This is a genomic window from Ectopseudomonas composti (assembly GCF_900115475.1).
GTDB classification, from domain to species: domain Bacteria; phylum Pseudomonadota; class Gammaproteobacteria; order Pseudomonadales; family Pseudomonadaceae; genus Aquipseudomonas; species Aquipseudomonas composti.
In genome coordinates, this window is the sequence record NZ_FOWP01000001.1 from 572629 (window position 1) to 629532 (window position 56904).

General features: G+C 63.7%; 56 protein-coding genes (2 of these 56 cut by a window edge). 42 read left to right on the forward strand and 14 right to left on the reverse strand.

Annotated features, from left to right (window positions below):
* Positions 1-831: the 5' portion of a LysR substrate-binding domain-containing protein gene (locus BM059_RS02500; RefSeq protein ID WP_037003878.1), read on the reverse strand. Its footprint begins 57 nt before the window's first position; 831 of the gene's 888 nt are visible here — the first part of the coding sequence; it begins with the start codon at positions 829-831; its stop codon lies beyond the left edge, outside the window.
* A 94-nt stretch (positions 832-925) separates the two neighbouring features.
* Here BM059_RS02500 and BM059_RS02505 point away from each other — a divergent pair, with 94 nt between their 5' ends.
* The 11 genes from BM059_RS02505 (at position 926) to BM059_RS02555 (ending at position 17546) form a co-directional block, all read left to right on the forward strand.
* Positions 926-2092, forward strand: coding sequence for a YbfB/YjiJ family MFS transporter (locus tag BM059_RS02505; RefSeq protein WP_074936494.1), 1167 nt, complete (start codon positions 926-928; stop codon positions 2090-2092).
* Between the two features lie 14 nt (positions 2093-2106).
* Positions 2107-3147 carry an NAD(P)H-dependent flavin oxidoreductase gene (locus tag BM059_RS02510; protein ID WP_074936496.1) on the forward strand — a complete coding sequence of 347 codons (1041 nt, stop codon included), beginning with the start codon at positions 2107-2109 and terminating at the stop codon, positions 3145-3147.
* Positions 3148-3382: 235 nt separating this feature from the next.
* Complete coding sequence (locus BM059_RS02515) at positions 3383-5188, forward strand: acyl-CoA dehydrogenase (RefSeq protein WP_074936807.1); 1806 nt, start codon at positions 3383-3385, stop codon at positions 5186-5188.
* A 162-nt stretch (positions 5189-5350) separates the two neighbouring features.
* Complete coding sequence (locus BM059_RS02520; protein WP_074936498.1) at positions 5351-7096, forward strand: potassium/proton antiporter; 1746 nt, start codon at positions 5351-5353, stop codon at positions 7094-7096.
* A gap of 127 nt (positions 7097-7223) precedes the next feature.
* Positions 7224-10574: a mechanosensitive channel MscK gene (gene mscK, locus BM059_RS02525; protein WP_083413218.1), complete on the forward strand. Its 3351-nt coding sequence runs from the start codon at positions 7224-7226 to the stop codon at positions 10572-10574.
* Between the two features lie 17 nt (positions 10575-10591).
* Positions 10592-12055, forward strand: a complete 1464-nt coding sequence (selO, locus tag BM059_RS02530) for a protein adenylyltransferase SelO (RefSeq protein ID WP_074936500.1) — start codon at positions 10592-10594, stop codon at positions 12053-12055.
* Positions 12056-12326: 271 nt separating this feature from the next.
* Positions 12327-14117, forward strand: a complete 1791-nt coding sequence (locus BM059_RS02535; protein ID WP_037000507.1) for an SLC13 family permease — start codon at positions 12327-12329, stop codon at positions 14115-14117.
* 121 nt (positions 14118-14238) lie between these two features.
* Positions 14239-15516, forward strand: a complete 1278-nt coding sequence (locus BM059_RS02540; protein ID WP_037000498.1) for a bifunctional O-acetylhomoserine aminocarboxypropyltransferase/cysteine synthase — start codon at positions 14239-14241, stop codon at positions 15514-15516.
* Positions 15517-15575: 59 nt separating this feature from the next.
* Positions 15576-16010: a thioredoxin TrxC gene (gene trxC, locus BM059_RS02545; protein ID WP_037000494.1), complete on the forward strand. Its 435-nt coding sequence runs from the start codon at positions 15576-15578 to the stop codon at positions 16008-16010.
* A 172-nt stretch (positions 16011-16182) separates the two neighbouring features.
* A complete protein-coding gene (locus BM059_RS02550) occupies positions 16183-16626 on the forward strand; it encodes a PaaI family thioesterase (protein WP_037000493.1) in 444 nt (147 codons plus the stop codon).
* Positions 16627-16748: 122 nt separating this feature from the next.
* Positions 16749-17546, forward strand: coding sequence for a universal stress protein (locus BM059_RS02555; RefSeq protein ID WP_037000491.1), 798 nt, complete (start codon positions 16749-16751; stop codon positions 17544-17546).
* Positions 17547-17631: 85 nt separating this feature from the next.
* On the opposite strand, the gene BM059_RS02560 is transcribed toward BM059_RS02555, so the two are convergent.
* Positions 17632-18402 (reverse strand): ParA family protein, encoded by a 771-nt coding sequence (locus BM059_RS02560; RefSeq protein WP_074936502.1) that lies wholly within the window; start codon positions 18400-18402, stop codon positions 17632-17634.
* Between the two features lie 248 nt (positions 18403-18650).
* Here BM059_RS02560 and BM059_RS02565 point away from each other — a divergent pair, with 248 nt between their 5' ends.
* The 23 genes from BM059_RS02565 to BM059_RS02675 all read left to right on the forward strand — a co-directional run bounded on the left by BM059_RS02565 (position 18651) and on the right by BM059_RS02675 (position 38668).
* Complete coding sequence (locus BM059_RS02565) at positions 18651-19367, forward strand: beta-ketoacyl synthase chain length factor (protein ID WP_074936504.1); 717 nt, start codon at positions 18651-18653, stop codon at positions 19365-19367.
* Complete coding sequence (locus BM059_RS02570) at positions 19340-20149, forward strand: lysophospholipid acyltransferase family protein (protein WP_208606085.1); 810 nt, start codon at positions 19340-19342, stop codon at positions 20147-20149. The genes BM059_RS02565 and BM059_RS02570 overlap by 28 nt, the downstream gene beginning before the upstream one ends.
* A complete protein-coding gene (locus tag BM059_RS02575; protein WP_017678587.1) occupies positions 20130-20390 on the forward strand; it encodes a phosphopantetheine-binding protein in 261 nt (86 codons plus the stop codon). Before BM059_RS02570 ends, BM059_RS02575 begins: the two co-directional genes overlap by 20 nt.
* Positions 20391-20401: 11 nt before the next feature.
* On the forward strand, positions 20402-20668 hold the full coding sequence (locus BM059_RS02580; RefSeq protein WP_074936506.1) for an acyl carrier protein: 267 nt from the start codon (positions 20402-20404) through the stop codon (positions 20666-20668).
* 4 nt (positions 20669-20672) lie between these two features.
* A complete protein-coding gene (locus BM059_RS02585) occupies positions 20673-21218 on the forward strand; it encodes a COG4648 family protein (protein ID WP_074936508.1) in 546 nt (181 codons plus the stop codon).
* Positions 21215-23017, forward strand: coding sequence for an acyl-CoA synthetase family protein (locus BM059_RS02590; protein ID WP_074936510.1), 1803 nt, complete (start codon positions 21215-21217; stop codon positions 23015-23017). The genes BM059_RS02585 and BM059_RS02590 overlap by 4 nt, the downstream gene beginning before the upstream one ends.
* Positions 23010-23756: a glycosyltransferase family 2 protein gene (locus BM059_RS02595; RefSeq protein ID WP_037000482.1), complete on the forward strand. Its 747-nt coding sequence runs from the start codon at positions 23010-23012 to the stop codon at positions 23754-23756. Before BM059_RS02590 ends, BM059_RS02595 begins: the two co-directional genes overlap by 8 nt.
* Positions 23753-24700, forward strand: coding sequence for an LpxL/LpxP family acyltransferase (locus BM059_RS02600; protein WP_074936512.1), 948 nt, complete (start codon positions 23753-23755; stop codon positions 24698-24700). The genes BM059_RS02595 and BM059_RS02600 overlap by 4 nt, the downstream gene beginning before the upstream one ends.
* Positions 24681-26222, forward strand: a complete 1542-nt coding sequence (locus BM059_RS02605) for an HAL/PAL/TAL family ammonia-lyase (protein ID WP_074936514.1) — start codon at positions 24681-24683, stop codon at positions 26220-26222. Before BM059_RS02600 ends, BM059_RS02605 begins: the two co-directional genes overlap by 20 nt.
* 83 nt (positions 26223-26305) lie before the next feature.
* A complete protein-coding gene (locus BM059_RS02610; RefSeq protein WP_074936516.1) occupies positions 26306-26731 on the forward strand; it encodes an acyl-CoA thioesterase in 426 nt (141 codons plus the stop codon).
* A gap of 224 nt (positions 26732-26955) precedes the next feature.
* Entirely contained in the window at positions 26956-27498 is a 543-nt protein-coding gene (locus BM059_RS02615) for an outer membrane lipoprotein carrier protein LolA (RefSeq protein ID WP_122950726.1), read from the forward strand.
* A complete protein-coding gene (locus tag BM059_RS02620; RefSeq protein WP_074936518.1) occupies positions 27482-29809 on the forward strand; it encodes an MMPL family transporter in 2328 nt (775 codons plus the stop codon). The genes BM059_RS02615 and BM059_RS02620 overlap by 17 nt, the downstream gene beginning before the upstream one ends.
* Positions 29806-30954, forward strand: coding sequence for a cation:proton antiporter (locus BM059_RS02625; protein WP_074936520.1), 1149 nt, complete (start codon positions 29806-29808; stop codon positions 30952-30954). Before BM059_RS02620 ends, BM059_RS02625 begins: the two co-directional genes overlap by 4 nt.
* Complete coding sequence (locus BM059_RS02630; RefSeq protein WP_074936522.1) at positions 30941-32188, forward strand: NAD(P)/FAD-dependent oxidoreductase; 1248 nt, start codon at positions 30941-30943, stop codon at positions 32186-32188. The genes BM059_RS02625 and BM059_RS02630 overlap by 14 nt, the downstream gene beginning before the upstream one ends.
* A gap of 12 nt (positions 32189-32200) precedes the next feature.
* A complete protein-coding gene (locus BM059_RS02635; protein WP_074936524.1) occupies positions 32201-32920 on the forward strand; it encodes a class I SAM-dependent methyltransferase in 720 nt (239 codons plus the stop codon).
* Positions 32920-33414, forward strand: a complete 495-nt coding sequence (locus BM059_RS02640) for a hypothetical protein (RefSeq protein ID WP_074936526.1) — start codon at positions 32920-32922, stop codon at positions 33412-33414. The genes BM059_RS02635 and BM059_RS02640 overlap by 1 nt, the downstream gene beginning before the upstream one ends.
* A complete protein-coding gene (locus tag BM059_RS02645; RefSeq protein WP_074936528.1) occupies positions 33414-34616 on the forward strand; it encodes a beta-ketoacyl-[acyl-carrier-protein] synthase family protein in 1203 nt (400 codons plus the stop codon). The genes BM059_RS02640 and BM059_RS02645 overlap by 1 nt, the downstream gene beginning before the upstream one ends.
* Positions 34613-35086, forward strand: a complete 474-nt coding sequence (locus BM059_RS02650) for a hotdog family protein (RefSeq protein ID WP_037000467.1) — start codon at positions 34613-34615, stop codon at positions 35084-35086. Before BM059_RS02645 ends, BM059_RS02650 begins: the two co-directional genes overlap by 4 nt.
* The gene (fabG, locus tag BM059_RS02655; protein ID WP_037000465.1) at positions 35079-35822 is read left to right on the forward strand and encodes a 3-oxoacyl-ACP reductase FabG; all 744 of its coding nucleotides are present in this window, start codon (positions 35079-35081) and stop codon (positions 35820-35822) included. The genes BM059_RS02650 and fabG overlap by 8 nt, the downstream gene beginning before the upstream one ends.
* Entirely contained in the window at positions 35822-37048 is a 1227-nt protein-coding gene (locus BM059_RS02660; RefSeq protein ID WP_074936530.1) for a beta-ketoacyl-ACP synthase, read from the forward strand. Before fabG ends, BM059_RS02660 begins: the two co-directional genes overlap by 1 nt.
* Positions 37049-37074: 26 nt before the next feature.
* Entirely contained in the window at positions 37075-37464 is a 390-nt protein-coding gene (locus BM059_RS02665) for a hypothetical protein (RefSeq protein WP_208606086.1), read from the forward strand.
* A 102-nt stretch (positions 37465-37566) separates the two neighbouring features.
* Positions 37567-38007: an excinuclease gene (locus BM059_RS02670; RefSeq protein WP_074936534.1), complete on the forward strand. Its 441-nt coding sequence runs from the start codon at positions 37567-37569 to the stop codon at positions 38005-38007.
* A gap of 67 nt (positions 38008-38074) precedes the next feature.
* Positions 38075-38668, forward strand: coding sequence for an Sbal_3080 family lipoprotein (locus BM059_RS02675; RefSeq protein WP_074936536.1), 594 nt, complete (start codon positions 38075-38077; stop codon positions 38666-38668).
* Positions 38669-38686: 18 nt separating this feature from the next.
* Here BM059_RS02675 and BM059_RS02680 read toward each other — a convergent pair whose 3' ends face one another.
* Positions 38687-39241, reverse strand: coding sequence for a methyltransferase family protein (locus BM059_RS02680; RefSeq protein WP_074936538.1), 555 nt, complete (start codon positions 39239-39241; stop codon positions 38687-38689).
* A gap of 63 nt (positions 39242-39304) precedes the next feature.
* Here BM059_RS02680 and BM059_RS02685 point away from each other — a divergent pair, with 63 nt between their 5' ends.
* Genes BM059_RS02685 through BM059_RS02710 form a run of 6 tightly spaced genes read left to right on the forward strand, consistent with a single transcriptional unit; the run spans position 39305 to position 43678 of the window.
* Positions 39305-39709 carry a hotdog family protein gene (locus BM059_RS02685; protein ID WP_074936539.1) on the forward strand — a complete coding sequence of 135 codons (405 nt, stop codon included), beginning with the start codon at positions 39305-39307 and terminating at the stop codon, positions 39707-39709.
* Positions 39702-40586 (forward strand): ABC transporter ATP-binding protein, encoded by an 885-nt coding sequence (locus tag BM059_RS02690; RefSeq protein WP_074936541.1) that lies wholly within the window; start codon positions 39702-39704, stop codon positions 40584-40586. The genes BM059_RS02685 and BM059_RS02690 overlap by 8 nt, the downstream gene beginning before the upstream one ends.
* A complete protein-coding gene (locus BM059_RS02695; RefSeq protein ID WP_074936543.1) occupies positions 40583-41773 on the forward strand; it encodes an ABC transporter permease in 1191 nt (396 codons plus the stop codon). Before BM059_RS02690 ends, BM059_RS02695 begins: the two co-directional genes overlap by 4 nt.
* On the forward strand, positions 41755-42021 hold the full coding sequence (locus BM059_RS02700; protein WP_074676408.1) for an acyl carrier protein: 267 nt from the start codon (positions 41755-41757) through the stop codon (positions 42019-42021). Before BM059_RS02695 ends, BM059_RS02700 begins: the two co-directional genes overlap by 19 nt.
* Positions 42018-43127, forward strand: coding sequence for a beta-ketoacyl synthase N-terminal-like domain-containing protein (locus BM059_RS02705; RefSeq protein ID WP_074936545.1), 1110 nt, complete (start codon positions 42018-42020; stop codon positions 43125-43127). The genes BM059_RS02700 and BM059_RS02705 overlap by 4 nt, the downstream gene beginning before the upstream one ends.
* Positions 43124-43678 carry a hypothetical protein gene (locus BM059_RS02710; RefSeq protein WP_074936547.1) on the forward strand — a complete coding sequence of 185 codons (555 nt, stop codon included), beginning with the start codon at positions 43124-43126 and terminating at the stop codon, positions 43676-43678. Before BM059_RS02705 ends, BM059_RS02710 begins: the two co-directional genes overlap by 4 nt.
* A 103-nt stretch (positions 43679-43781) precedes the next feature.
* Here BM059_RS02710 and BM059_RS02715 read toward each other — a convergent pair whose 3' ends face one another.
* From BM059_RS02715 to BM059_RS02730, 4 genes are read right to left on the reverse strand one after another with little or no spacing between them, the layout of a single operon-like run.
* Entirely contained in the window at positions 43782-44783 is a 1002-nt protein-coding gene (locus tag BM059_RS02715; RefSeq protein WP_074936549.1) for a BtrH-related acyltransferase DarH, read from the reverse strand.
* A complete protein-coding gene (locus BM059_RS02720) occupies positions 44780-45187 on the reverse strand; it encodes a DarG family dialkylresorcinol biosynthesis protein (RefSeq protein ID WP_074936551.1) in 408 nt (135 codons plus the stop codon). The genes BM059_RS02715 and BM059_RS02720 overlap by 4 nt, the downstream gene beginning before the upstream one ends.
* Positions 45177-46334, reverse strand: a complete 1158-nt coding sequence (locus BM059_RS02725) for a beta-ketoacyl-ACP synthase III (RefSeq protein WP_074936553.1) — start codon at positions 46332-46334, stop codon at positions 45177-45179. The genes BM059_RS02720 and BM059_RS02725 overlap by 11 nt, the downstream gene beginning before the upstream one ends.
* Positions 46335-46353: 19 nt before the next feature.
* Entirely contained in the window at positions 46354-47271 is a 918-nt protein-coding gene (locus tag BM059_RS02730; protein WP_074936555.1) for a hypothetical protein, read from the reverse strand.
* A 32-nt stretch (positions 47272-47303) separates the two neighbouring features.
* On the opposite strand from BM059_RS02730, the gene BM059_RS02735 reads away from it, so the two are divergent.
* On the forward strand, positions 47304-47786 hold the full coding sequence (locus tag BM059_RS02735) for a DUF2141 domain-containing protein (protein ID WP_244154367.1): 483 nt from the start codon (positions 47304-47306) through the stop codon (positions 47784-47786).
* A 36-nt stretch (positions 47787-47822) separates the two neighbouring features.
* On the opposite strand, the gene hemE is transcribed toward BM059_RS02735, so the two are convergent.
* The 5 genes from hemE to BM059_RS02760 all read right to left on the reverse strand — a co-directional run bounded on the left by hemE (position 47823) and on the right by BM059_RS02760 (position 52543).
* Positions 47823-48890: a uroporphyrinogen decarboxylase gene (hemE, locus tag BM059_RS02740; RefSeq protein WP_074936559.1), complete on the reverse strand. Its 1068-nt coding sequence runs from the start codon at positions 48888-48890 to the stop codon at positions 47823-47825.
* A 103-nt stretch (positions 48891-48993) separates the two neighbouring features.
* Positions 48994-49434, reverse strand: coding sequence for a cyanase (gene cynS / locus BM059_RS02745; protein ID WP_074936561.1), 441 nt, complete (start codon positions 49432-49434; stop codon positions 48994-48996).
* Positions 49427-50335 (reverse strand): ABC transporter ATP-binding protein, encoded by a 909-nt coding sequence (locus tag BM059_RS02750; protein WP_074936563.1) that lies wholly within the window; start codon positions 50333-50335, stop codon positions 49427-49429. The genes cynS and BM059_RS02750 overlap by 8 nt, the downstream gene beginning before the upstream one ends.
* A gap of 4 nt (positions 50336-50339) precedes the next feature.
* Complete coding sequence (ntrB, locus tag BM059_RS02755) at positions 50340-51176, reverse strand: nitrate ABC transporter permease (protein ID WP_074936565.1); 837 nt, start codon at positions 51174-51176, stop codon at positions 50340-50342.
* Positions 51176-52543, reverse strand: coding sequence for a CmpA/NrtA family ABC transporter substrate-binding protein (locus BM059_RS02760; RefSeq protein WP_074936567.1), 1368 nt, complete (start codon positions 52541-52543; stop codon positions 51176-51178). Before BM059_RS02760 ends, ntrB begins: the two co-directional genes overlap by 1 nt.
* Before the next feature lie 268 nt (positions 52544-52811).
* Here BM059_RS02760 and BM059_RS02765 point away from each other — a divergent pair, with 268 nt between their 5' ends.
* The gene (locus tag BM059_RS02765) at positions 52812-54743 is read left to right on the forward strand and encodes a sigma 54-interacting transcriptional regulator (protein ID WP_074936569.1); all 1932 of its coding nucleotides are present in this window, start codon (positions 52812-52814) and stop codon (positions 54741-54743) included.
* On the opposite strand, the gene BM059_RS02770 is transcribed toward BM059_RS02765, so the two are convergent.
* Positions 54728-56146 (reverse strand): FAD-dependent oxidoreductase, encoded by a 1419-nt coding sequence (locus BM059_RS02770; protein ID WP_074936571.1) that lies wholly within the window; start codon positions 56144-56146, stop codon positions 54728-54730. The two genes, BM059_RS02765 and BM059_RS02770, sit on opposite strands and share 16 nt — an antisense overlap.
* A 118-nt stretch (positions 56147-56264) precedes the next feature.
* Positions 56265-56904 carry the 3' end of a glutamate synthase large subunit gene (gltB, locus tag BM059_RS02775; protein ID WP_037000433.1) on the reverse strand. It continues 3809 nt past the right edge of the window, so the window shows 640 of its 4449 coding nt (coding positions 3810-4449); its start codon lies off the right edge, out of view; the stop codon is at positions 56265-56267.

A 56904-nucleotide genomic window follows, 5' to 3' on the forward strand; every position in this document is an offset into this window, starting at 1 on the left:
GTGCTCAGCGGCGTCGTGACGACGCGCCAACAGCGTAGTCGTCGCGCCAAGCTCAGGAGCGATGGCCCGGTACTGCACAAGATGCAAGCGTGAGTGACTCTCGAGCAGGCTACGTGGCAACAGGCCGATGCCCATGCCGGCAGCGATGCCGGCAAAGATGGCGTCGATGGAGCCATAGCTCTGCCGCGCCGCCACTTGCAAACCACGGCTGACGACCCAGCGCTCGAGGCGCTCGCGGTAATGACAGCCCTCGGGAAAACCCAGCAGGGTCTGCGGCCTGACTTCCAGGCTGGCAACATCCTGCATCGGCGGCAGCACCAGCATCAGCTCCTCCTGCCAGATCGGCTGGCAGTCGAGCAGGGGATGCTCGAACGGCCCGCCGATCAAGCCGGCATCCAGCTCCCCAGCCAGCACGCCCTCGACCAGACGCCGGCTGGGCCCGGTGCTCAGTTGCAGGTTCACCCGCGGCGCCTGCTGGTGAAAGGCCGCGAGCAGTTCCGGCAGGCGCACCGCTGCCGTGGTCTCCATAGAGCCGAGGCGCAGATCACCGCTCCAGATGTCTTCCTGCACGCTGCGCCAGGCCACCTGGCAAAGCTGCTCCAGGTGCTCGGCATGCGGCAGCAGGCGTTCACCGGCCGGCGTCAGGCGCAAGCGCTGGCCCTGGCGCAGGAACAGCCGGGTATCGAGTTGCTGCTCCAGTTGTCGCAGGCGTGCCGAGACATTCGATGGCACGCAGTTCAGACGCTGCCCGGCGGCACTCAACGAGCCGTCACGGGCCACCGCGAGAAAATAGCGGAACAGCTGCGGGTTGAGTCGCTGCCAGGCGCCCATAAAACTCACCAAAAGTGAAAATTGACCACAGTATTTTTCACTAACGATCCGGCAGCGACAACGACTAAGGTGCGCAGCACGACCGGAGACCCTCATGCCAAGATTCGCCCCAACCCCGTTCACCGCCCTACTCACTGCCGCCCTGGCGCTGATGGTCGTGCATGCCTTGGGACGCTTCGCTTTTACTCCCTTGTTGCCGCTGTTGCTGGACGACGGCCTTTTCGATCTGGCTCAGGGCGCTCAACTGGCAACCTGGAACTACCTCGGCTACCTGCTTGGCGCCCTGCTGGCACTGCCCATGGCCAACCGGCGCGGCTTGCGCCAGGGTCTGCCGCTGGCACTGCTGGTCAATGCCGGTGTGACCCTGGCCCAGGTCTTCACCCAGGACGTCGAGCTGCTCGGCGCTCTGCGTCTGGCCAACGGCATCAGCAACGGCGTGGTATTCGTGCTCGCACCGGCTCTGGTGCTGGAATGGCTGGCCCTGCGTCAGGCCACGGCGCTGAGCGGCCTGGTCTATCTGGGCCTGGGCGCCGGCATGCTGCTGTGCGGCTTGCTGGTGACAATCACACCCTGGCAAGGGTCGCTACGCTGGCTGCCTATTGCCCTCTGTGCCTTGCCCCTCGCTCTGTTCTGCGCGCCAATGCTGCACCACCTGGCCTGCGATCTGCCGGAGCGAGCGGAAAACGCCTCCAGCGGCCCACTGCTCAGCCGCGCCAACCGGGCACTGTTGCTGGCGTATATCGGGGCCGGCCTGGGCTACATCCTGCCGCTGACGTTCCTGCCAGCCCTGGCACGCGAGCAACTCCCCGCTGGCCACCCGCTGCTGGTCGGTAGCTGGTGGTGGACCGCAATCGCCTGCCTGGTCTCAGCGAGCCTGTGGAACCACGTCGGAGTCTGGCTGGGTGACCGCCGCGCGCTGCTCATCAATTACCTGCTGCAACTGTTGGGAGTGCTGATGCCGATCCTGCTGCCCGGCACCATCGGCGTGATGGTCTGCGCCGTACTGGTCGGCGGCACCTTCCTCGGTACCGTGCTGCTGACCCAGCGCCTGGCTCGCGCCCTCAACCCCGGCCAGGGCTTGCGTCTGGCGGCGCTGCTGATCAGTCTCTATGGCGGTAGCCAGTTGCTCGGCCCCTGGCTGGTGGAGCATTGGACTGCCGCCGGGCATAGCCTCACAAGCAGTTTTTCCATGGGCGCGGCTGCATTGCTCTGGGCCCTGTTTTGGGCCTGGCGCGTGGCCGAACCGCAATCCGACCGCTGAAACGGAGCCATCCCATGCCTCTCACCGCCCTGCTCGGCAGCAAACTCCCCCTGATCCAGGCACCGATGGCCGGCTCGCAGGATCACCGCCTGGCGGCTGCCGTGAGCCAGGCCGGTGGCCTCGGCTCGATTCCCTGCGCCATGCTCACGCCCGCCACCTTGCGCCAGGAGCTGCAGGCGATACGCAGCCTGACCGAGGCTGCGTTCAACCTGAATTTCTTCAGCCATGTGCCGCCTGAACCAGATACCGCCCGTGAGACGATCTGGCACGAAGCGCTGGCGCCGTACTACGACGAGCTGGGCGTGGACCCAGCGAACATCGCCAGCGGGCCTGGGCGCCTGCCGTTCAACGACGAGGCTGCCGCACTGGTGGAGGAATTTCGCCCGGCCGTGGTCAGCTTCCATTTCGGTTTGCCGGAACAAACCCTGCTAGAGCGAGTGCGACGCAGCGGAGCGAAGATTCTCTCCAGTGCCACCACCCTGGACGAGGCACTGTGGCTGCAGGAGCGCGGCGTCGATGCGGTGATCGCTCAGGGCCTGGAGGCTGGCGGGCATCGCGGGCACTTCCTCGATCACGATCTGAGCCGCCAGCTTGGTACCTTTGCCCTGCTGCCGCAGTTGGTGGATGCGCTGTCGATACCCGTGATTGCCGCTGGCGGCATCAGCGATGCCCGTGGTGTGGACGCGGCCATGGCCCTCGGCGCGGCCGGCGTGCAGATTGGGAGCGCGTATTTGCTGTGCCCGGAAGCCACCACCAGCGCCCTGCACCGCGCTGCGTTGCAAAGCCCGGCGGCGCGCCATACGACGCTGACCAACCTGTTCAGCGGCCGCCCGGCGCGCGGCATCGTCAACCGCCTGATGCGCGAGCTGGGGCCGCTCAGCGAGCGAGCACCAGAATTTCCGCTGGCCACTGCGGCCATCGCACCCTTGCGCGCAGCGGCAGAGGCGCAAGGCCGCGGTGACTTTTCGCCGCTATGGGCCGGGCAGAACATCGCGAGTTGTCGGCCCATGCCCGCCGCCGAACTGACCCGTGAGCTGGCGCGTGGCTTCGCCTGACAGCCAGGTGTGCCCTGGTAGGGCGGGTGCAACCCGCCATTATCGGAGCGGCGGGTTACACCCGCCCTACTCATACCCGCCAACGAGCCATTCTCGAGACTGAATCGCGGCTGAAGCCGCTCCTACGGGACGGACACAGGCGAGACGATGTAGCGCTTTATCACCGCCACTGATGATGCTGGGCAGCTGGGCCAGCGACTGCCTAGACTCGGTCGATCATCTGGAGGCCCGTTCCATGTCCGAGACCCTGCTCAGCTCCCGCAACCTGGCGTTCGAACTCTATGAAGTGCTCGACGCCGAAGCCCTGACCCAGCGTCCGCGCTTCGCCGACCACAACCGCGAGACATTCGATGCGGCAATCAGCACCGCTCGCGGCATCGCCGAAGAACTGTTCGCCCCGCACAACCGTAAGAATGACGAACACGAGCCACAGTACGTGGATGGCGGCGCGGTGCTGATCCCGGAAGTCAAACCGGCGCTGCGCGCTTTCCACGAGGCCGGCTTCCTCAATGCCACCCGCGATTTCGAGCACGGCGGCATGCAACTGCCCAACCTGCTGTCGCAGGCCTGCTTCGCGCACTTCCAGTCGGCCAACATCGCCACCAGTTCCTACTCGATGCTGACCATGGGCGTGGCCAACCTGATCGAGGCCTTCGGCAGCCAGGAGCAGAAAGCCCGCTACCTGCAGCCGATCATCGACGGCCGCTTCTTCGGCACCATGGCGCTGACCGAACCGCATGCCGGCTCGTCGCTGTCGGACATCCGCACCAAGGCCGAACCGCACGCCGACGGCAGCTACCGGATCAAGGGCAACAAGATCTTCATTTCCGGCGGCGACCAGCCGATCTCCGAGAACATCGTGCACATGGTGCTGGCCAAGCTGCCGGACGCGCCGCCCGGGGTGAAGGGCATCAGCCTGTTCCTGGTGCCCAAGTTCCATGTCAATGACGATGGCAGCCTGGGCCCACGCAACGACGTGACCCTGGCCGGTCTGTTCCACAAGATGGGCTGGCGCGGCACCACCTCCACTGCGCTCAACTTCGGCGACAATGGTGAGTGCGTTGGCTACCTGGTGGGCAAGCCGCATGCGGGTCTGTCCTACATGTTCCAGATGATGAACGAGGCACGCATCGGCGTCGGCATGGGAGCGATCATGCTCGGCTACGCCGGCTACCTGTATTCGCTGGATTACGCGCGCAACCGCCCGCAGGGCCGCCAGCCCGATGGCAAGGACCCGACCAGCCCGCAGATTTCCATCGTCGAGCACGCCGATGTACGGCGCATGCTGCTGACGCAGAAGGCCTATGTCGAAGGCGCCTTCGATCTCGGTCTGTACGCCGCACGGCTGTTCGACGACACGCAGACACTGGAGACTGCAGAGGAGCGCACCCGTGCATTGGAGCTGCTCGATCTGCTCACGCCCATCGTCAAATCCTGGCCATCGGAGTTCTGCCTCAAGGCCAACGAGCTGGCCATCCAGATCCTCGGTGGCCACGGCTACACCCGCGAATATCCGGTGGAGCAGTACTACCGCGACAACCGTCTCAATCCGATCCACGAAGGCACCCACGGCATCCAGTCGCTCGACCTGCTCGGACGCAAGGTCTCGCAGAACGGTGGCGCCGCGCTCAAGCAGCTGCTCAAGCTGATCAACGATTGCTGCCTACGCGCCAGCGAGCACGAGTCGCTCACCACCCTGCGCCAGCCGCTTGAGCAACTGCTGGCCCGCCTGCAGGCGGTGACCCTGGCTCTGCTCGGCGATCTGATGAGTGGCAAGGTCAACCAGGGCCTGGCCAACTCGGCGCTGTACCTGAAAGTGTTCGGCCACACGGTGATCGGCTGGCGCTGGCTGGAACAGGCGATTCGCGCCGAGCAAGGCCTGACCCGCAGCAACAATGCCGAGGAACAGGATTTCTATCGCGGCAAGCTACAAGCCGCGCGCTACTTCCTGACCTGGGAAGTGCCCAGCTGCCACCACGACCTGACCATTCTCGAAGCACGCGACGACACCTGTTTGGGCATGCAGGACGGCTGGTTCTGAACCTAAGTCAAACGCAACGAGGCACTCCACAACGGGGCGCCTCGAAGCAACTTAGAAAAATGTAATAACCTTTTTGACAGCAGTACGAAGGCTACGGTTAGAATCCCTGGCACGCGCCATGCATAACGGCGCACCCGATGACCCAGCCAGGAGTACGCGCCGTTGGATGCCAGCGCCATCAATAATCTGTTCTTGATCGGTGCATTGCTGGTAGCGGCCAGTATCCTGGTCAGCGCGTTCGGTACACGTTTCGGCATCCCCATCCTGGTGATCTTCCTCGGCGTCGGCATGCTCGCCGGCACCGACGGCCCCGGCGGCATCATCTTCAATAACTACCCCCTGGCCTATCTGGTCGGCAACCTGGCGTTGGCGGTGATCCTGCTCGATGGCGGCATGCGTACGCGGGTTTCCAGTTTCCGTGTGGCCTTGTGGCCGTCGCTATCGCTTGCCACCGTGGGCGTGGTGATCACTGCCGGCTTGACCGGCCTGGCTGCCACCTGGTTGTTCAACCTGACCCTGCTGGAAGGCTTGCTGATCGGCGCCATCGTCGGCTCCACCGACGCGGCGGCGGTGTTCTCTCTGCTCGGCGGGCGCGGCCTCAACGAGCGGGTCAGCTCCACACTGGAAATCGAGTCTGGCAGTAACGACCCGATGGCCGTATTCCTCACTGTGACCCTGATTGCCATGCTCGCCAGCGGCCAGACCGGCTTCAGCTGGGACCTGCCGGTGCAACTGGTGCAGCAGTTCGGCCTGGGCGCGCTGCTGGGGCTCGGCGGCGGCTGGCTCCTGCTCAAGCTGGTCAACCGCATGGAACTGGCCGCCGGTCTCTATCCGCTGCTGGTGGTCAGTGGCGGCCTGATCATCTTCGCCATCACCACCGCGGTAGGTGGCAGCGGCATCCTGGCCATCTACCTGTGCGGTCTGTTGCTCGGTAACCGACCGATTCGCTCGCGTCACGGCATTCTGCATATGCTCGATGGCCTGACCTGGCTGGCGCAGATCGGCATGTTCCTGGTTCTCGGCCTGTTGATCACGCCGCATGAGCTGCTGCCCATCGCCCTGCCGGCGCTGGCTCTGGCGCTATGGATGATCCTCTTCGCGCGGCCGCTGTCGATCTTCCTCGGCCTGCTGCCGTTTCGTGCCTTCCACGACCGCGAGCGGATCTTCATCGCCTGGGTTGGCCTGCGCGGCGCCGTGCCCATCATTCTCGCGGTGTTCCCGCTGATGGCCGGACTGCCCAATGCGCAGCTGTTCTTCAACGTGGCGTTCTTCATCGTGATCATTTCCCTGCTGCTGCAGGGCACCAGCCTGCCGCTGGCCGCCAAGCTGATGCGGGTGACGGTACCGCCAGAGCCTGCGCCCGTGTCACGTGCAGGCCTGGAAGTGCATCCGACCAGCCAGTGGGAGTTGTTCGTCTACCGCCTGGGGGCGGAAAAATGGTGCATCGGCGCGGCCCTGCGTGAGCTGAACATGCCAGAAGGCACACGCATCGCAGCGTTGTTCCGTGGCCGTGAGCTACTCCACCCGTCAGGTAGTACGCGCCTGCAAGCGGGCGACCTGCTCTGCGTAATCGGTCACGAACACGACCTGCCGGCACTCGGCAAGCTGTTCAGCCAGGCGCCCAAGCGCGGTCAGGATCTGCGCTTCTTCGGCGATTTTGTGCTGGAAGGCGATGCCGAACTGAGCGCAGTTGCCGCACTCTACGGCCTCAAGCTGGAGGATGTTGAAGGCAATCAACCGCTGGGCCGCTTCATCGCCCATGAAATCGGCGGCGAACCGGTCGTCGGCGACCAGGTGGAATGGCAAGGCCTGACATGGACCGTGGCAGCCATGGAAGGGAACAAGGTACGCAAGGTTGGCGTCAGATTCCCCGAAGGGACACGCCCTGGGCCCGGACTGCACTTCTAGCGAGCGGGTGGAAACTCCCCGCCAGGACTCTGCTAGCATCAGCATCACGCGCGGGCCACAAGGCCCGCGTCTTCGTTGTGCCACGGATAACTCAATCGTCATCGCTCACTCAGTAGATCAATCGACCATGCCTCTGTCGCGCTTCTCTCTAGCTGCCATCCTGCTTGCCGTGTGTCTCGGCCTCCCGCAGGCATTCGCCGACGAACCCCCAAAGGCCGAGAGCGTGCAGCAGAGTCTGGACGGTCTGGCTGATCGCAAGCTGCCTGAAGCAGAGCAACTGGCTCTGAAACAGACCCTCGAGCAGACCCTACGCATGCTGCAGGACCGGCAGGCCGCCGATCAGCGCCTCAGTGATCTGCGCAAGCAACTGGACGAGGCTCCGCGCCTGATCAGCGAGGCCCAGCGCGAGCTGAGCCGGCTCAAGGCCAGCCCGGAAATACCGGTCGCCGAACGTCACGCACGCACCAGCCTGACTCAGTTGGAGCAGTTGCTTGCCGACCGTTCCAACCAACTCACTGAGTGGAACAAGGCGATCATCGAGGCCAACAGCCTGGTGATCACCGCACAGACCCGCCCCGAGCGCTCGCAAGCCGAGATCAGCCAGAATCAGGCACGCAGCCAAGTCATCAATGACGCGCTCAAGAGTGGTCGCTATGACGGTAAAACGCTGACCCCGGAGCGCCGCGACCAACTCAATGCGGAACTGGCGCTGCTCGCAGCGCAGACGCAGCTGCGCCGCCAGGAGCTGGCAGGTAACAGCCTGCTGCAAGATCTGGGTGGCGCCCAGCGCGCCCTGCTGGAGGAGCGCATCAACCGCGCCGAACAGGAGCGTCAGGCCCTGCAGAGCCTGATCAACGACCGCCGCCGCGCCGAATCGGAGCAGACCGTTGCCGAGCAGTCCCTGGAGGCTGAACGTGCCAGCTCAGACAAGCTGCTGGCCAAGGAGAGCACGCTCAACCTCAAGCTGTCCGACTACCTGCTGCGCGCGACCGATCGCCTGAACAGCCTGACCGAACAGAACCTGCAGACCCGCCAGCAACTGGACAACCTGGCACAAGCCGATCAGGCTCTGGACGAGCAGATTCGCGTGCTGCAGGGCAGCCTGCTGCTGTCGAAAATTCTATACCAGCAAAAGCAGGCGCTGCCAAAACTGAAGCTCGAAGACGGTTCGCTCGCCGACGAGATCGCCGATATTCGTCTCTACCAGTTCGAGCTGAACAAACAGCGCGACGAGATCAGCGATCCTGGTCGTTATGTGGACAACCTGCTGGCCAATCAGCCAGAGCAGCAACTCACCAAGGAACTGCGCACGGCACTTCTGGACCAACTCGATACCCGCCGCGAATTGCTCGATCGCCTGAATCGCTCCCTGAATGCGCTGCTCAACGAATCGATCACTCTGCAACTCAATCAGAAGGAGCTGCAAAGCACCGCCAGCAGTCTGCGCGCGACTATCGATGAGCAGATGTTCTGGATTCCCAGCAATAAACCGCTCGATCTCGAATGGCTGAAATCAGCGCCACGTCATCTCCAGCAGCAGTTGGCCGATATGCCCTGGGGCATGGCCATCAGCGAGCTGGGCGCCGGCCTGATCGAGCGTCCGCTGGTATTCCTGCCGCTGATCCTGCTTTGTGCCCTGATCCTCTGGCGGCGCCAGTATCTGTTCAGCAAGCTCAGCGCGCTGCATGGCGACATTGGCCATTACAAGCATGACAGCCAGCTGCATACCCCCATGGCGTTGGGGCTGAACCTGATTCTGGCATTGCCGGTCACGCTGTTTCTGGCTCTGTGTGGCTATGCCCTGCTGCATGACGCGCGCGGGCAGAACCTCTATCTGGGCGCCGCACTCTATGAAATGGCCGAAGCCTGGCTGGTGTTCTACACCCTGCATCGGATTCTTTCCCCGGACGGCGTAGCCATCCTGCACTTCCACTGGCCACCGGCCAACGTCGCCTTCTTCCGTCAGCATCTGCGCCGCCTGGGGCTGGTGGTGATGGCACTGGTCGCCGTGGTGAGCATTGCCGAGCACCAGCCGGCCAGCCTGGCCAACGATGTCATCGGCATCGTCGTGGTACTGAGTTGCTACGCCCTGATGGCCTGGATGCTGTTCCATCTGCTGTTCAGCGCTCCGCTGCGCGAGAACACCTCGGCTTTGCGCACCGGTGTCGGCGTGCTGTTCAACCTGCTGCCACTGGCGCTGATCGGGGCAGTCGCCTTCGGCTACTACTACACCGCGCTCAAGCTCTCCGACCGCCTGATCGACACCCTCTACCTGCTGATCATCCTGCTCATCGTCGAGGCTACGCTGGTGCGCGGCCTGAGCGTGGCAGCGCGGCGCCTGGCCTATCAGCGCGCCCTGGCCAAACGCCAGGCACAAAGCAAGGATGGTGCAGAGGGCGAAACAGTGATCGAGGAGCCCACGCTCGATATCGAACAGGTCAACCAACAATCCCTGCGCCTGATTCGCCTGGCCCTGCTCGGTGGCTTCCTGGTCTGTCTGTACTGGGTCTGGGCCGACCTGATCGGCGTCTTCACCTACCTCGACACGATCAATCTCTACGAGTACAGCAGCGGCACTGGAGATAACGCAACGCTGGTACCCATCAGCCTGATGGACGTGATCGGTGCGCTGATCATCGTCGCCATCACCGTGGCGCTGGCACGCAACCTACCTGGCCTGCTGGAGGTGCTGGTGCTGTCACGCATGCGCCTGGCGCAGGGCAGTGCTTATGCCACCACCACGCTACTGTCCTATGCGCTGGTGGCTATTGGTATCGTCACCACGCTGTCGACGCTGGGCGTCAGCTGGGACAAGTTGCAGTGGCTGGTGGCGGCGCTGTCGGTCGGGCTGGGTTTCGGCCTGCAGGAAATCTTCGCCAACTTCATTTCCGGCCTGATCATCCTGTTCGAGCGCCCGGTGCGCATCGGTGACGTGGTGACCATCGGCAACCTGTCCGGCACAGTGAGCAAGATCCGCATCCGCGCCACCACCATCACCGATTTCGATCACAAGGAAATCATCGTCCCGAACAAGACCTTCATCACCGGCCAACTGATCAACTGGTCGCTGAGCGACACGGTCACCCGCGTCACCCTCAAGGTCGGTGTCGGCTATGGTTCGGACCTCGATCTGGTACGCAAACTGTTGCTGCAAGCGGCGCAGGAAAACCATCGTGTGCTCAAGGAGCCGGCGCCACTGGTGTACTTCCTCAATTTTGGTGAAAGCACGCTCGATCACGAACTGCGCATCCACGTACGTGACCTCGGCGACCGCAACCCGGCCACCGACGAGATCAATCGTTTCATCGACCGCGAGTTCCCGAAAAACGGCATCAACATCGCCTTCCGTCAGGTCGAGGTCTACGTGAAGAACCTGGAGCATGGTGAGCAGAAGCTCGACCAGAAGGACCTGGCCAAAGCCGCCGCGGCCGGCGCCGCCAGCCTGCAGCAACCGCCCACACCGCCCGTAGCGCCCTAAGACCAATAGGAATCCCGGTGAAAAGTCTCGACACGCTGACCTTCGACAACCGCTTCGCTCGCCTCGGTGATGCGTTTTCCACCGAGGTGCTGCCCGAGCCGATCGAGCAGCCGCGGCTGGTGGTGGCGAGCGAGTCAGCCATGGCCTTACTTGATCTAGCCGCCAGCGAGGCGCAACGCACCGAGTTCGCCGAGCTGTTCGCCGGACACAAGCTGTGGGAAGCGGCCGAGCCGCGTGCCATGGTCTATTCCGGACACCAGTTCGGCGGCTACACGCCGCGCCTGGGCGACGGCCGCGGGCTGCTCTTGGGCGAGGTGGTCAACGCCGCCGGCGAGCATTGGGATCTGCACCTCAAGGGCGCCGGACTGACCCCCTACTCGCGCATGGGCGACGGCCGCGCCGTGCTGCGCTCGTCGATCCGCGAATTTCTCGCCAGCGAGCACCTGCACGCCCTCGGCATCCCCAGCTCGCGCGCGCTGTGCGTCACCGGCTCGGACACCCCGGTATGGCGTGAAAAACAGGAACGCGCGGCCATGGTGCTACGCCTGGCGCAGAGCCACGTGCGCTTCGGCCACTTCGAATACTTCTACTACACGCGCCAGCATGAGCAGCTGAAGATGCTGGGCGAGCACGTCATGGCCTGCCACTTCCCCGCCTGCCTGGAGCAGGACGAGCCTTGGCTGGCGCTGTTGCGCGAGGTGATCGAGCGCACTGCTGCGATGATCGCCCACTGGCAGGCCTATGGTTTCTGCCACGGGGTGATGAACACCGACAACATGTCGATCCTCGGCATCACCTTCGACTACGGACCTTATGCCTTCCTCGACGATTTCGACGCCAACCACATCTGCAACCACTCCGACGATACCGGCCGCTACAGCTTCAGCAACCAGGTGCCCATCGCCCATTGGAACCTGGCTGCGTTGGCCCAGGCGCTGACGCCTTTCGCCTCCGTCGAGCAACTGCGTGAAGCGCTGGAGCTGTTCCTGCCGTTGTACCAGGCGCACTACCTCGACCTGATGCGCAAACGGCTGGGTTTTACCACTGCGCAAGACGATGACGAGGCGCTGATCCAGCGCCTGCTGCAACTGATGCAGCAGGGCAAGGCCAGCGACTACACCCTGTTCTTCCGCCGCCTTGGCGAGCAGGCGCCCGCCGAGGCGCTGAAGATCGTCCGCGACGACTTCGTCGACCTGGCCGGTTTCGACGCCTGGGGCATCGACTACCTGGCGCGCTGCGCGCTGGAGGGCGGTGAGCAAAACGAACGCCAGGTGCGCATGCACGCGGTCAACCCCATGTACATCCTGCGTAACTACCTCGCTCAACAGGCCATCGAAGCCGCCGAGCAGGGTGACTATGGCCCGGTGCGCGAACTACACGCAGTGCTGTCACGACCGTTCGAAGAACAACCTGGCAGGGAGCGCTACGCCGAACGCCCACCAGAGTGGGGCAAGCACCTGGAAATCAGCTGTTCGTCCTGAACGAGCACGCCCTGAAACCCTCTGAGCGAAGGGTTTTGGCGGCTACCACCTGGGCAGTACGGTGCTTTTTCGTTAAATCGAAAAGGCATATCAATCTGCCCAAACATTCTTAGACTATCTATAAGAAGCCCTCTATCTTGGCGCCCAGCCAGGCCGCCCAGTGCGCGCCCGATACCTCACACGAGATTCGACGCAAAGATCCTGCCCCGATTTCGCCCGCCAGCGCCTCGCGCCAGCACAGCGAGTCATTTGCAGGATCTTAAGGATGTTCATGTTCTGGGATTCCCTGCCCCTGCTGTTCGTCGGTGCCCTGCTGATCTGGGTGCTCTATGCCTTCGTCCGCGAGAAGTGGAGCCCGGACATCGTCGCGGCCATCGCCGTGGCCGCCTTGCTGGTCAGCCAACTGCTTACCCCCGGCGAAGTGCTCAGCGTGCTGTCCAACTCCGCTCCCGTCACCATCGCCTGCATGTTCGTGCTCTCCGCCGCACTGGAGCGTACCGGCTGCATCGACGCCCTCGGTAACTGGCTGGGCAACCTGGTCGGTACCAGCCCGATTCGCGTGCTCACCGGCCTGACCGTCACCGCACTGGTGGTATCCGCCTGCCTGAACAACACGCCGGTAGTCGCCATTCTCACTCCCGTGGCGATCGCCCTGGCCCGTCGCGCCGGCACGCTGCCGTCCAAGCTGCTGATTCCGCTGTCCTACGCCACCATCCTCGGCGGCACCCTGACCATGATCGGTACCTCGACCAACATCCTGGTCGATGGTGTGGCGCGCAAGGCCGGCATGGCGCCGTTCGGCATCTTCGAGATCACCGGTGTCGGCTTGGTCATGGCCGCCTGTGGCATGTTCTACCTGCTGACCATCGGTCATCGCCTGCTGCCGGAACGCGAGACGCTGTCACGCCAGCTGCGCCCTGACCTGTCACGCACCTTCATGACCGAACTGCTGGTGCCGCATGACTCACCAATGATCGGCAAGACCCTGCACGAGGCCCACCTCAACGGCGGTAGCGGCCTGCAGGTGCTCAAGCTGTTTCGCGAAGAGCAGGAGCTGACCGAGCCAGGCGCCGACACCCTGCTGGCCAGCGGCGACCGTCTGGTGCTGCACGGCCAGGTCAAGGACGTGGTGGAACTGCGCGAAAGCGGCCACCTGAGTTTCAACCGTGGTGATGCCTTCGAAACCATCAGCAGCCACGACGTGATCCTCGCCGAGGCCATCGTCGGGCGTAACTCGCGCTACAGCCACCGACCGATGCGCGACCTCGACCTCACCGCGCGCTATGGCATCGCCGTGCTCGCCGTGCATCGCCAGGACGAAAACGTGCAGGGCAACCTGGATGATTTCGAACTGCAGTTTGGTGACGTGATGCTGGTCGAAGGCACGCCAGCCCAGATCAAGCGCTTCGCCGACAACGGCGAGCTGATCAGCCTCAACGCCGTGCAGGAGCGCGCCTTCCGCCGCGACAAGGCGCCCATCGCGATCATCGCTACCCTCGCCGTCATGCTGCTGGCCGCCTTCGGCGTGATGCCCATCGAAGGCCTGGCGATCATCGGCGCGGTCACCGTGCTGGCGACCCGCTGCCTGGACGTGGAAGACGCCTACAAGGCCGTCGACTGGAAGATCCTCAGCCTGATCTTCGGCATGCTGGCCATCAGCATCGCCATGGACAAGGTCGGCTTGGTCAAGCTGCTGGTGGAAAACGTCATGGGTTGGCTGCCCTGGGCCGGACCGTTGCTGATGCTGAGTTTCATCTATCTGTTCACGTCCATCCTGACCGAAATGCTGTCGAACAACGCAGTGGCCGTGCTGGTAACACCCATCGCCATCGGCATGGCGCAGCACCTGGGTGTCGATCCGCGCGCCTTCGTGGTCGCGGTGATGTTCGCCGCCAGTGCCAGCTTCGCCACCCCCATCGGCTACCAGACCAACACCTTCGTCTACAACGCCGGCGGCTATCGCTTCACCGACTTCATGAAAATCGGGATTCCGTTGAACCTGCTGTTGTGGGGCGTCGCTACCGTGGTCATCCCCTGGTTCTTCCCGCTGACGCCGGTATAGGCATAAGCGGCGAATACAATGTTCTAACCCAAGGCCCGTTTCATTGCTCCAGCGCATTGACCGGGCCTCGCTGCTTTCTCCATGCTGCGATCCTTTCAATCTGCCCTGAAGGAACGCGCGCATGAAACTGGAAACCCTGGCCATCCACGCCGGCTACAGCCCCGACCCGACCACCAAGGCCGTGGCAGTCCCCATCTATCAGACCAGTTCCTTCGCCTTCGACGACACCCAGCACGGTGCCGATCTGTTCGATCTGAAAGTCGCCGGCAATATCTATTCCCGCATCATGAACCCGACCAATGCCGTGCTCGAAGAGCGCGTGGCAGCGCTGGAAGGTGGTGTTGGCGCACTGGCGGTGGCCTCTGGCATGGCGGCCATCACCTACGCGATCCAGACCGTAGCCGAGGCCGGCGACAATATCGTCTCGGTGGCCAAACTCTACGGCGGCACCTACAACCTGCTGGCCCATACCCTGCCGCGCTTCGGCATCCAGACCCGCTTCGCCGCCCACGATGACATCGCCGCCCTGGAGGCGCTGATCGACGAGCGCACCAAGGCAGTGTTCTGCGAATCCATCGGCAACCCCGCCGGCAACATCGTCGACCTCCAGGCCCTGGCCGACGCCGCGCACCGCCATGGCGTACCGCTGATCGTCGACAACACCGTAGCGACGCCGATTCTCTGCCGCCCGTTCGAACACGGCGCAGACATCGTCGTGCACTCGCTGACCAAGTACATCGGCGGCCACGGCACCAGCATCGGCGGCATCGTGGTCGACTCCGGCCAATTTCCCTGGGCTGACAACAAGGCGCGCTTCCCGCTGCTCAACACGCCGGACCCGTCCTACCATGGCGTGACCTATACCGAAGCCTTCGGCCCTGCCGCCTTCATCGGCCGCTGCCGCGTGGTGCCGCTGCGCAACACCGGCGCGGCGCTGTCGCCGTTCAATGCTTTCCTCATCCTGCAAGGCCTGGAAACCTTGGCCCTGCGCATGGAGCGCCACACCGAGAACGCCTTGAAAGTCGCGCAGTACCTGCAAAGCCACCCGCAAGTGGCCTGGGTCAAATACGCCGGTCTGGTCGATCACCCCGAGCACCAACTGGCTCAGCGCTACTTCGGCGGCAAGCCGGCAGCGATCCTGTCCTTCGGCATTGTCGGCGGTCAGGCGGCCGGCGCACGCTTCATCGATGCGCTGCAACTGGTGGTGCGCCTGGTCAACATTGGCGATGCCAAGTCGCTGGCCTGCCACCCGGCGTCCACCACCCATCGCCAACTCAGCGACGAGGAATTGCAGAAGGCCGGCGTGCCGCGCGACATGGTGCGCCTATCCATCGGCATCGAGCACATCGACGACATCCTCGCCGACCTGAGCCAGGCTCTCGAGGCATCGCGCAGCTGATCGCTTGAAAAGCCGCGCTTTCGGCTCCAGATAGGTGACATTGCCGCTGGAGCCGAATCATGAGTGATGCCCTGCTAATCCCCTGCCCGCACTGCAACGGGCTCAACCGCATTCCCGCCGAACGCCTGGGCGACGCGCCACGCTGTGGCCGCTGCAAGAGCGATGTGCTGCCCGGCGCCCCTATCACCCTCACACAAGCCAACTTCGCCAGCCAGCTCAAGGGCGATCTACCGTTGCTGGTGGATGTCTGGGCCAGTTGGTGTGGTCCCTGCCAGGCCTTCGCACCGACCTTCCAACAGGCCGCGGCGCAACTGCAGGGCCGCTGTCGCCTGGGCAAGCTGGACAGCGAGGCCAACCCAAATCTGGCGGGGCAACTGGGCATCCGCTCGATCCCCAGCCTGATCCTGTTCAAGGGCGGTGTCGAAGTCGCGCGCCAGAGCGGCGCCATGCCACTGCCACAATTGCAGGCCTGGTTGCGCCAGCAAGGCATCTAGAGTGCTGCTGTAGCCTGGATGCAATCCGGGGAAACCGGGGTTCCAGCCATCCCGGATTGGATCCGGGCTACGCCGCTTGAGCGTTTCCGTCAGCGTCGGCGGTCACTACGGTCAATTGCACGGCAACGCGCAACTCTTAGTCTGGCGCAACACCCGATCAAGGAATTCCAGCATGCCGTTGCCCGTGGAAATCGCCCGCCAACTCACCGAAGAACAGATCGCCTTCGTCAACCGCAGCGGCCTCAAGGCCGAAGTGCTGGAGCCTGGCTTCGTACGCCTGCGCATGCCGTTGCAAGGCAACCAGAACCATATCGGCAGCATGTACGCCGGCGCCCTCTTCACCCTCGCGGAAATCCCCGGCGGTGCGCTGTTTCTGACCAGCTTCGACGCCCAGCGCTTCTATCCCATCATCAAGGAAATGAACCTGCGCTTTCGTCGTCCTGCCACGGGCGACATCCAGGTCGAAGCGCGTATCCCGGCCAAGGAGATCGCCCGCCTGGAAGAGCAAGCGAGCCAGCTGGGCAAGGCCGAGTATCTGCTGGAACTGCAACTGACCGACGGCGATGGAGAAGTGGTCGCAGAAAGTCGCGGCCACTACCAATTGCGTTTACGCTGAATGGCGCCGCTGCCTGCATTTGCAATCAGTAACAGTCCCTGACCTTGCCACAGGTCAAAAGAGCGGCTATCAGAACAGGCACAATAAAATTGCCGAGGGGTATCGGCAGGAGAGCCGTCACCATGTTCAAGCACATTCTCATCGCCCATGACCTGCGCGACACCGCTGACATGGCGCTGTGCCGTGCCGCCCAGTTGGCCCAGCAACATAACGCCCGCCTGACCATTCTCCACGTACTCGACCCCAGCCAGAGCAGCCAGCAGCACGAGAAAGCGCGCCAGACGCTGGATCGCAGCCTGACCCAATATGCCCCGCCTGGCACGGAACTGCGCATGCTCAGCGGCAAGCCCTCGGAAGTCGTCCTGCAACAGGTGCAGGACAGCGGTTGCGACCTGCTGGTACTGGGCGGCCACCATCAGCGCCATGACTTTTTCTCCGGCACCAGCCTCGACCGCATCGCACGGCGCTGTACCGTGCCGCTGCTGCTGGTCGCCCGCAACGACTTCCAGCCGTATCAGCGGGCATTGGCCGCCATCGACTTTTCCCTGTGCGCCTGCAGTGCACTCGGTCAGGCCTATCAGATGCTGCCTGACGGTGCAGAGCTGCACGCCCTGCATGTATTCGAACCGGACAAGGGCACGCCGCAACAGGTCGAACTGCAGCTGCAGACCCAGCAAGGTCTGATCGATCAGCTACTGCATGACGAAGCGCAGAAACTTCCAGCCAATGGCCCGAAGCTGAGCCATGAAGTGCTGCAAGGCGGCATCCTGCGCAGCCTGCAGGAGCAAATCAAGACACGCCGTGGCGAACTATTGGTACTTGGCAGCCATGGCCGCAGCGCCTTCTCCCAGGCACTGCTGGGCAGCCTGGCGCAGCACTTCCTGCACAAGGCGCCATGCGACGTGTTCGTGGTGCGCTGAGGGGAAGTAGGGTGCGCTGTGCGCACCTGGTAATTCTGGTGCGCACAGCGCACCCTACGAGATCGCGGCACCGCGCTAACAGTGCTCAGCCCTGGTTCAGCAGATCGTGCAGCTCGACGAACTGCTGGGTCAGCTTGTGCCGTGCATCCAGATAGATCAGCGGCGTGCACACCTGGTGCGACTCGCGCATCTTCACCGAACTCATCAGGTTCACCGGCAATACCGGCAATCCTTCGGCGATCAGCTCGTCCAGCAACTGCTGCGGCAAGGTCGCACGCGGCTGGAACTGGTTGACCACAATACCCTCCACCTCCAGCCCCTCGTTATGGTCTTCCTTCAACTCCTCGATCTCGGCCAGCAGGCCGTACAGCGCGTTGCGCGAGAAGCTATCGCAGTCGAAGGGGATCAACACACGATCCGCGGCGATCAAGGCTGAAACCGTATAGAAATTCAGCGCAGGTGGCGTATCCAGATAAATGTGGTCGTAATCTTCGGCCAGCTCGTCGAGCAGCTTGCGCAGCTTGTTGATCTTGTGTTTCTGCTCGAGCTTCGGCTGCAGCTCGGCCAGCTCGGCCGTGGCGGTGACCACGTGCAGGTTGTCGAATGGCGTTTCGTAGATATCCACCTTGCCCTTCTTGGCGAACGGGCCAGAGGCCAGCGTCTGCTTGAAGAAATCGGCAATACCCATGGGAATCTCCTCGCCGGTCAGGCCGGTGAGGTAATGGGTCGAATTGGCCTGGGCGTCCAGGTCGATCAGCAGCGTGCGGTAGCCTTGAGCTGCGCTCACAGCGGCAAGATTGCACGCGATGCTGGATTTGCCCACGCCGCCTTTCTGGTTGAATACCACACGTCGCATCGCTGCTCTCCCTGATCTGGAATGTTCCGAATTCTATGCAAAGGCCATGACAGGCACGAGACGTAGGCCACAACGCCATCATCCGCCCATCAGAAGAAGCTGCGCAATGTTTGCACAGTCCTGCGCGCATCTAGATAATGCCCGACCGAACAAGTACCGGCACTATGCCATGGCACTGACTGATACCGACGCTTTCAGGCGTATCGTCGTGCCGACCAGTATGCCCGGAGTGGCGAAAGCCTCGTGCTATGAATTTCCAGATCGAAGGATTGCGCGCCTGGGCCCCTGGCCTGGAGTCAGAGGATGATTGGCGAGCCTGGTGCAACGCCCCGTTGGTCGTGCCCGATGACCAACAGCAGCCGGACGTAAGTTTTCTACCCGCCATGCAACGGCGTCGCCTCAGTCGCCTGGCGCGGATGCTGTTCCATGTCGCCTGGCCGCTGGCTGAGGGGCAAGGCCCCCTGCCACTGGTATTCGCCTCGCGTCATGGCGAAACCCCGCGTACGCTGGCGATCCTCAGTGAACTGGCGAAGGGCGAGCCGCTGTCGCCTACCCAGTTCAGCCTGTCCGTGCATAACGCCATCATCGGTCTGTGGTCGATCCTGCGCGAAGACACCAGCGAGATGACTGCCATGGCCGCGGCTGGAGACGGCCTGGAACAGGCCATGCTCGAAGCCAGTGGCCTGCTTGCCGAGGGCGCTCCTGCAGTGTTACTGGTTATTGCAGAAGAATTACCGCCTGACCTCTACACGCCCTATATAGATGACGTACCCTTCTCCTACGCGCTGGCTTTGCTGCTGAAACCGGGCAAAACCTGGACCTTGAGCCTCGCACCCGCCACATCCGGCTTACCAGCCGCCTGGCCACACCCCCTGAACCTGTTGCGCGCCTTGCATGGTGGGCAACGAACACTGATTCACTACTGGAAAGACCGCCAATGGACCTGGTCACGCAACGAGGCCTGAGCCCTTACAGCCCGCCTTATGCATGGAGGCTTGTCGCCACCGCTCTGAGCTTCGCCCTGTTCGGTGTCGGCGGTGTGCTGCTGCGCGTGCTGGTATTCCCGCTGCTCAGCCTGCTGCCCGGCGACGTCCTGCGTCGGCGTACCCGAGCACGCGCCGTGGTCAGCCGGACCTTTCGCCTATTCGTCGAGTTCATGTTCCGCACCGGTGTACTCACCTATGAGGTCGAGGGCGCAGAGCGCCTGGGCCGTCCCGGGCAGATGGTGATCGCCAATCACCCCTCGCTGATCGATGTGGTGGTGCTGATCGCCTTAATCCGCGACGCCAACTGCGTGGTCAAGCAGAGCCTGTGGGAAAATCCCTGCATGCGCGGGCCAATTCGCGCGGCCCGGTACATCAGCAACAGTGGCAGCATGGATATGCTCGACGAAGCGGCTGGTGCCCTGCAAAGCGGCGAAACCTTGATCATTTTTCCCGAAGGTACCCGTACCGTACCCGGTACCAACCCGGAATTTCACCGCGGCGCTGCAGCCATCGCCGTGCGTGGTGCCAGCGTGGTGACCCCAGTGGTCATCAGCGTCACGCCAACGACACTGACCAAGGCCGAGCCCTGGTACAGCATTCCGTCGCGTCGTTTTCACTTTCGCCTGCGGGTCGGGGAGGATATCGATCCGCGGCAATTCACCGAGCAGGCCCCGTTGCCAATTGCCTCGCGCAAGCTCAACGACCACCTGCATCAACACTTTATGAAGGAGCTCGCCTCAGATGAGCGATCTGCAACTTGAAATCAAGAACCTGATTATCGATGCCCTCGGCCTGGAGGATATGAGCGCCGACGACATTGGCGCGGAGCAGACCCTGTTTGGCGAAGGGCTCGGCCTGGACTCGGTAGACGCGCTCGAACTGGGTCTGGCGATCCAGAAGCGTTTCGGCATCAAGATCGACGCCGAAGCCAAGGACACTCGCAAGCACTTCGCCAACGTCGCGAGCCTGGCTGCATTCGTTTCTGCTCAGAAAGCTGCTTGAGGATTTCACCGATGCAAAGCCGTGAAGAAATCTTCGTCACCCTGCGTAGCGCCCTGGTGGAGTTGTTCGAACTGGATGCCGAGCGTGTGACTCTGGACGCCAGCCTGTATGAAGACCTGGAGATCGACAGCATCGATGCCGTCGACCTGATCGACCACATCAAGCGCCAGACCGGCCGCAAGCTTGCCGCCGAAGAGTTCAAGAGCGTGCGCAGCGTCGGCGATGTGGTCGAGGCCGTCTATCGCCTGATCAACGACGCGCCTCAGACTCAAGACTGACCCGATGGCGCGCCTGTTTGGCCTGCTGCTGCTGATAGCCGGCGTACTCTACCCCTTCGCCGTCTACTACGGCATGGAGCATTGGTCACCACGCGTGTTCGCCGCCCTGCTGGGCGGTCTCTGGCTGGCTCGTGCGTTGACGACACGTCGCCGCCCCGGTGGTCTGTGGCTGGCCATGGCGGCGCTGGCGTTCTGCTTGCTGCTCGCAGTCGCGGACGAGCCGGCCCTGCTGCGCTGGTACCCGGTACTGCTCAACCTGATGCTGCTGGCGCTGTTCGGCCTCAGCCTGAAATTCGGCCCACCGCTGGTGGAGCGCATGGCGCGCATGCGCGAGCCACAGCTGCCGGAAGTCGCCGTGCGCTACACGCGCAAGGTCACCCTGGTGTGGACGCTGTTTTTCCTCGGCAACACGTGCTTGCTGATGGCGTTGGCGATGTGGGCGCCGCTCTCCTGGTGGACGCTTTACACCGGATTTATCTCTTACGGCCTGATTGGCCTGTTGTTCGCTGGCGAATGGTTGATCCGCCAGCGGGTAAGGAAACACGAATGATTTGGTTGCCCCTCACTGATCTGTTGCTGGAGGCTCAGCCCGAACGGCAGGTTGCCCTGGAACCGGCATTGCATCATGCAGCGCTGCGTGAGCGCGCCCTGCGCCTGGCCGCCGCCCTGCAGGCACGCAACGTACAGCGCGTGGCGCTGTATCTGGAAGATGCCGCTGAGCTGGCCATCGCCCTGCTCGGCGCCTGGCGCGCCGGGGTGCAGGTGCTGCTGCCGGCTGACGCCCAGGTGCAGACCCGCCAACGTCTGGCAACCCAGGTCGACTTGTGGCTGGACGACCTGACCGAGCTGGACACAGAGCCGCTGCCTGGGGCTCGCCTGCTGCCCGAGCAGTGCCGCCTGACCCTGTGCACGTCGGGTTCCAGCGGTGAGCCCAAGCTGATCGACAAGAGCCTGGCGCAACTGGCCAATGAGGTCGAAGCACTGGAACGTTTGTGGGGAGCGAACCTCGGTCAGGCGACCATCCTCGGCAGCGTCGCCTGCCAGCATATCTATGGCCTGTTGTTCCGCCTGCTGTGGCCGCTCTGCGCCGGCCGCGCGGTGTACCGCCGTGCCCTGCCCTTCCCTGAAGATCTGCAGCAAGTAAGCCTGGCTATCACCAGGGGTAGTGCAAGCGTAGCGAGCGAAGAGGATGCAAGGCGAGAAGAGGCGAGGCCGCGGAGTTTACAGGCGGTAAATGAGCAGGCCGAGCCGCTTCTCAACGCAGCAGCATCGAGCGCAGTAGCTTGCGCCGCCCCTGGTTTTGCCTGGATAGCCAGCCCGGCCTTACTCAAACGCATGGGCGACAACCTCGACTGGCCAGCGCTGAGCCGCGTGAAGCAGGTATTTTCCTCCGGCGGCGCACTGCCCAGCGAAGCGGCCGAGTCCCTGCACGAACGCCTGGGTCAATGGCCGACGGAAATCTATGGCAGCTCGGAAACCGGCGGCATCGGCTGGCGTCAGGGCGACACGCCCTGGCAGCCATTCCAAGGCGTCGAGCTGAGCCTCGATGAAGCCGGCGCCCTGCGCATCGCCTCGCCGTACCTGCCAGCCGGGCATATCGAACAGAGCGCGGATGCCGCCGAGATCAATGACGACGGACGTTTCGTCCTGCGTGGCCGCCTCGACCGCATCGTCAAGCTGGAAGAAAAACGCATCTCCCTGCCCATGCTCGAGCAGGCGCTGATCAGCCATGGCTGGGTGGCCGATGCCCGCCTTGGCGTCATTCAGGAAGGCCGCGCCTTCCTCGGCGCCTTGCTGGCGCTGAGCCCGAACGGCGTGCATGCCCTGCGCAATCAGGGCCGCCGCTGCGTGACCGAAACCCTGCGCCGGCACCTGGCCGAACATTGCGAGACCATCGCCCTGCCGCGTCGCTGGCGTCTGCTGCTGGAGTTGCCCTACAGCAGCCAGGGCAAGCTGGCGCAGAGCCAAGTCGAAGCCCTGCTGGCAGAGCCCAGGCCGACGCGCGTAGAGCCGGTCAGTGCCGAAGAACGCGACGGCGAATGGCTGCTGCAATTGCAAGTGCCGCTGGATCTCGCCCATTTCACCGGCCACTTCCCGCAGACCCCGGTGCTGCCGGGCGTGGTGCAGGTCGATTGGGCGCAGCAACTGGCGCGCCAGTTGATCATCGACCTGCCGCCGCGCTTCGCCGGCATGGAAGTGCTCAAGTTCCAGCAACTGGTGCGCCCCGGCGACACCCTGCAGTTGTCACTGCGCTTCGATGCCGAACGCGGCAAGCTCTACTTCGCCTACCGCAATGGCGAGGCCGCCTGTTCTTCCGGGCGCGTTCTGCTGGAGCAGGCCCATGGCTGAGTCTGGCTTCAATCCCTGCGCGGTGATTCCGGTGTACAACCACGAGCGGCCATTGCCCGCTGTGGTCGGGGAACTGCGCAACGCTGGGTTGCCTTGCCTGCTGGTGGACGACGGCTCGCACGCGACCTGCGCCGCGGTCATGGACGAACTGGCGCAACAAGCGGACGTTCATCTGCTGCGCCTGCCCGCCAACCTGGGCAAAGGTGGTGCGGTGATGGCCGGCCTGCGTGAAGCGGCGCGCCTCGGCTATAGCCATGCCCTGCAGGTCGATGCCGACGGCCAGCACGACCTGAGCACCCTGGATCGCTTCATCGCCACCGCGCGCGCGCACCCGCAGGCGATGGTCTGCGGCTATCCGCAATACGATGCGAGCGTGCCCAAATCGCGCCTGTACGCGCGCTACCTGACTCACGTCTGGGTCTGGATCAACTGCCTGTCGCTACAGATTCGCGACTCCATGTGTGGCTTTCGCGTTTATCCACTGCCGGCCACCCTGGCGTTGCTCGATACGGTGAAACTCGGCCGGCGCATGGATTTCGATACCGAGATTCTGGTGCGTATGGCCTGGCGCGAACAGCCGATGCACTGGCTGCCGACCCGCGTGCACTATCCGGCCGATGGCCTTTCGCACTTTCGTCTGTGGCACGACAACCTGCTGATCTCCGGCATGCATGCGCGACTGTTCTGCGGCATGTTGCTACGCGCGCCGCGCATTCTCTGGCGCAGGCTGGCCGCATGAGCGCTGCCGAACACAACGAGCACTGGGCACGGCAGAAGGAGCGCGGCAGCTTCCTGCTGATGCGTTTCACTGTCGCCGCTGCGCGCCTGCTCGGCCGTCGCCCCCTGGTGCCGCTGCTGTATCTGATCGTGCTGTACTTCTACCTGTTCGGCCGCAGCGCACGCACCAGCATCCATCAGTATCAAGACAACCTGGCAGCCTGGAGCGCACGTCCCGACTTGCGCCCAAGCCGCAGCTCGGTACTGCGTCAGTTCCTGGCGTTTGCCGACAGCCTGCTGGACAAGCTCGATGTATGGAACGGCCGCCTGCCACTGCAGCAGTTGCAACTGGACGATCCCGACGACATCCGTGGGCAGCTGCATAAAGGTGGTCGCGGACGCCTGCTGGTCGGCGCGCACCTGGGTAATCTGGAAGTCTGCCGCGCCCTGGCCGAGCTCGGCGAGCAGGTGTGCATGAACGTGCTGGTGCACACCAAGCATGCCGAGCGCTTCAACCGCCTGCTGGGTGAGTCCGGCGCCAGTCACCTGCGTCTGATTCAGGTCAGCGAACTCGACCCGGCGATCATGTTGCAACTGGCCGAGCGCCTGGAGCGCGGCGAGTGGCTGGCCATCGCCGGTGACCGCGTGCCCTTGCATGGAGGGCGCAGTGTGGTGGTCGACTTTCTCGGTCTGCCGGCGGCCTTTCCGCAAGGCCCCTGGCTGCTGGCTGGCCTGCTGCAATGCCCGGTCGGGCTGATGCACTGCCTGAAGATCGATGGGCGCTACCAGGTGCGCCTGGAACACTTCGCCGATGCCGTGAGCTGGAAGCGCAGCGAGCGCGACCAAATGGTTCACGGCTGGGCACAACGTTACGCGCAGCGCCTGGGCGAACACTGCCTGGACGCACCGCAACAATGGTTCAACTTCTACCCTTTCTGGAAGCGAGATGACGACATACCAGCCTGAGCCGGTGATCTTCGGCGAACGCGCCCTGACCATCGAGAACATCGTAGCCCTGTCGCAGCGCCAGGCCCGCGCTCAGTTGCAGAACGATGCCGCCTACCGGGAAAAGATCGCCAAGGGCGCACGCTTTCTCGACACCCTGCTGGACAAGGAAGGCGTGATATACGGCGTCACCACCGGCTACGGCGACTCCTGCGTGGTCGCCGTGCCACTGCATCAGGTCGAGGCGCTGCCCCAGCATCTGTTCACCTTCCATGGCTGCGGCCTGGGCAAACTGCTCGACGCCCCCAGCACCCGCGCGGTACTCGCTGCCCGCTTGCAGTCGCTGTGCCATGGTGTGTCCGGGGTGCGCGTGGAACTGTTGGAGCGCATCCAGGCGTTCATCGATCACGACGTGCTGCCCTTGATCCCGGAAGAAGGCTCGGTCGGTGCCAGCGGCGACCTCACCCCGCTGTCGTACGTCGCGGCCACGCTCAGCGGTGAACGCGACGTGCTGTACAAAGGCGAGCGTCGCAGCGCTGCCGAGGTGCACCGCGAACTGGGCTGGACGCCACTGACCCTGCGCCCGAAAGAAGCCCTGGCGCTGATGAACGGCACCGCGGTGATGACCGCCCTGGCCTGCCTGGCCTACTCCCGCGCCGATTACCTGCTGAAACTGGCGACGCGCATCACCGCGCTGAATGTGATCGCCCTGGAAGGCAACCCGGAGCACTTCGACGAACGCCTGTTCGCCGCCAAACCGCACCCGGGACAGACCCAGGTCGCCGCCTGGATTCGCCAGGATCTGGCCGTCGAAGCGCCGCTGCCGCCGCTGCATCGCCTGCAGGATCGCTACTCGATCCGCTGCGCGCCGCACGTACTCGGTGTACTGGCCGACAGCCTGGGTCTGCTGCGTCAGTTCATCGAGATCGAACTCAACAGCGCCAACGACAACCCGCTGTTCGACGCCGAAACCGAGCGCACCCTGCACGGTGGCCACTTCTACGGCGGGCATATCGCCTTCGCCATGGACAGTCTGAAGAACCTGGTCGGCAACGTCGCCGACCTGCTCGACCGCCAGCTCGCCCTGCTGGTCGACACCCGCTACAACCACGGTCTGCCGAGCAACCTGTCCGGCGCGCCGGTCGAAACGGCGATGATCAACCACGGCTTCAAGGCCGTGCAGATCGGCACCAGTGCCTGGACCGCTGAAGCGCTGAAGAACACCATGCCGGCCAGCGTGTTCTCACGCTCCACCGAATGCCATAACCAGGACAAGGTGAGCATGGGCACCATCGCCGCACGCGATGCCCTGCGCAGCCTGGAGCTGACCGAGCAGGTCGCCGCCGCCACCCTGCTGGCGGCCAACCAGGGCGTGTGGCTGCGCGAGCGCGCTGGCAAGCAGGACATTCCCGCGCCGCTGGCCGCCATGCGCGAGCAACTGGCCAGCGACTTCCCGCCAGTAATCGAAGACCGTGCCCTGGAAGGCGAGCTGCGCATGTGCCTGGAACGCATCCGCACCCAGCACTGGAGGCTGTATGCCTGAGTTTGCCCTGGTGCGCATGGCGCACCCTACGACCCGCTACCCGGTAGGGCGCGCCGTGCGCACCATCGGTTCAGGAGCGATCCATGCGTAAATCAGGCGTATTGCAGGCGCAGATCGAACTGCAGGTGCAGTTCTACGACGTCGACATGATGGAAATCGTCTGGCATGGCCACTACGTCAAGTACTTCGAGCAGGCGCGCTGCGCCCTGCTCGACAAACTCGACCACAACTACCGGCAGATGCGCGACTCCGGCTATGCCTGGCCGGTGATCGACCTGCAGGTGCGCTACGTACGTGGCGCTCAGTTCGGCCAGCGCATCATCGTGCGCGCCGATCTGGTGGAGTGGGAAAGCCGCCTGAAGATCAACTACCTGATCAGCGACGCCGAGACGGGCGAACGCATGACCCGTGGCAGCACCGTGCAAGTGGCCGTGGAAATCGCCACGCGAGAGATGCAGTTCGCCTCGCCACAGGTCTTCATCGATGCCGTGCAGAGGGCCATCGCGTGAACGGCATACATCCGGACTTTCACCCCCCTCTCCCTAACCCTCTCCCCGAGGGGAGAGGGGACAGATTTGTAACAAGGACAAAACTCGGAGCACGGCACAAACTCCCCTCTCCCGCTTGCGGGAGAGGGGCTGGGGGAGAGGGTAGAGAAGGAAAACGCCTCATCACCCGCTACCTTTCCCGGATTGCATCCGGGCTACTGCTGGCTGGCATTGCCCAGTTGGCAATGGCTTTCGACCTCGACCAGCTCAGCGAGCAACTCGGCGAGCCTGAAGTGGTGCGTGGCAGTTTCATTCAGGAAAAGCATCTGCGCGCACTGCCGCAACCGCTGACCAGCCGCGGCACCTTCGTCCTGGCCAAAGATTACGGCCTGCTCTGGCTGCTGCAACGTCCGCTGCAGCAGGACTACCGCATCGACGCGCAAGGCATCGCCCGGCGTAGCGAACAGGGCTGGCAGTTCGTCGCCCAGCAGAGCGCCACCGCCCAGCAGAACCGTCTGTTCCTCGCCGTGCTCAAGGGCGACAGCAGCGGCCTGCGCCAGGACTTCGAACTCAGCCTGAGCGGCAGCGCCGAAGCCTGGCAGCTCGACCTGACGCCTCGCAGCGTGCTGCTCAAACAGGTGTTCAAAGCCATCGTCATCAGTGGCGGTGAACTGGTGCAGCGCATCGAACTGCAGGAAACCCAGGGCGACAGCACCGTGCTACGTCTTGAAGACAATCGGGCCGATCAGTCCCTGAGCGATGCGGAGCGACATGACTTCCAGAGTTGAGTACTGGGGTTCACGGCTTTTCCCACTCGCCCTGATCCTGCTCGTCGTCGTTGCTGCCTGGCAGTGGCGAGGGGGCGCACCTGTGTCAGCCAACCTGCTGGAACTGGTGCCCAGCGGCAAGCCGGACGCGCTCGAACAACAGGCCGTGCAGCGCATGCAGGAGCCGCTCAACCGCGAACTGCTGGTACTGATCAGCCATCCGCAGCGCGAGCAGGCGCTGGCGCTGGCCGCCGAGCTGGGCGCGCGCTGGCAGCAGCAGACCCTGTTCGAGAAGGTGCAGTGGGACCCGCAAGCCGACCTATCCAGCATACGCCAGCAATTGCAGGATCAACGCCTGGCGCTACTGCCGGCTGCCGACCGTCAACAGCTGATCGACAACCCGGCCGCCTTCATCGAAAAGCGCGTTCAGGATCTGTTCGATCCGTTCCGCAGCCAGGGCGTGGTCGCCACCAATGATGACCTGCTCGGCCTCAGCACCCTGGTGGAAAAGGGCCTTCCCCATCACCACAATGTCCAGGTCGACCTCAGCGGCGCGCTGATCGCCGAGAGCGAGGGGACCACTTGGGCACTGCTGCGCGCCCGCACCAATGCCGACGCCTTCGACGGCAACCTGGCCCTGGCCGTGGACGATCTGGTCACCCAGGCGCGCGACGAAGTCGAGGCGCGCGGCGGCCACTTGCTCGCCAGCAGCGGGCTGCTGTATTCCGCCCATGGCCAGCGCGAGGCCACTCGCGAGATCAGTCTGATGGGTGGTCTCGCCAGCGCCGGCGCCCTGCTGATGATGCTGCTGGTGTTTCACCAGGTGCGCATACTGCTTGCCTTCGTTCCCGCCGCCATCGGTGTACTCGCCGGGCTCACGGTCTGTGTCGCGGTGTTCGGCCACATCCACGTGATGACCCTGGTACTCGGCGCCAGCCTGATCGGCGTGGCCATCGACTACCCCCTGCACCTGCTGTCGAAAAGCTGGACGCTGCAACCCTGGGACAGTTGGCGGGCCCTGCGCGCAACGCTGCTTGGCCTGAGCCTGGGCCTGGTGACCAACGTCATCGGCTACCTGGCCCTGGCCTTCACGCCGTTCCCGGCGCTGAAACAAGTGGCGATTTTCTCCGCCGCCGGCCTGCTCGGCGCCTACCTGAGCACGCTGTTCCTGCTGCCAACCCTGCTCGGCAAGGCCCAGATCCGCCCTTGGCAGCCCCCGCATGCGCTGGCGCAACGCCTGCTCGACTGGCGTGAAGCCTTGCTGCGTAAACTGCCAACCCCCTGGCTGCTGTTGATCTTCGCCCTGTTCTGCGCCGCTGGCTTGCTGCAGCTCTCGCACAAGGATGACCTGCGCCAGTGGGCCAGCGTGCCGCCGCAATTGCTGGAACAATCGAAAGCCATCAGCCAGATCGTCGGCACGCAACCGACCAGCCAATTCTTCCTGGTACGTGGCGACGATGAGGAGCAACTGCTGCAACGCCAGCAGGTGCTGAGCCAGCGCCTGGACACGCTGGTAGAACAGGGCCAGCTGAAAAGCTATCTGGCGCTGAGTCAGCTGATCGCGCCGACCACGCAGCAGGAAAAACTGCGTCAGGCCGTGGCAATGCTCCCCAGCCACAGCGCCGCGCTCACCGAGCTGGGTATTCCTGCCGAAGCCATCGAGCAGGAGGCACGACAGCTGCAAGCCCTGCCGACACTGAGCGTTGAGCAGGTACTCGCCGCGCCGCTGAGCGAACCCTGGCGCCCGCTCTGGCTGGGCAACGCCGATGACGGCCAGGTCGCCGGGCTGATCAGCCTGCAAGGCCTGAGCGACAGCGATCTGCTGGCCGCCCAGGCCGAGGGGCTCGCCGGTGTGAAGCTGGTTGACCGCCTCGGCGAACTCAATCGCCTGTTCGCCGCCACCCAGGTCAGCGCCGCCGAGCTCAAACTGGCCTCCTGCCTGCTGATCTTCGCCGTACTGTGCTTCTTCTTCGGCGCACGTGGCGCTGCTCGCATATTGGCGGTGTCGCTGCTGGCCGCCTTGGCCAGCCTGGCCAGCCTCGGCTGGCTTGGCCAGCCGCTGACGCTGTTCAGCCTGTTCGGCCTGTTGCTGGTCACCGCCATCGGCGTGGACTACGCCATCCTCATCCGCGAACGGGTCGGCGGCGCTGCCACCAGCCTGCTCGGCACGCTGCTGTCGGCGCTGACCACCTGGTTGTCGTTCGGCCTGCTGGCAGTGTCCAGCACACCGGCGGTCAGCAACTTCGGCCTGACCATCAGCATCGGCCTGATCTTCAGCTTCCTCCTCGCGCCCTGGGCGGGTGACGCGCCTGCGAAGGAGCCGCATCCATGAGCGTGGCCCTGTTCTGGCTGCTGGCCCTGGCCATTTACGCACTGGTCGCAATCATCGGCGCACGCCGCCTGATTCCCATCGTCGGCCAGTTGCTGGTGGCCGCGCTGGTCATTCCGACGCTGCTGTTGCTGTGGGCCGAGCCGCACTGGCAACTGAGCGCGGCCGAGTTGCTCGCGCCCGCGTGGCTGAACTTCGCCTATGGCTTGTGCTTCGCCTTGCTGCTGGGCTACATCCTCAGCGACGTGATCGACCTCGATCTCAGCCCGGCCTGCGTGAAGATCGCCCTGCCGAGTTTTCTCGTGCCGATGCTGGCCGGCGTAGCCTGCTCGCTCTGGCTGCTACCCGGCGAACGTGGCTGGCTGAGTGCACTGGGCATTGGCCTGCTGTTCTCCATCACCGCGATCCCGGTGCTCTATCTGTTCTTGCAGAGCATCGGCTACCCGGCAGCCGACAGCAAACGCCTGCTGCACGCGGCAATCCTGATGGACTTCATGTGCTGGAGCCTGTTCGGCCTGGCCCAGGGCAGCAGCCAGCCGACGACACTGCTGTGGCCACTACTGGCGGCGCTGTTGCCTCTGTTACTGCACAGGCTCACGCTACGTCATCCACTGTTCTACAGCCTGCCGTTCTTCGCCCTGATGCTGGTGCTCCAGCAGCTTGAACTGAATGCGCTGGTATTCGGCATCGCCTACATGCTGTGCCTGGCTTACCTGACGCAACCCTTTGTCCTGCCACTGGCGCCGCGTCACTGGAAAGGGCTGCTCAATGGCATCGCGGTTCCGCTGATTCTCACTTATGGCGTACTGCGCGTGGATTTCCATGGCCTGGGTCAACACCTGTCCGGGCTGGTAATCGTTACCCTGCTGGCGCTGCCGGTCATCAGCAAGGTGCTTGGCAGTTGGCTGGGCCTGCATTGGGCAGACCCGGCCGCGTCAGCGCGGATCAAGTGGCGGGAAAGCCTGCTGCTGAACATCCGTGGCCTGACCGAAATCGTGTTCCTCAACCTGCTCCTGCAGCTCCAGCTGATTGATTCAACGGTGTACTTCGGCCTGCTGCTGATGAGTCTGTTCTCTACTCTGCTGCCTGCCCTGCTAGGCCGGCACGCCGTCAATCATGAAGCGAAAGCCCGCTATGAAATCTCCTGAACTCGAACAACGTCAGATCGTCGTCATCGGTGCCGGCCCGTCCGGTGCTATCGCCGCCGCCATTCTCAAGCGCCAGGGCCACGACGTGCTGGTGCTGGAGCGCCAGCGCTTCCCGCGCTTCTCCATCGGCGAGAGCCTGCTGTCGCATTGCCTCGACTTCGTCGAAGAGGCTGGCATGCTTGAAGCGGTTCAGGCCGCGGGTTTCCAGACCAAGCATGGCGCTGCGTTCGCCTGGGGCGAGCGTTACACCAGCTTCGACTTTCGCGACAAGTTCACCGCGGGCAAGGGCTCGACCTACCAGGTGATCCGCGCCGACTTCGACAAGCTGCTGGCCGATGAAGCCGAGCGCCAGGGCGTGGAAATCCGCTACGAGGAAGAAATCTTCGCCGCCGACTTCAGCGGCGACTGCCCGCGCCTGTCGATACGCCGCCTGGCCGATGGCCTTGAATACCAGGTCGAGTGCGCCTTCGTCCTCGACGGCAGCGGCTATGGCCGCGTGCTGCCGCGCCTGCTCGACCTCGATACGCCGTCGGCCTTCCCGGTACGCCGTGCGGTGTTCACCCACATCAAGGACAACATCGACCCGGCCTCAGGCTTCAACCGCGAGATGATCCTCATCACCACCCATCCGACTCTGCGCGACGTGTGGTTCTGGACCATTCCGTTCAGCAACGGCCGTTGCTCGCTGGGCGTGGTCTGCGCCGCCGAGCACTACGAGAACTACCCGAAGGATCTCGATGCCTGCCTCAAGCAGTTCGTCGCCGAGACCCCATCGCTGAGCAAGGTGCTGGGCAATGCCGCGTGGGATACCCCAGCGCGTGAGATCAACGGTTACTCGGCCAACGTCAAGAGCCTGCACGGGCCGGGTTTCGCTCTGCTGGGTAATGCTGCCGAGTTCCTCGACCCGGTGTTCAGCTCGGGCGTGACTATCGCCATGCGCTCGGCGAGCATGGCCGCCGGGCTACTGCACCGTCAGTTGAACGGTGAAACGGTGGACTGGGAAAGCGAGTTCGCCATCCCGCTCAAACGTGGCGTGGACACCTTCCGCGTCTACGTCGAAGGCTGGTACGAGGGCTCCTTCCAGGACGTGATCTATTACGAGAACGCCTCGCCGGAGATTCGCCGCATGATCAGCTCGATCCTTGCCGGCTACGCCTGGGACGGTAAGAATCCCTATGTTTCCGAACCTCGCCGGCGCCTGCGCGTGTTGGCCGAGCTTTGTTCACAGCCCTGACAAGGACAGTCGATGAACGCCCTGCGCCCCGTCTCGCCCACCTACGTCGAAGAAACCCGCTTCGGCTTCTGGTTCCTGCAGAGCCATGTCTGGCAACACCATGTACTGCGGGTCGCGATCAACGACCTGGTACGTCTGATCGCCGGCCCGCTGCCGCACGCTCCCGTCCTGCTGGACACGGGCTGCGGTCAGGGCCGTTCCTTCGGCCTGCTCAACGCCGCCTTCGCACCGGCGCGGATGATCGGTCTCGACGCCGACCCGCACAGCCTCGAATGCTCGCGCCGCGAAGCCGAGCGCCTGGGCCTGGAGGTCGAACTGATCGCCAGCGACTGCGCGGCCATCGACCTGCCCGACGCCAGCGTCGACCTGCTGTTCTGCCACCAGACGCTGCACCACCTGGTGGAGCAGGAGCAGGCGCTCGCCGAGTTCTGGCGTGTGCTCAAACCCGGCGGTCGGCTGCTGCTGGCCGAATCGACCAAGTTCTACATCGATACCTGGGTGATCCGCTGGCTGTTCCGCCACCCGATGCACGTGCAGCGCAGCGCCGAGCAGTACCTGGACATGTTGCGTACGCAGGGCTTCCAGTTCGACGATGCCAGCGTTTCTTACCCGTACCTGTGGTGGAGCCGCGCCAAGGACTTCGGCCTGCTGGAACGCTGGGGGCTGATGCGACCCAAGCCAGTCGGCCAACGCGACGAAACGCTGCTCAACGTGGTGGCGCGCAAGCCGTGATGCCACGCATACTCCTGCTCGTCTCCAGCCTACTGCTGGGCGCCTGCGCCGCACGCACCCCCGTGCCGCAAGCGGCCCCGGCATTGGTCGCAGCGCTGCCGCTCACCCTGCAGATCCAGCGTGAGCAGGCGGACGTGCGCCAGGACTGGCTACTGGTGATCCAGCAAGAAGGCTCGGCCTTGCGCTGGTCACTGATGGACCCGCTCGGTATCCCGCAGGCGCGTCAGCTACTGGATGCCGGACAATGGCGCAACGACGGCCTGCTGCCACCCAATGCCGAGGCCCGCGAACTGTTCGCCGCACTGCTGTTCGCCCTGAGCCGCAGCGACGCGCTGCAGGCTTATCCGGCCGGTAGTTGGCAACAGGTAAGCGATGACCAGCGCCGCCTTGTGCCGGACTGGACCATCGACTACCACGGCCCCCTGGATTTCGCCCTTGGCAAAACCGGCCTGAATTACCGGATACGTGCACTGAACCTGGAAGAAAGCGATTGATGTCCCGCGCCCCTACCCCCAGCTATCTCAATGCGCTCGGCCTGCTCTGTGCCCTCGGCGAAGGCAAGCAAGCCGTCGCCGATGCGCTGTTCGCTGGCGATACCTCAGGCATGCGTGCCGAAGACGGTTGGGTCAGCGAACGCAGCCTGACGGTCGGCGCTGTGCATGTTGACCTACCGGCCATGCCGCCCGGCTTCGAGGCATCACACAGCCGCAACAACCAGTTGCTGCTGGCTGCCGCGCAGCAGATCGAAGCCGAATTGCATGCGGCCATCGCCCGCTACGGCGCCCATCGCGTCGGCCTGGTGCTAGGCACCAGCACCTCGGGTATTCGCGAAGCGGGCGAACATATCGCGCGCCACCTCGACGAAGGCGAGCTGCCCGCCGAATACGATTATGCCCAGCAGGAAATGGCTGCCCCAGCCAGCTTCCTCGCCGACTGGCTGGGCCTGGCGGGACCGGTGTACTGCCAGTCCACCGCCTGTACGTCCAGCGCCCGCGCCCTGCTCAGCGCCCAGCGCCTGCTGCGCATGGGCCTGTGCGATGCGGTGATCTGCGGTGGTGTGGACAGCCTGTGTCGCCTGACCCTGAATGGTTTTTCCTCGCTGGAAGCAGTTTCGGCCGAGCCCTGCAATCCGTGCTCGGTGAACCGCAACGGCATCAACATCGGCGAAGCCGCGGCGCTGTTCCTGATGACGCGCGAACCCGCGCCCATCCTTTTCTGCGGCGGCGGCGCCACCTCCGACGCCCACCATATTTCCGCCCCACACCCGGAAGGCCTGGGCGCACGCCGCGCAATGGAAAAGGCCCTGGCCAGCGCCGGCCTGACGCCGGATCGGATCGACTACCTCAACTTGCACGGCACCGCCACCCGGCATAACGACGCGATGGAGAGCAAGGCCGTGCACGCCCTGTTTCCTGACGGCCTGCCCTGCTCGTCGAGCAAGCCGATGACCGGCCATACCCTGGGCGCCGCCGGCGCGCTGGAAGCGGCCTTCTGCTGGCTGACCCTGAGCGAGCACAACCGTGACGGCCTGCTGCCACCGCACCTCTGGGACGGGCAGCGCGATCCCGAACTGGCATCGCTCGAACTGGTCCAGAGCGGCGCTCGCCTCCTCCGCACACAAGGTCGCCACCTGATGAGCAACTCTTTCGCCTTCGGCGGCAACAACGTCGCGCTGATTCTGGGGGACGCGCCATGAAGCTGTGGCCCGTCGCCGAACTGGTGCCCCACGCCGGCAACATGGTGCTGCTCGATGAAGTGCTGAGCTGCGACACGGAAGCCATCGAGGTACGCCTGCTGGTGCGGCCCAACGGCCTGCTCAGCGACAGCGACGGCAGCTTGCCAGCCTGGACCGGCATCGAGCTGATGGCCCAGGCCATCGCCGCCTTCGCCGGTATTCAGGCCAAGCGCGCCGGCTTGCCGGTGGAGCTGGGCTTTCTGCTCGGCACGCGCAAGTACGCCTGCAACGTCGAGCGTTTCCCGGCTGGTAGCGAACTGCACATCCGCGCCCTGTGCTCGCTGCAGGACGACAACGGCATGGGCGTGTTCGAATGCCACCTCCAAGGGCCCGGCATCCAGGCCGAAGCCCGTCTCAATGTATTCCGCCCGCCGCAACCGGCGGTCTATTTACAAGAGCCACAAGAACCGCAAGAACAATCCCATGACTGAAACTACTTCCGCCCCCACCGTTCTGGTCACCGGCTCCAGCCGTGGCATCGGCCGCGCCATCGCCCTGCGCCTCGCGCAGTCAGGCCATGACCTCGTCCTGCACTGCCGCTCACGCCGCGATGAGGCCGAAGCCGTGCAGGCGCAGATCGTCGAACTCGGGCGCCAGGCGCGCATCCTGCAATTCGACGTATCCGACCGCGCCGCCTGCCGCGAAGCCCTGGAGGCCGACGTTGAAGCCCATGGCGCTTACTACGGCGTGGTGTGCAACGCCGGCCTGACCCGCGACGGCGCTTTCCCGGCGCTGTCCGAAGAGGACTGGGATCAGGTGCTGCGCACCAACCTGGATGGTTTCTACAATGTGCTGCACCCGCTGACCATGCCGATGATCCGTCGCCGCGCAGCGGGCCGCATCGTCTGCATCACCTCGGTATCGGGGCTGGTCGGCAACCGCGGCCAGGTCAACTACAGCGCCTCCAAGGCCGGCGTGATCGGCGCCGCCAAGGCCCTGGCCATCGAGCTGGCCAAACGCAAGATCACCGTCAACTGCGTCGCCCCCGGCCTGATCGACACCGAGATTCTCGACGAGCTGGTCCCGGTGGACGAAATCCTCAAGATGATTCCGGCGGCGCGCATGGGCACGCCGGAAGAAGTGGCGGGTGCGGTGAACTTCCTGATGTCCAGCGAAGCGGCGTACATTACCCGCCAGGTTCTCGCAGTGAATGGCGGTCTGTGCTGATGAAACGTGTAGTCGTCACCGGTATGGCCGGTATCACCTCGCTGGGCAGCGACTGGCCAACCATCTCGGCCGCGTTCAAAGCCGGCAAAAGTGGCATCCGGCGCATGGACGAATGGGATCGCTTCACCGAGCTGAACACCCGCCTGGGCGGGCCGGTGGACGATTTCGTCCAGCCCAAGCACTGGAATCGCAAGCAGACGCGCAGCATGGGCCGGGTGTCCAAGCTGGCGGTGTATGCCGCTGAACGCGCGCTGGAACACGCCGGCTTACTCGGCGATCCGTGCATCGCCGATGGGCGCATGGGCGTGGCCTGTGGCTCGTCAACCGGCAGCACCGAGGAGGTCAAGGCCTTCGGCAACATGCTGCTGAACTCTGTGGCAGACGGCCTCAATGCCAACTCCTACATCCGCATGATGCCGCACACCACGGCGGCCAATATCAGCATCTTCTTCGGCCTCAAGGGCCGCCTGATCCCCACCTCCAGCGCCTGCACCAGCGGCAGCCAAGGCATCGGCTATGCCTACGAGGCGATCAAGTTCGGCCGCCTGAAGATGATGCTCGCCGGCGGTGCCGAGGAACTGTGCCCCACCGAGGCCATGGTCTTCGATGCGCTGTACGCCACCAGCCTGAAGAACGACGCCCCGCACACCAGCCCGCGCCCCTACGACAGCGCCCGTGACGGCCTGGTGATCGGTGAAGGTGCCGGCATCCTGGTGCTCGAAGAGCTGGAGCACGCCCTCGCCCGTGGCGCCACTATCCATGCCGAGATCGTCGGCTTCGGATGCAACTCCGACGGCCAGCACGCCACCAAGCCGGTGCAGGAAACCATGCGCGGCGCCATGCAGCTGGCGCTCGATGACGCCGGCCTGGAACCTTCCGCCATCGGTTACGTCAACGGCCATGGCACTGCCACCGAACAGGGCGACGTCGCCGAAACCCTGGCCACCAGCAGCCTGTTCGGCGCGCAGATGCCGATCAGCTCGCAGAAGAGCTACCTCGGCCACACCCTGGGCGCCTGCGGCGCGCTGGAATCCTGGTTCAGCATCGAGATGATGAACTCGGACAGTTACGTCTACACCCTGAATCTGGACGAGATCGACCCGGCCTGCGGTGAGCTGGATTATCTGCGCGGCGAGTTCCGCCAGATGAGCCACGAGTACGTGATGAACAACAACTTCGCCTTCGGTGGCGTGAATACCTCGCTGATCTTCAAGCGCTGGCATTGATTTTCAACAGACAAGGAACACGGATGATGTCTCGTTTCACTCGATTTGCTCTGATCGCAGCCCTGCTGCTGGGCGTTGCAGCCTGTACGTCGAAACCGGTGATGAACATCGAGAACCGCACACCGACTTCGACGGTCAGGAGTGAGGATGATATGCGCCGCGCTATTCTCGCCGCGCTGCAAAGCCGCCAATGGACCGTCGAGCGTGCCGACCGAGGCAACATCATGGCGCTCATCCAGCGCCGCAATCACCAGGCCGAGATCACCATTCCCTATAGCGCGTCGAGCTATTCGATCCGCTATCGCGACAGCCAGAACCTCGGTTACAAGAACGGCAAGATCCACCGCAACTACAACAAGTGGATTCAAAATCTGGATCGCAGCATCCAGCAGGAACTGAACAGGGCGTCCTTCTGACAGGGTGCCTGGTTGGTAATGAGCTGTAGGTGATTGCTACAGGCCTACGCGCAGCAGACGTTGAACGAGCTTTTCCATACAGTGATATTCAAGGAGATAACCATGAAAGCAAAAATCTGGACCACTGCCGTACTTCTCTCCGTTGCCCTGCTGCCCGGCCTCAGCCAGGCGCGCGATACCGCTCACTTCCTGGACTTCCAGTCGGTGGTCAACGAAGCGACCCAGGCTGGTCGTCTCGATGGTTCGGTGAAGTTCTACCTGAACAAGACTCCGGCTGGCGCCCAGATCATCAACGCCAATGTCACCACCAGCCAGAAGACCAACGCCTTCAACAAGACCGATGAAGCGGCTTGCAGCTGGGCACTGCAATCGGCCCTGATCAAACTGCAAAACTCGGCCAAGGCCGCAGGCGCCAACGCCGTGGTCGACCTGGCCAGCAACTACAAGAACAAGGAATACCGCGACGACAGCAAATACGAATGCCACGCCGGCGCGATCATGGCCGGCGTCGCACTGAAGGCCAAGTACGCCAAGGTGAAGTGACACCACCTGCACTCCCCCCCAAAGGCCACCGTAAAGGTGGCCTTTTCACGCAAGGAAGCCCTCTACCATGTCGAAACTGCGCATTGCCTTGCCACTGCTCGTGACGGCAACACTACTCGGTGGCTGCACCGCTACCCGGGTCACGCCACTAAATACGGCGGCCGATCAAATGTGCATCCAAGAGAACCCAAAAGTTCAGGTCAGCGACTTCGTGCCCGTGCTGCAGGAAGGCTTTGCCCGACATGGTATCCAGACGCAAATCCACTCGAAGATTCCCAGGGCCGATTGCCCTTACGTGGTGACTTACACAGCTCGCCGTTCCTGGGACATGGCGCCGTATCTGTCCACCGCCGAAATCACCATTCTCGGCCCCCGTCGCCAGACACTGGCCACAGCCAGCTACCACCTGCGCGGTAAGGGCGGTTTGTCGTTGATGAAATGGCAAGGCACCAAGAGCAAGATCGACCCGGTCATCGACGAGTTGCTGGCCAGCGCGCAGTTGAGCAGCACGGCCCAACCTGCCGCACAGGCCCACTCGACAGCCGAGCCACGCAAGAGCCTGGATGAACGCGTGCGTGATCTGCAGCAGCAGAATCTCGGCTATGAGGACTACCAACGTGCCTATCGGCAGCTGCTGCTGGATCACCAGAACGCGAAATAGGGCTTCTGAACGAGGCGCTCAGAGCACGAGTGGCAGGAACATCCAGCTACGGCCCATGTACTGGCGATAGGCATCGCCGAAATAGGCCATACATTCGCGCTCTTCGCAGCGCGCCGAACACCACAGCAGCACGCTGGACAGCACCGCCAGCAGCACGATCAGCACATCGATGCGTTTGAAGGCGATACCCCACGCCAGCAACAGCAATGAGCAGTACATGGGGTGACGGATGTAGCGGAAGATACCGCCCGTCACCAGCTGCGACGTGCGTTCGAAGGCGAATAGCTCATCATCCTGACGTTGCGTACCGGCCTGTCCGAAACGGCGCATCTGGTACACGCCAGCGAACAGCACCAACAGAGAAAGACTCAGCAGTACCCAGGATATACGCTGATTCAACTCGCCGCGGTCGCCAAACCAGGACGGCGCATTGAGCACCAGCATCAGCGCCATCGCTTCCCAGGCGAAGAAACGATAGAAACCGTGACTGCGCGGATTGCCCAAGGTGCGCCAGGAAATTCCCACCAGCACTGCGCTGAGCATCACAAAAGCCACCCACTGCCAGATCGTCACTGCATCCTCCCTCTATCCCTGCCTCTGTTACACTGCGTCGCCCGTACGTACCGACCGCCCGCCATGGATCGCACCCAACTGCACACACTGCTGCCGCACCAGGGCGATGCTCTCTGGCTGGATGCATTGGTCGATCACGACAACCTCACTATCCGCGGTCTCAGCGCCTGGCATCATCTCGACAAGCTTGGCGAAAATGCCTCGCCTTGCCTGCTGTTCGAAGCCGCCGCCCAGCTTTGCGCCGCACATGGTGCCCTATACGGCGGAGCGGATGCCATTGAAATGGCCCTGGTCGGCAAACTTTCCCAGCTCAATCTGCACCCGGTCACACGCAGTGCAGAACCGCTGCTGGTCAGCGCCCAACAGGAGGCGCTGAGCCCGGCCGGCGCGCTCTACGCCTTCACCATCCAGGCCGGCCGCCAACCGCTGCTGGACGGAAAACTGCTGCTGGTGCTTGTCCGTGCTTGAGCTACGTGACGTCAGCTTCCACTACCCGGGCGCAGACACCTTCGCCCTGCACGGCATCGACCTGCAACTGCAGGAAGGCCAGTGCCTGGGCCTGCTCGGCAGTAACGGCGCGGGCAAGACCACGCTACTGGCCCTGCTCAGCGATACGCTGGCCCTGCAACAAGGTGAGATCCGCTGGCACGGGCCGCGCAGCCTGGGCCTGGTGCCACAGCAACTGGCCTTCTACACCGAACTCACGGTGGCCGAGAACCTCGCGCTGTTCGCCGATCTCTACCGTCTGCACGGTGCTCAGCGCCGCCAGCGGCTGGAGTTGAGCATCGCCAGCAGCGCTCTCGAAGACAAACTGCAACGCCGCGCAGCACGCCTGTCCGGTGGCGAGCAGCGCCGCCTGAACTTCGCCATAGGCCTGCTCCAGCCCGCACGCCTGTACCTGTTCGATGAAGCCACCGTCGGCGTCGATGCCGCCAGCCGGCAAATGCTGCTCGATGCCGTCGAGCGGCTCGCCGCCGAAGGGCATGGGGTGATCTACACCAGCCACTATCTGGACGAGGTCGAGCGTGTGGCTGGACGCATCCTCCTGCTGCACGAAGGCAAGGTGCGCCTCGACGTCGACAAACAGCAACTGCTTGATGGCGGCCACGGCCTGCTGCTGGAATGGCCGGAACAGGTTCCCGCTGCCTTTCAGCAACTGCTCGACCAGCTGCAACTGAGCGCCGAGGCGCTGCCGGATGGTCTGCGCATCGGCAATCTGGACAGCCAGCAACTGCTGGCGATCACCCAGTTCCTCGCCGCGCAGCCGACCCCACCGAGCCTGCTGCGCTTCGGCCGGCCATCGCTGGAGCAGCTCTACCTGAGCCTCAACGGAGGCCGCCTGTGAGCCCATTACTGGCGCTGGTACGCAAGGAATGTCTGCTGCTGCTGCGCGACCCGCATGCACTGGCCGTGCTGTTCATCATGCCGATCCTGTTTCTCGTGCTGATGGCCGCCGCGCTGTCCAGCTACCTGCGTGACCAGCCGCCGCCCTTGAGCCTGGTGCTGGAGATCGAGCAAGGCAGCGAAGCCAGCGCGTTCTTCCAGCACGCGCTGCAGGAACAGTTACCGGGCAGCCACCTGCTCGCCAGCAGCGAAGAACCCTTGCCACGCATCAGCCTGGCCAGGAACTTTTCCGAGACCTTGCTGGATACGCCTCACATCGGCCCCACGCTGAGCTTTCCCCCGCGCACCGATGGGCAGACGCGCCAACGCCTGCGCGCAGCGCTGAACATCGCCCTGGCGCAGACTCGCCTGCTGGCCTACCTGGAAGACAGCGACGCGCTGGACGCAGGCATGAGCACCGAACAACGCTGGCAACTGATCAGCCAGCGCACCCAGAGCGAGATCAGCGAACAACAGATGCTGGCCAGCGGCGAACTCAGCGGCAAGGCCAACGCCAGCCAATTGAGCGTGCCGGCCTGGCTGATCTTCGGCATGTTCTTCGTCGCCCTGCCGATGGCTGGCGGCTTCCAGCGTGAACAGCAGAGCGGCGCCCTGCTGCGCTTTCGTGCGTTGGGCCTGAGCCCCAGCATCCTGGTGCTGAGCAAACTGCTGCCTTATCTGGCGATCAACCTGCTGCAGTTCGCCCTGTTGCTGGCCATCGGCGTATACCTGCTACCTCTGCTCGGTTTGAGCGGCCTGAGCCTGCCGGGCTCGCCACTGGCCTACGCGCTGCTGGCACTGAGCCTGAGCCTGGCCGCTTGCAGCCTGGGCCTGCTGCTGGCCTCGTTGGCACGTAGCGGCGAGCAGGCGTTGCTGCTCGGCGGCGGTCTCAATATCATCCTCGCCGCCATCGGCGGCATCATGGTGCCCAAGAGCGTGATGCCCGAGGCCATGAGCCAACTGGCGGAAATCTCGCCGATGAGTTGGGCGCTGGACGCCTTCCTGACCCTGCTGGTGGGCCAGGGAACGCTTGCCGACATCGCCCCTGACTGTGCCCGCCTTCTGCTGTTCGCCCTGGTGCTGGGCGGCGGCGGGCTTTACCTGTTCCGCAGACGAGTGCAGCAAACGCAATGGACGACACATTACTAGAACAAGAACTCAAGCAATTGCTGATCCGTGAATGCGACAAGGAAGACGACATCGACTGGCAGAGCATCGCCGATGACGAGCCGTTGTTCGGTCAGCAAAGTCGTATCGCCATGGACAGCCTCGATGCCCTGCAGGTCTCTCTGGCACTGCAGCAGCACTATGGCGTGCGCATCGAAGGGGCCAAGGATGGGCGGCGTATTCTCAATAGCATCGCCAGCATCGCGGCCTTCATCAGGCAGAAAAAGTGACGCCCATCTATCTCCAGCGCGGCGCCCTGCACAGTGCCCTTGGCACCGACCTGCACGCCGCCAGCGCAGCCCTGCAAGCCGGCCAACTGCCTGTGTCGAGCTCGTTCCAGCTGCATGAACTGCAGCAACCGCGCCCCTACCTGGCCGTAAGCCGCAGCGGTGAAAGCCGCCAGCAGCGCTGCGACCGACTGCTCGGCGAGACCCTGGGCGAACAGCCAGGTGCGCTGGATGACTGCCTGTTGATCATCGCCAGCACCAGCCTGGATATCGACGACCTCGAACAACTGATCGCCGCAGAAGGCGGCTTTCGCCCAGAACATTCGACCTCACTCGACCTGCTGGCCGAAGACCTGCGCCAACGCTGGGGTTTCGCTGACGCGTTCACCCTCAATACCGCCTGCACCAGCGCCGCCAACGGCCTACTGTATGGCGCACGGATACTCGCCGCCGGCCTTTACGAACGTGTGCTGGTACTGGCCTTCGAAACACCCAGCGCCATTGCCCAGCAAGGCTTCGGCGCCCTCGACCTGACCAGCCCGAGCGGCGCCTACCGGCCCTTTCACCCGGAGCGCGACGGCCTGATTCTCGGTGAGGCGTATGCCGCCACGCTGCTGGCCAGGGAGCCCGGCGAGGCGCCACTGGCGAAGCTGCTTGGTGGCTTCAGCGCCTGCGACACCAGCAACCTGACCACCACCCGCGAAGACGGCAGCCATATCGACTGGGTGATGCGCGAGGCCCTGCGCAGTGCCGGCGTCGATGCCGGACAGATCGGTTTGGTAAAGCTGCATGGCACCGCCACCGGTGCCAACGACCGCGCCGAGAGCAATGGCGTGCGCCTGCTGTTCGGCGACACGCTGCCGCCACTGTGCGTGCTCAAACCCAGGCTCGGTCATACCCTGGGCGCCTGTGGCCTCAGCGAAACACTGCTGCTGGTGGAGAATCTCGCCAACCTGCCAGGTGTGGACTATGCCGCCGAAGCCGTGCTGCCGCTCAGCGCCGAACCGACCCGCGTGGCAGCGGACAGCCTGCTGCTGGCCAACTTCTTCGGCTTCGGTGGCAACAACGCCAGCCTGGTACTGCAACGCTGCGCGGAGAGCCAGGTATGAAGCCAGTCATCGCTGCCTGCAGCATTCGCGGAGATGCGAGCTGCTCCGACAAGGAGCTCAAGGCCGCCCTGGGCCAATGGCTGGACGCGCCGCCACGACGTATCGACCGCATGATCCTGCAAGCACTGCTGTGCAGCGCGCCACTCAAAGCGCATGTGCGTAGCGATTGCGGCCTCTATCTGGCCTCACGCCACCCGGCCCGCGCCACCATGGGCGCGCTGCTCGATGCGGTCTGCGTGCATCAGCGCCAGCCCAAACCCTTCGAGTTCGTCAACAGCGTCAGCAATGCGGCCGGCTTCCATGTCGCCGCCCAATTGGGACTGGAAGGGCCGAACCTGTTTATCGGTGCCGGCACCAATGTATGGCAACAGCTACAGATGCTGGCCGCCTTGGATCTGGCCGATGGCGCCATCAGCCAGGCGTTGCTGGTGGTAATCGACGAAGACGGGGATTTCCAGGCGCAGGCGGTATTGGTCGAGGCCCCCACGAAAGCACAGGACTTTGCCGAGCTGACGGTAGGCATCGAAGTCCTACACCTACAGGCTTGTTGATGTCATTGGTGGGCTGAAGCCCACCCTACAACCGAGACTTGCCCCGTAGGGTGGGCTTCAGCCCACCAAAAACCAATCTCTCACAAAGCAAAGGGCACCAACCTCACCCCTTGCGCTTGGCCCAGGCGCCCAGCTCTTTCATCAGCACCCGCTCCTGCCCGGCGATGCCACGGAGCATCTTGGCAATCGGCCGGAAGTCCGGCGTCTCACCCTTGCTGCGGCTGGCGCGCACACAGGCCGAGGCGAACTGGCGCCAATCATCGCCCACCGCGGTCAGGCGCGACGAAGCCTCCTGCAGGCTGGCATCACCGATCTTTTCACCGGCCTCCTGCAGGAAGCTGGCATACATGAAACGAAACCCCGCACCGCCGGTACCGATTTCTTCCTGCATGCGCACGATATGGGTGAGGTACAGGCGGTTGTACTTGGCCTGCGCCGGGTCCAGCGACTCGACGCATTTGGCCAGGTGCTGGATGCCACGAATACCAATCCACGGCAGTGGCATGCCATCGAGGATGCGTGAGGTGGACAGCACGCTCTGGCGGATCAGGCGCTCCCAATCCTGGTCCGGCGACACGTCGTCGAGGTAGTACATCAGGCCCTTGGCCGCCAGCGCTCCCTTGGCGAAGCGCGCCTTCTGCAGGTCGGCGCTGGCACAACGCACCGGCTCCTCGAACACTGGGTCGCTGAGCAGGTACTCGTCGCCGTCGCGGCCGTAGGCCAGCAGGTTGTGGGCGTTGAAGTGAAAACGCATCTCCGGCGGGAAGTACGGCAGCCAGAACACCGAGCTTTGCAGGCCTGCCAGCCGACCACTGTCGAGTACCCGGTCGAGTTCGACACGCCCCTGCTCGGGTTTGGCGAAGGTGCGGCTGGTCAGGCGCACGCCGAGGCGTTTGCTCAGGGTCTTGATCAGGTGGCGCGGCGGCATGCGGTAGGCAATCAGCGGCATACCACCCAGTTTGACGATAGGCAGGTAGGCGAAGGCCAGACCCGATGCCAGGCCGAAGGCCATCGGCTCGCTCATTGGCAGACCGGCATGGGTGAGCAGGCTGGCCATGACGCCACTTTCGCAGTGGGCGCTCTGGCGGTGCTGGAACGCGGTCATGGCAACTCTCTCTGGTAGCGACGCAGCTCGTCGACGTTCAGGCCGAAGGCTTCGGCGTAGCGCGCCAGCACGGAGGCGCTCAGGCGGCGATAGATTTCCGGGCGGAAGTGGCGGCGCACCCGCCATTGCCACAGGCCGGTGATCTGCGCCAGCGCTGGTTCGTCCATGCGGTAGCGGTACATCAGGCACTTGAGCGGCGACTGCTCGCCACGCTGCCAGAGCGCCAGGGCTTCGGCCTCCTGGGCTTCGAGCTCGGCGACAGCGAGCAAAGTGGAATAGGCCTCCGGCTCCCAGCCATCGCTCTGGGTCCCCTGGTAATGGCCGCTGGCATCCACTGCGTAAACCAGCTTGCTATGGCCGCCATAGGTGGAGCTGTGATCCTGAGGAACTTCATCAAGCTTCATTGCCGACCACCGTCAGATGCATGAACGCACTGGAGAAACGCCCACTTTCGGGCACGTAGCAGAGCAGCCGCTGGCCGCTGCGCAAGCGACCACCATTGAACAGTTCTTCGAGGATGATGAAGATCGACGCCGCGCCGGTATTGCCCTTGCTGGTCAGGTTGGTGAACCAGTGCTCCATCGGGATCGGCAGGTCGACATTGGCCAGGCCCACGGCCAGCGGCTCGCGGAAGAACTCCGAGGAGTAGTGCGGCAGGAACCAGTCGATGTCAGCCACGCGCAGCTCGCGCCGCGCCATGATGCGCCGCAGCGCCTCTTCCACGGTGTATTTGACGATGTTCTCGTTGAGCAGTTTGACGTTCTGCTTGATCGCCATCACCGACTGCTTCGCGCGGTCGTCGGCGTCGTAACGGCTCCAGCCACGCAGGGTATCGTCCTGCATGTCGGCACCGGCATACATGCAGGGCGGCATCTGATCGGCGAAGGAGTAGATATCCAGCCAGTCGATGCGCAGGCTCAGGCCGCTCTGATTCGGGCGATCCTGCAGCAGCAAGGCGCCAGCACCATCGGAAAGCATCCAGCGCAGAAAATCCTTCTCGAAGGCGATCTCCGGGTGCTTTTCCAGCTCGTCGACGCGGCTTTCGTATTCGGCGTTGAAATTGCGCGCCTGCATCAGCGTCGAGGCGACCTCCGAACCACAGGCCACGGCCGTGCGGCTCTCGCCACTGGCCACGCTCATCCAGGCGTATTTCAACGCCGTCATCCCGCACAAGCAGATACCAGCGGTGGTCGCCACCTCGCAGGACGGATTGCCCAGCTCGCCATGCACCATCACGGCGTGCCCCGGCATCACTTGATCCGGCGACGAGGTGCTGGCCACCAGGCAATCAAGCTGGTTCAGTTCAAAACCCTCGCCCTGCAAGCCGCGTATCGCTTCGGCACTGAGCTGCGCATTGCTCATGCTCGGTTCGCCAGTCGCGGGGTCGATCACGTAGTGACGCTGCACGATGCCGTTGCGGCGCAGCACCAGCTTGCGCGCGCGCGACGGCTTGCCGCCGACCATGCCCAGGCGTGCCTCCATCTGCCCGTTGTCCACGGGCTCGTGCGGCAGGCACGCACTGATGCGATTGATGAATACGGGGTGAGCCACTGCAATACCTCGGGTCACTTCACTCGCCGGACGGGCCGGCAAAGTAGGCCTTCTCTCGCTGGATACGCGCCTTGAACAGCGGCGCCAGCAATTTTTTCAACAGCGCCGTGATCGGCACCACGGTCAGGATCAGGCAAATCAAAAACACGATGTACAGCACCAGCCCGGCGCCTCTGCGCCGGCTCTGCTGAGGGCCAAGCGCCGACAGCAGGCGGCTCCACAGGGTGAAGCTGCGATTGCCGACCTTTTCACTGGCGATCAGTTTTTCATCCACTTTCACCGCGCCCAAGCCAGCGAGCATCGGTGTATCGATAGGCTGTTGGTCAGCGAGCAGCCGGCGCGCCATAGCGTCGCCGAAACGACTGGCCGCCGCCAATTCCCGCTCGTCGATGCCGGCGCGCGGCACCCAGCTATAGGGCTTCTGCCGACCGGTGAACATCCACAGCGGCGTGGCCAGGAAGCTGGCGGCCGTACCGCAGGCATCGGTCAGCACCACGTTATCGACCAGCCTCGCGCCCAGCGCATGCAGGCGCGTCTTGACCTTTTCCTGCGCCATCAGCCACATGTTGCGGCAACCGATCAGCGTGACCACCGGCGTGCCCTTCAGCAGACGGGCGGCTTCGGGCGAGGCGAGAAAGCTGGTGCACGGCAAGGATGGCGAGAGGAACCACACCTGATAGGCCAGGATCACCAGGTCGTAGCGCTTGTCGGCGTCCACGGCCAGCGGCAGCAAGGGCTGCGGCTTCATCAGCACGGTTTCGGGAAAGATGCGAAAGAAACCGAGAAAAGGCCAAGGAAAGGGGAAAGGTTCGGCAGGTTGCAGCGCCAGGAAATCCACTTCGATGCCGTTGCACTCGCGCAACGGCGCACAGACCGATTGCGCCAAGCGGTCTAATTGGCCAGTCTGTGAGAAGTGGACGACTAAAACATGACGCATTCGCGGCGCATTCCCTGCAAAATGTGCAAATTATGCCACAGAGACTTCTTCAAACCGTAACCCGCCTGTGCCAACTTTGCCTATTGGTTCCGCTACTGGCTTGCCAGTCGATCCAGGCAGGCGACCTGCTGATCCGGGTAGAAGGCAAGCAGGATCAGGCAAATCTGTTCCTGGCGCTGGTACCCGCCGACCAGCAGGACTGGCAGCCCAGCCTGCGTGAACTGCAGGGGACGGAAGCACCACTGCGACTGAGCGACCTGCCGCCCGGTCGCTATGCCGTACAGGTGTTCCAGGACAGCAACGGTAACGGCCAGCTGGATCTCAGCCCGCGTGGCATTCCGCAGGAACCCGTAGGGTTCTCCGGCAATCCGTCGCTCTTCGGCGGCAAACCCACACCCGGCGACAGCCTGTTCGAGCATGGCACGACGGACAGCGTGATCAGCGTGCGTCTGATTCATCCGCGCAAGAAAAAGGAACCCGTGGCGCCGGTAGCACCTCGCAACGGTGATCGCTAGCGGCCAAGCAAACTGGCCGGGCCGCCCGATTACCGCTTACTGGTGATACTGCGCGGACAGCTCGTGCACGGCCTCGAAAAAGGCGCCCGCGTGGGCCGGGTCGACTTCCGGGGTGATGCCATGGCCGAGGTTGAACACATGGCCACTGCCAGCACCGTAGGCAGCGAGGATACGCGCCACCTCGGCACGAATCGCCGCCGGCTTGGCATAGAGCACCGCCGGGTCCATGTTGCCTTGCAGGGCGACCTTGGCACCGACACGGGCGCGAGCGCTGCCGATGTCGCAGGTCCAGTCCAGACCCAGCGCTTCTGCGCCGGTGTCTGCCAGGGATTCGAGCCACAGGCCACCGCCCTTGGTGAACAGAATCACCGGTACACGGCGGCCATCATGCTCGCGAATCAGGCCGTCGACGATCTTCTTCATGTAGGCCAGGGAGAATTCCTGATAGGCCGCCGCCGATAGCGCACCGCCCCAGGAATCGAAGATCTGCACCGCCTGCGCACCGGCAAGGATCTGGCCGTTCAGATAAGCGGTGACCGACTGCGCCAGCTTGTCGAGCAGCGCGTGCAAGGCTTGCGGGTTGTCGTAGAGCATGGCCTTGGTCTTGCGGAAGTCCTTCGACGAGCCGCCTTCGACCATGTAGGTGGTCAGCGTCCACGGACTGCCGGAGAAGCCGATCAGCGGCACGCGGCCATTGAGTTCACGACGAATGGTGCGCACGGCGTCCATCACGTAGCCCAGATCCTTCTCCGGGTCCGGCACGGGCAGTGCCTCGATGTCGGCCAGACTGCTGACTACCTTCTTGAAACGCGGCCCCTCGCCCGTCTCGAAGTACAGGCCCTGGCCCATGGCATCGGGGATAGTGAGGATGTCGGAGAACAGGATCGCCGCATCCAGTTGTGGGTAGCGATCCAGCGGCTGGATGGTGACCTCGCAGGCCAGCTCCGGGTTCTTCATCAGGCTCACGAAATCGCCGGCCTTGGCCCGGGTCGCGCGGTATTCCGGCAGATAGCGACCGGCTTGGCGCATCATCCAGATCGGCGTGACGTCCACGGGTTGCTTGAGCAGGGCACGCAGGAAACGGTCGTTCTTCAGGGCGGTCATGGCAGAGTCCTAGAAAAAAGTGCGGGCATTTTCGCAGAGCGCAAAACAAAAGGCACGGCGGGTGCCGTGCCTTTTGTCCATCGCGACGATATGCCGCGACAATTCACCAGCTGCGATAGGGCAAAAACTTGCCATTTAGCACGATCTGCACGCGGTCACCCTTGGGGTCGGCGACGCGGGAAATGTCCATGCTGAAGTCGATAGCACTCATGATGCCGTCGCCGAATTCTTCGTGGATCAGCTCTTTGATGGTCTCGCCATAGACGTTGATCATCTCGTAGAAGCGATAGATCAGCGGATCGGTGGGCACGGCCTTGTCCCAATGTTTGTGCGGGAACGCCTGCAGCGCAGCGGAGACTTCCTCCGGCAGCTCGAGGGTCTCGCACAGGGCGTCGGCGTTCACCTTGGGCATGCTGTTCATGCCCAGGCAGGCCGAAGTGGTCCACACCGGCGACATGCCGATGCCCTTGCCTATTTCCGCCCAATCCAGGCCGAGGCGCTCCTTGGCGGCGATGATGGTGCTACGCATTTCTTGCTTATCCATGGTGAAACTCCTTCACGGGGGTCAGAGGTACGACTCTGGCGGCCGCTACCGGCTCGTCCAGGGCGGGGTTGATTTCGGGCGGGAAGCCTTGCTCGTCGGCCACGGTGCGGCCGCGCAGCTCGTGCGAACGGTTCACCAGAAAGTCCACGAGGTGATTGCGGATGCGGTAGTACGCCGGGTGATGAATCACCTGGTCGCGCTGGCGTGGCCGCGGCAGGTCGATGCGTACTGACTCGGCGATGCGCGCCTGCGGGCCATTGGTCATCAGCAGGATGCGATCGGAGAGCAGGATCGCTTCGTCGACGTCATGGGTGATCATGAACACCGTCTGCTTGGTGGCGCTCCAGATCTTGAGCAGCTCATCCTGGATCACCCCGCGGGTCAGCGCGTCCAGTGCACCGAAGGGCTCATCGAGCAGCAGCAACTGTGGCTGGGTGGCGAAGGCGCGGGCGATGCTCACGCGCTGGCGCATGCCGCCGGACAGTTGCGCCGGCTTGCGCGCCTCGGAACCGCCCAGGCCGACCATTTCCAGGTACTTGCGGCTGTGTGCACGGCGCTGCTCCTTCGACCACTGCGGAAAACGCGCGCGCACGCCGAACTCTACGTTCTCCAGCGCGCTGAGCCAGGGCAGCAGGCTGTAGTTCTGGAACACCACGCCACGTTCGAGGCTGGGCCCGGCGACTTCCTTGCCGGCCATTTCCAGCGTGCCTTCGCTGAAGCTGTCGAGCCCGGCCAGGGCGTTGAGGATGGTCGATTTGCCGCAACCGGAGTGACCGATGATGCAAACAAACTCGCCCTGGTCGAGACCGAAGCTGACGTCCTCGAAGACCGTCAGCGGCTCGCTGCCGGTCTGCGGGAAGCGCTTGGCCAGGCGGCGGGCATCGAGAAAATAACGGGACATGACATCACTCCTGGTAGCTGACGAGACGGGCGACGCTGCCCAGCAGAAGGTCGAGCAACATGCCGACCACGCCGATCATCAGAATCGAGAAGATCACGCTGGCCAGGTTGAGGTTGTTCCACTCGTTCCACACGTAGTAGCCAATGCCGGTGCCACCGACGAGCATCTCGGCGGCGACGATCACCAGCCAGGCGATGCCCACCGAGATGCGCATGCCAGTGAGAATGGTCGGCATGGCCGCCGGCAGGATCACGCTGAACGCCGTGCGCAGTGGGCTCAGTTCATGGGTGCGGGCGACGTTGATCCAGTCGCGACGCACGCCAGCCACACCGAAGGCGGTGTTGAGCAACATTGGCCACACCGAGCAGATGAAGATCACGAAGATCGCCGAGGTCTGCGAATCCTTAATTACGAACAGCGCCAACGGCATCCAGGCCAGTGGCGAGATCGGCCGCAGAATCTGGATGAAGGGGTTGAGCGCGCGGTACATCAGCGGCGACATACCGATGACAAAGCCGACCGGGATCGCCACCAGCGCCGCCAGCAGGTAGCCGATCAGCACCCGGTACAGCGAATGCGCGAGCTGGATGCCGATGCCCTTGTCGTTCGGCCCGTTGTCATAGAACGGCTGGCTGAGCTCGGCGTAGGCATGCGCCAGCACCACCGAAGGCGGCGGCACCCGTGCTTCCTGCTCGGCTTCGCCCATCAGCAGGGCGTATTCGTCATCGGCACTGACCGCCACGCTGGCAGGCACTCGGCAGAGCACCTCCCAGATGGCGAGCAGCAGCACCAGCAACACCGCGGAGAGAATCGCCGCGCGCAGGGAAACGGACGCTTTCATCACGACCTCCGCATGGCGAAGCTGGCCAGATAACCGTCCGGATCAGCCGGGTCGAAGGGTTTGCCCATCACGCTGAAGGACTTGTAGGCATCGGCCGGTACCGGCAGACCGAGTTCCTTCATCACCTTGCCGGCGTCAGCCGCAAGGAACACCCGCTCGGCGATGTTGCGGTAGTCGATATCGCCCTGTAGATAGCCCCAGCGTTTCATCTGGGTGAGGATCCACACCGCCATCGACTGCCAGGGGAACGGATCGAAGTCGATGCGCTGCGGCTCGTCATGGATGTTGCCCAGGCCATCGGCGTAGCGCCCACTGAGCACCTGCTGCACCACCGGCACCGGCTGGTTGAGGTAGTTGCGGGTCGAGATCGCCTCGGCCACCGCCTTGCGGTTCTCGGCCTTGGAGGAGTATTGCGTGGCGTCGATCAGCGCATGCAGCAAAGCGCTGTAGGTATTGGGGTTCTCGTTGACGAAGCGCTGGCTGCAGGCGAAGGCGCAGCACGGATGGCCTGGCCACAGCTCCTTGGTCAGCAGGTGGATGAAGCCGACTTTCTCCCACACCGCGCGCTGGTTAAACGGATCCGGCGAGAGGAAGCCATCGAGGTTGCCAGCACGCAGGTTGGCGACCATCTCCGGTGGTGGAACCACGCGGATTTGAATGTCGCGATCCGGGTCCAGACCGTGCTCGGCGACGTAATAGCGCAGCAGGAAGTTGTGCATCGAGTATTCGAACGGCACACCGAAGCGCATGCCCTTCCACAGCTTCGGATCGCGCTTGTCCTGGTGCTGCATGCCGAGCACGATGGCCTGGCCGTTGACGTTTTCCAGCGCCGGCATGACGAAGGGCGTCTGCGTCGAACCCAGCCCCAGGCTGATGGCCAGCGGCATCGGCGAAAGCATGTGCGAGGCGTCGTATTCGCCAGCCAGCGACTTGTCGCGCGCCACCGCCCAGCCGGCGGTCTTCACCGTTTCCACCTCCAACCCGTACTTGGCGTAGAAGCCCATCGGCTCGGCCATGATGATCGGCGTGGCGCAGGTGATGGGCACGAAGCCAATCTTCAGCTTGGTCTTCTCCAACGGACCGAGGCTGTCCTTGACTGCCGCCTTGACCGCATCCAGCGGAATCATGCTGCCCAGAATCGCCGCCGCGACACCGCCACCGATCATTCCCATGAAACTGCGCCGGGAGAAATCGTTATGGCCGAACACACCGCGCACGATGGCGTTCTCCACGGCGCGATCGAGCATGGCTTCGCTGCTATCGGGCAGCGCAGCGGCACTCGGCGTGCAACGCTGACAGGCACACCCGGCGGCATGGGACAGCTCGCTGTCGGGGCTGAATGGGTCGTCCAGGCTGTTGACGCTCATCGTGATCACTCCTGCGATGGCCTGCCCCATATTGGTGAGGCGGGCGCTGACTGGGCTGGGCCATTGCTGGCCGGTTCATGTCAGCTATTGCAGGAGCTGTACCAGCTCGAAAATAGAAATAAGCAATTGAAAAATAAAGACTTTTAACAATTCTTATAAATACGAAATTTCGTCATTCACGAGAGTTCGTCAGCTGGGAAAACGATATTTCGTCAACTGGCACGCCCTTTGGATAACGACCTGAAAGGCCAATCCCGAGAGCTCCGCGATGCCCGCCCCCAATGCCGCCAGCCAGTTGTTGCTGCAACACATGCAGAGCGCCAGCCTGGTCATCGACCCAACCCACGACCGCATCCTGCATGCCAATCCAGCCTGCTGCGCCCTGCTCGGCTGGCCGTTGGATGAACTGCTCGCACTGCGCGCCAGCCGTCTCTGGGCGCATGACCTGGGGGCACTGGTGACCTTCACCGAGGAAGTGCAGGTGCGTGGCAATGCCTGGCGTGACGGCCTCGGGCTGCTGCGTCGCGATGGCGAACGCCTAGAGGTGGAAATCGACGGCAGCCGGCTGGCGCATGATGGCGCCACCCTGCTCGGCCTGCTGATCCAGCAGCGCCGCCGCCTCGACGCCCTGCGCGGGCTCGCCGAGGCCGAGCGCTATCAACGTCAGGGGCTGCTCGAATGGCAGGGTGTGGAACGCATCTTCCGCCAGTTCGAGCGGCAGAATCAGTTGATCCTCGGCGCCGCTGGCGAGGGCATCTACGGTGTCAACCGCAAGGGCGAGACCACCTTCGTCAATCCGGCGGCCGAGCGCATTCTCGGCTGGCGTGCCGACGACCTGATCGGCCACAACATTCACGACCTGATTCACCACCACCATCCCGACGGCAGCAACTACGACGGTCATACCTGCCCAATCTACGCCGCCTTCAATGACGGCGAGGTGCATCAGGTGGCAGACGAGGTGTTCTGGAACAAGGACGGCAAACCGATCCCGGTGGATTACACCAGTACGCCGCTGCGTGACGACGGTGAACTGGTCGGCGCCGTGGTGGTATTTCGCGACATCAGCGAGCGCCTGGAAACCGAGCGCCGGCTGCGCCAGGCACTGAGCGAGGTGCAGCAGCTCAAGCAACGCCTGGAACTGGAGAATGCCTACCTGCAGGAAGAGATTCGCGGCGAGTACGCCCAGCATGATCTGGTCGGACGCAGCGCGGCCATGCAGCAGGTGATCCATCAGATCGAACTGGTCGCCCCCACCGGCGCCAACGTGCTGATCACCGGCGAGTCAGGCACCGGCAAGGAGCTGATCGCCCGCGCCATTCACGACAACAGCGGGCGCAGCCGCCGCCCGTTGATCCGGGTGAACTGCGCGGCGGTGCCGCGCGAACTGTTCGAGAGCGAGTTCTTCGGCCATATCCGCGGCGCCTTCACCGGCGCGCTGAACGACCGCGTCGGGCGCTTCGAACTGGCCGATGGCGGCACGCTGTTTCTCGACGAGGTCGGCGAAATTCCCCTGGAGCTGCAGAGCAAGCTGCTGCGCGTGCTGCAGGAACAACAACTAGAACGGGTTGGCGACAACCGCACCCGCCAGGTGGATGTGCGCGTGATCGCCGCCACCAACCGCGACCTGCGCCAGGAAGTGCGTGCCGGCCGCTTCCGTGAAGACCTGTACTTTCGCCTCAACGTCTTCCCCATCGAGTCGGCGCCGCTGCGTCAGCGCCCGGAAGACATTCCGCCCCTGGCCCAGCATTTTCTCAGCCGCGCCTGTCGCCAGCTCAACCGCCCTGAGCCCAGCCTACGCCTGGCCGACATCCAGCGCCTGCAAGCCTATTCCTGGCCGGGCAACATTCGTGAACTGGAGAACCTGATCGAGCGCGCGGTGATCATTTCTCCCGGCGCCCGACTGCGCCTGGATCTGCCCAACGACTACGGCAACGACGCACCGTCGCAGCCACCGGTCGAACAGGAAATGCGGATTTTCACCCAGGGCGAGCAACGCCGGCAGATGCGCGAAAACCTGATCGCGGCGCTGACGGCCTGTGCAGGCCGAATATCGGGGAAGGACGGTGCGGCGCGGTTGCTGGAGCTGAAGCCAACGACCTTGCGCTCACGCCTGGAGAGCTTCGCCATCGACCCACGCGACTATCGACCGGGGAGGTCGCAGCCGCGCGGATACGAGACGAATCAGACGCCGAGGTAGTCGAGGATGCCTTCGGCGGCGTTGCGGCCTTCGAAGATCGCCGTTACTACCAGGTCAGAACCGCGCACCATGTCGCCACCAGCGAAGATCTTCGGGTTACTGGTCTGGTGCTTGAACTGCGACTGCTCGGGCGCCACGACGCGGCCCTGGCTGTCGGTCTGGATCTCGAACTGCTCGAACCAGGGCGCCGGGCTCGGACGGAAACCGAAGGCGATCAGCACGGCTTCTGCCGGAATGACTTCCTCGGAACCCGGGATCGGCTCGGGGCTGCGGCGGCCACGGGCATCCGGCTCGCCGAGACGGGTCTCGACCACCTTGATGCCTTCTACCTTGCCGTCGCCAACGATGGCGATGGGCTGGCGGTTGAAGAGGAACTTCACGCCCTCTTCCTTGGCATTCTTCACTTCCTTGCGCGAGCCCGGCATGTTCTCTTCGTCACGACGGTAGGCGCAGGTCACGGCCTTGGCGCCCTGACGGATCGAGGTGCGGTTGCAGTCCATCGCGGTGTCGCCACCGCCCAGTACCACAACGCGCTTGCCCTTCATGTCGATGAAATCTTCCGGCGACTTCTCGAAACCGAGGTTGCGATTGACGTTGGCGATGAGGAAGTCCAGCGCGTCGTACACGCCTGGCAGGTCCTCGCCCGGAAAGCCACCTTTCATGTAGGTGTAGGTGCCCATGCCCATGAACACGGCATCGTACTCATCCAGCAGTTGCTGCATGGTCACGTCCTTGCCGATCTCGGTGTTCAGGCGGAACTCGATGCCCATGCCAGTGAAGATCTCACGGCGGCGGCTGAGCACGGTCTTTTCCAGCTTGAACTCGGGAATACCGAAGGTCAGCAGGCCACCGATTTCCGGGTTCTTGTCGAACACCACCGGGGTCACGCCGTTGCGCACCAGCACGTCGGCACAACCCAGGCCGGCCGGACCAGCACCGATCACGGCAACACGCTTGCCGGTCGGCACGACCCGCGACATGTCCGGGCGCCAGCCCATGGCGAACGCGGTGTCGGTGATGTACTTCTCCACCGAACCGATGGTCACTGCGCCGAAGCCATCATTGAGGGTGCACGCACCTTCGCACAGACGGTCCTGCGGGCACACACGGCCGCAGACTTCCGGCAGGGTGTTGGTCTGGTGCGACAGCTCGGCGGCGGCGAGGATGTTGCCCTCGGAGACCAACTTGAGCCAATTGGGAATGAAGTTGTGCACCGGGCACTTCCACTCGCAATAGGGGTTGCCGCAGCCCAGGCAGCGATGCGCCTGGTCAGCAGCTTGCGCCGGCTTGAAGTTGTCGTAGATCTCGACGAATTCCTTCTTGCGCTGACGCAGCAGTTTCTTCTTCGGGTCTTTGCGCCCAACTTCGATGAACTGGAAGTCGTTATTCAGACGTTCAGTCATTGCATTACCTCGTTACAGCAGCGGCAAGCTTCAAGCTGCAAGCTGCAAGACAATCACGTTGTATCGACAAGCCCGGAGCTGCTTTTAACTTGCAGCTTGGGGCTTGTCGCTTGCGGCTTTACTGCGGGTTGGCACGGGTGCTGGACAGCAGCGATTTCAAGCTGGCCGCTTTCGGTTTCACCAGCCAGAACTTGCGCAGGTAGTCGTCCAGATTTTCCAGCAGGTTCTGCCCCCACTCGCTACCGGTTTCTTCGACGTACTCGGCGAGCACGTTTTCGAGGTGGCTGCGGTAGGCCTCCATCGCTTCATTATTGATGCGTTGGATTTCCACCAGCTCGTGGTTGACGCGGTCGTAGAAGCCGTTGTCCATATCGAGCACGTAGGCGAAGCCGCCGGTCATGCCCGAGCCGAAGTTGTAGCCGGTCTTGCCCAGTACGCAGACGAAACCGCCGGTCATGTACTCGCAGCAGTGGTCGCCAGTACCTTCCACCACGGCATGGGCGCCGGAGTTACGCACAGCGAAACGTTCACCCGCGGTGCCGGTGGCGAACAGCTTGCCGCCAGTGGCGCCGTACAGGCAGGTGTTGCCGATGATGGCGCTGTCCTCGGTGGCGAACGGGCTGCCTGCAGGCGGGGTGATGACGATCTTGCCTGCGGTCATGCCCTTGCCGACGTAGTCGTTGGCGTCGCCTTCCAGGCGCAGGTGCAGACCACCGGCGTTCCACACACCGAAGCTCTGACCAGCAGTGCCCTTGAAG

Bases quoted from the DNA above. Each gene is read 5' to 3' on its own strand.
- BM059_RS02505 (WP_074936494.1), top strand. From the start codon at position 926: ATGCCAAGATTCGCCCCAACCCCGTTCACCGCCCTACTCACTGCCGCC.
- BM059_RS02510 (WP_074936496.1), top strand. From the start codon at position 2,107: ATGCCTCTCACCGCCCTGCTCGGCAGCAAACTCCCCCTGATCCAGGCA.
- BM059_RS02515 (WP_074936807.1), top strand. From the start codon at position 3,383: ATGTCCGAGACCCTGCTCAGCTCCCGCAACCTGGCGTTCGAACTCTAT.
- mscK (WP_083413218.1), top strand. From the start codon at position 7,224: ATGCCTCTGTCGCGCTTCTCTCTAGCTGCCATCCTGCTTGCCGTGTGT.
- BM059_RS02535 (WP_037000507.1), top strand. From the start codon at position 12,327: ATGTTCTGGGATTCCCTGCCCCTGCTGTTCGTCGGTGCCCTGCTGATC.
- BM059_RS02540 (WP_037000498.1), top strand. From the start codon at position 14,239: ATGAAACTGGAAACCCTGGCCATCCACGCCGGCTACAGCCCCGACCCG.
- trxC (WP_037000494.1), top strand. From the start codon at position 15,576: ATGAGTGATGCCCTGCTAATCCCCTGCCCGCACTGCAACGGGCTCAAC.
- BM059_RS02550 (WP_037000493.1), top strand. From the start codon at position 16,183: ATGCCGTTGCCCGTGGAAATCGCCCGCCAACTCACCGAAGAACAGATC.
- BM059_RS02555 (WP_037000491.1), top strand. From the start codon at position 16,749: ATGTTCAAGCACATTCTCATCGCCCATGACCTGCGCGACACCGCTGAC.
- BM059_RS02560 (WP_074936502.1), bottom strand. From the start codon at position 18,402: ATGCGACGTGTGGTATTCAACCAGAAAGGCGGCGTGGGCAAATCCAGC.
- BM059_RS02565 (WP_074936504.1), top strand. From the start codon at position 18,651: ATGAATTTCCAGATCGAAGGATTGCGCGCCTGGGCCCCTGGCCTGGAG.
- BM059_RS02570 (WP_208606085.1), top strand. From the start codon at position 19,340: ATGGACCTGGTCACGCAACGAGGCCTGAGCCCTTACAGCCCGCCTTAT.
- BM059_RS02575 (WP_017678587.1), top strand. From the start codon at position 20,130: ATGAGCGATCTGCAACTTGAAATCAAGAACCTGATTATCGATGCCCTC.
- BM059_RS02580 (WP_074936506.1), top strand. From the start codon at position 20,402: ATGCAAAGCCGTGAAGAAATCTTCGTCACCCTGCGTAGCGCCCTGGTG.
- BM059_RS02585 (WP_074936508.1), top strand. From the start codon at position 20,673: ATGGCGCGCCTGTTTGGCCTGCTGCTGCTGATAGCCGGCGTACTCTAC.
- BM059_RS02590 (WP_074936510.1), top strand. From the start codon at position 21,215: ATGATTTGGTTGCCCCTCACTGATCTGTTGCTGGAGGCTCAGCCCGAA.
- BM059_RS02595 (WP_037000482.1), top strand. From the start codon at position 23,010: ATGGCTGAGTCTGGCTTCAATCCCTGCGCGGTGATTCCGGTGTACAAC.
- BM059_RS02600 (WP_074936512.1), top strand. From the start codon at position 23,753: ATGAGCGCTGCCGAACACAACGAGCACTGGGCACGGCAGAAGGAGCGC.
- BM059_RS02605 (WP_074936514.1), top strand. From the start codon at position 24,681: ATGACGACATACCAGCCTGAGCCGGTGATCTTCGGCGAACGCGCCCTG.
- BM059_RS02610 (WP_074936516.1), top strand. From the start codon at position 26,306: ATGCGTAAATCAGGCGTATTGCAGGCGCAGATCGAACTGCAGGTGCAG.
- BM059_RS02615 (WP_122950726.1), top strand. From the start codon at position 26,956: ATGGCTTTCGACCTCGACCAGCTCAGCGAGCAACTCGGCGAGCCTGAA.
- BM059_RS02620 (WP_074936518.1), top strand. From the start codon at position 27,482: ATGACTTCCAGAGTTGAGTACTGGGGTTCACGGCTTTTCCCACTCGCC.
- BM059_RS02625 (WP_074936520.1), top strand. From the start codon at position 29,806: ATGAGCGTGGCCCTGTTCTGGCTGCTGGCCCTGGCCATTTACGCACTG.
- BM059_RS02630 (WP_074936522.1), top strand. From the start codon at position 30,941: ATGAAATCTCCTGAACTCGAACAACGTCAGATCGTCGTCATCGGTGCC.
- BM059_RS02635 (WP_074936524.1), top strand. From the start codon at position 32,201: ATGAACGCCCTGCGCCCCGTCTCGCCCACCTACGTCGAAGAAACCCGC.
- BM059_RS02640 (WP_074936526.1), top strand. From the start codon at position 32,920: ATGCCACGCATACTCCTGCTCGTCTCCAGCCTACTGCTGGGCGCCTGC.
- BM059_RS02645 (WP_074936528.1), top strand. From the start codon at position 33,414: ATGTCCCGCGCCCCTACCCCCAGCTATCTCAATGCGCTCGGCCTGCTC.
- BM059_RS02650 (WP_037000467.1), top strand. From the start codon at position 34,613: ATGAAGCTGTGGCCCGTCGCCGAACTGGTGCCCCACGCCGGCAACATG.
- fabG (WP_037000465.1), top strand. From the start codon at position 35,079: ATGACTGAAACTACTTCCGCCCCCACCGTTCTGGTCACCGGCTCCAGC.
- BM059_RS02660 (WP_074936530.1), top strand. From the start codon at position 35,822: ATGAAACGTGTAGTCGTCACCGGTATGGCCGGTATCACCTCGCTGGGC.
- BM059_RS02665 (WP_208606086.1), top strand. From the start codon at position 37,075: ATGTCTCGTTTCACTCGATTTGCTCTGATCGCAGCCCTGCTGCTGGGC.
- BM059_RS02670 (WP_074936534.1), top strand. From the start codon at position 37,567: ATGAAAGCAAAAATCTGGACCACTGCCGTACTTCTCTCCGTTGCCCTG.
- BM059_RS02675 (WP_074936536.1), top strand. From the start codon at position 38,075: ATGTCGAAACTGCGCATTGCCTTGCCACTGCTCGTGACGGCAACACTA.
- BM059_RS02685 (WP_074936539.1), top strand. From the start codon at position 39,305: ATGGATCGCACCCAACTGCACACACTGCTGCCGCACCAGGGCGATGCT.
- BM059_RS02700 (WP_074676408.1), top strand. From the start codon at position 41,755: ATGGACGACACATTACTAGAACAAGAACTCAAGCAATTGCTGATCCGT.
- BM059_RS02710 (WP_074936547.1), top strand. From the start codon at position 43,124: ATGAAGCCAGTCATCGCTGCCTGCAGCATTCGCGGAGATGCGAGCTGC.
- BM059_RS02715 (WP_074936549.1), bottom strand. From the start codon at position 44,783: ATGACCGCGTTCCAGCACCGCCAGAGCGCCCACTGCGAAAGTGGCGTC.
- BM059_RS02720 (WP_074936551.1), bottom strand. From the start codon at position 45,187: ATGAAGCTTGATGAAGTTCCTCAGGATCACAGCTCCACCTATGGCGGC.
- BM059_RS02730 (WP_074936555.1), bottom strand. From the start codon at position 47,271: ATGCGTCATGTTTTAGTCGTCCACTTCTCACAGACTGGCCAATTAGAC.
- BM059_RS02735 (WP_244154367.1), top strand. From the start codon at position 47,304: ATGCCACAGAGACTTCTTCAAACCGTAACCCGCCTGTGCCAACTTTGC.
- hemE (WP_074936559.1), bottom strand. From the start codon at position 48,890: ATGACCGCCCTGAAGAACGACCGTTTCCTGCGTGCCCTGCTCAAGCAA.
- cynS (WP_074936561.1), bottom strand. From the start codon at position 49,434: ATGGATAAGCAAGAAATGCGTAGCACCATCATCGCCGCCAAGGAGCGC.
- BM059_RS02750 (WP_074936563.1), bottom strand. From the start codon at position 50,335: ATGTCCCGTTATTTTCTCGATGCCCGCCGCCTGGCCAAGCGCTTCCCG.
- ntrB (WP_074936565.1), bottom strand. From the start codon at position 51,176: ATGAAAGCGTCCGTTTCCCTGCGCGCGGCGATTCTCTCCGCGGTGTTG.
- BM059_RS02760 (WP_074936567.1), bottom strand. From the start codon at position 52,543: ATGAGCGTCAACAGCCTGGACGACCCATTCAGCCCCGACAGCGAGCTG.
- BM059_RS02765 (WP_074936569.1), top strand. From the start codon at position 52,812: ATGCCCGCCCCCAATGCCGCCAGCCAGTTGTTGCTGCAACACATGCAG.
- BM059_RS02770 (WP_074936571.1), bottom strand. From the start codon at position 56,146: ATGACTGAACGTCTGAATAACGACTTCCAGTTCATCGAAGTTGGGCGC.